This window comes from Cohaesibacter haloalkalitolerans (assembly GCF_003574655.1).
Taxonomy (GTDB): Bacteria; Pseudomonadota; Alphaproteobacteria; order Rhizobiales; family Cohaesibacteraceae; genus Cohaesibacter; species Cohaesibacter haloalkalitolerans.
Genome location: NZ_QNUM01000006.1, coordinates 173015 through 230685, shown reverse-complemented (window position 1 = coordinate 230685; position 57671 = coordinate 173015). Strand labels below are relative to the sequence as shown.

Below are 57671 nucleotides of genomic sequence, written 5' to 3'. Positions count from 1 at the left end.
CAACGGTCAAAGATAAAAACAAGCCCCATAACACTCTCTCAAAACTCAAGGCGGTGCCTCCTTTCAGGATGGCGCCGTTTTTTATGCGATCTACGGCAGCCCTCACTGCCGTCTTTTCCCTTAAAAGACAATTTGCCACAGGCACTTAAGGGCATGGATGCCTTCCTGCCTGCTTGACGGGCCGTGGGGAAATCGATATCTGCGACGTTATAACATTTCCCATGGGTGACAGATGTTCAAGCTACGCAAATCCGACCGGCGCCTGCCCGTCACCGTGCTCTCGGGCTTTCTTGGCGCGGGCAAGACGACCCTCCTCAATCACGTCCTCAACAATCGCAACGGCCTCAAGGTCGCGGTCATCGTCAATGACATGAGCGAAGTGAATATCGACGCCGATCTGGTGCGGGAAGAATCCTCTCTCAGCCAGTCGGATGAAAAGCTGGTGGAAATGAGCAATGGCTGCATCTGCTGCACCCTGCGCGACGATCTGCTCATCAAGGTGCGGCAGTTGGCCGAAGAGGGCCGTTTCGATTATCTGCTGGTGGAAAGCACCGGCGTTTCCGAGCCTTTGCCCGTGGCCACCACTTTCGAGTTTCGCGACGAGTCCGGTCGCAGCCTCAACGATGTCGCCCGGCTCGACACCATGGTCACGGTGATTGATACCATCCATCTGCTCAAGGATTTCGGCTCGAAGGACTTTCTTGCAGACCGAGAAAGTCTGCGACCGGATCTGTCCGACCACGATGAGCGTACGCTGGCCGATCTGCTCGTCGACCAGATCGAATTTGCCGACATCATCATTCTCAACAAGATCTCTGATGCCACTTCCGAGCAGCGGGAGGCGGCCCGGGGCATCGTGCACGGGCTCAACCCGGACGCCCGCCTGATCGAAACGGACTTTGGCGCCGTTGACACCAAAGCCATCTTCAATACCGGCCTCTTTGACTTCCAGCGCGCCCATGAGCATCCCAAATGGTTCAAGGAACTAAACGGCTTTGCCGACCATCTGCCGGAGGATGCGGAGTTCGGGATCACCAGCTTTGTCTGGACGGCCCGCCGCCCGTTGCTGCCGGAGAAATTCCATGAGTTCACCCAGACGCCGCTGCCCGGGGTCATCCGCGCCAAAGGCCATTTCTGGCTGGCGACCCGATCTCACATCGTCGGAGAATACAGCCTTGCCGGAACCATCGCCCGCACTTCACCGCTTGGCTACTGGTGGGCGTCTGTGCCTCAGGAGCGCTGGCCGAAGGACCGGGCCAGCCGCAAGCAGCTGGAAGCGGTGCAGGATCCGGTCTATGGCGACCGGCGGCAGCAGATCGTCTTCATCGGCATGCTCAAGGAGATGAACCGGGACCGCATCTGTTCCATGCTCGACCGCGCTCTGGCCGAGCCATGCACGGCGGGGCCGTTCGATCCGCGCGCCTACACCGCTCTGGATGACCCCTTCCCGGCCTGGGAACGGACAGACTGAGCCCACAAGGTGTGGGAAACCACAGGACGGCTGCCCCTCAGCTGCCTCACACCTGCTTTCCGATGGCTCACCCCAACGGCAACGCGCTGTTGATGCGGGTGTCGGCGGAAATGTAGGACTGGATCTGGCGTACAATCTGGTCGGCATGATCAGCCGCAAACCTGTCGCACAGGACAAGATCCCTGTCGATGATCGCCTGCACCATCTTCTCATGCTCGTCGACATAGAGATGCGGGATCTCGTCATTATAGGACTGGTAATAGAGACGCAGGATGCGCCGCCCCTCATCAAGCAGCCGGGTGAACAGCTCGACATAGTAGCGATTGCGTCCGGCCTTGGCTATAGCCAGATGGAACTCGCGGTTGGTGGCGATCATCTCGAAGACATCGCGGCTTTCCACCGCCTGTGCGTAGAGATCCTTCCAGTGGTTGATTTCCTTGAGGTCAGCCGGAACATGGTTGGCCGCTGCCAGACGCGTCGTCACCCTGTACATCAGTGTCAGGGCATCGAAGAACTGCGACAGATTGAGGAAATCGATGTTGGACACGATGGTCGCCCGGTTGGGCAGGGTGGTAATCAACCCTTCGGCAGCCAACCGTACCAGCGCTTCACGGATCGGTGTGCGCGACATGGAGAAACGGGCGGCCAGCTGCAATTCGTCAATCGGGCTGCCCGGCGCGATTTTCAACTCGATGATTTCGCGATGCAACGTCTGATAGACGTGGCCGACGCCAGCCCCGCGCTTGAAGGGCCCCTTGGTGGATTTCTTTTCTTTTGTCTCGGTCATGCCTTGTCACCTGACGATGTTGCGATGGATATTTTTAGCGAATATCTGAAAACTCCTGAAGCAAATGTTTGTATTTTAATTGTCGACAGATTATTGTGTCAACGAAATTGGAGACCAAGGGTAGCATATAGCGCTTTACCTGAGCAGGGCGAAACCATGAAAAATCATACATTTCAATGCATTGACGGTCATACTTGCGGAAATCCGGTGCGTCTGGTTGCCGGTGGAGCACCACGGCTCGAAGGCAAAAACATGATCGAAAAACGTGCGCATTTCCTTGCGGAATATGACTGGATTCGCACAGGCCTGATGTTTGAACCGCGCGGCCACGACATGATGTCCGGCTCGATTCTCTACCCGCCGACCCGTGAAGACTGCGATGTCGCCGTGCTGTTCATCGAGACCTCCGGCTGCCTGCCGATGTGCGGCCACGGCACCATCGGCACGGTGACCATGGCCATCGAGAACGGCCTCGTCACGCCGAAGGAACCAGGCAAGCTGCGCCTCGACACCCCGGCAGGTCTCGTCACCGTCGAGTACCGTCAGGAAGGGCGCTATGTGGAAGAGGTTCGCCTGACCAACGTGCCGGCCTTCCTCTATGCCGAAGGCATGACTGCGGAAGTGGAAGGGTTGGGCGAAGTCACGGTGGATGTGGCCTATGGCGGCAACTTCTACGCCATCGTCGAACCACAGGCCTGCTTCCGCGACATGGCCGATTTTTCGGCCGGGGAACTGGTCGGTTTCTCACCGAAGCTGCGCGCCGCGCTCAATGCGAAATATCAGTTCGTGCATCCGGAAAATCCGGCCATCAACGGGCTCAGCCATATCCTGTGGACCGGCGCTCCAAAGGACCCTGAAGCCACGGCCCGCAACGCCGTGTTCTATGGCGAGAAGGCCATCGACCGCTCCCCATGCGGCACCGGCACTTCGGCCCGCATGGCCCACTGGGTGGCCAAGGGACGGCTCAAGGTCGGCGATGACTTCATCCATGAGAGCATCATCGGCAGCCTGTTCAAGGGACGGGTGGAAGCAGCCGCCAAGGTCGGCGACAAGGACGCCATCATACCATCGATCGGCGGCTGGGCGCGCCAGACCGGCTTCAACACCATCTTCATCGATGATCGCGACCCCTATGCCCACGGCTTCACGGTGCTCTGAGATTCTCAGCAATCGATAGCAAAAAGGCGCGGATTTCCGCGCCTTTTTCTTTTCCATCTCAGGGCGGCCAGCGGGCCTATTGCTTGTTGTCGACCAGCCCCATCAGTCGTTCCAGAACACGCGAATCCTGACGCAGCCCGTCATGTTCATATTCATTGGTCACCCAGGCCTTGAGATTACCCACCCGGCCAGCGGTCTCCAATGACAGCCCGGCATCGACATACATGTCGTCGAAATAGACGGCAGCGGCCACTGGCACCTCGTTGGCGGCCAGACGGACCTTGTCGTAGAAGCGACCGTTCATCGGCCGTTCTGCCAGGGCCATGGTGGCGTCGCGGAATGGGCGAAGCGCCCGGATTTCATCGAACATCCATGGGAACATCATCTCGCCGGTGAACAGCAGCGGCCGGTAGGTTTCGGCAAAGACCGGATGTTTCTCCCGCTCCCGCTGCGCCGCCCAACTGGATGTCCGCCCGTCCTGACCATAGATCGCCTCCTGCAGAACACAGAACAGCGGATTGGCGGCAAAACCGGTTCCCACCATGATGCTGGCAAGGAAACCCTCCGACAGCTGGCCATCCGCACAGATCGCCTCATCCAGCAGCCAGTGCACTTCCTCATAGCCGGGCTTCATGCCGAACCCAAGGCCGAGGGTCTGCAAGCGGCGCACCGTCAGGCGATCACCATCGGGCAGGCGAATGTCTTCACTGGCCAGAATATCGGCGATGCGGGCAACCTGTGCCTTGTCGGCCTCATAGCGGGCATAATAATGACGGTTCTTTTCGGCCACGCGCGGGAAGGTGCGTTCATAGACATCCTCTGCCCGGGCATCAATGCCAGCAAGGCCACCAGTGACATAGCAGGCGTTGAGCGCCTCTGGTGCCATCGACAGATAGCAAAGGGTCAGAAAGCCGCCATAGCTTTGGCCAAGGGTTGACCATTTGCGCCCGCCATAGACGCTTTTGCGCAGATGCTCGCAGTCGCGAATGATGCTGTCGGCACGGAAGCAGGACAGGAAGTCGGCGCCCTTCTCGGCAGAGGCGAAGCGTTGCATGTGGCGCCCTTCCACCGGAGACGACCGACCCGTGCCACGCTGGTCGAGCAGCACCACCCGGAAGCTCTTGAGCGCCGTTTTCAGCCAGACCGGGCCACCCCCTTGTGGCCGAGGCCCCTTGCCACCGGGGCCACCCTGCAGAAAGACCAGAAGCGGCAGATCCTCGTCCTTGCGGGTCGGGTCGACCACCTCGCGGGCGAACAGCGTGAGGCTTTCACCGTCTGGCTGCGCCCAGTCAAGCGGCACCGGCAGTGTGATATCGCGACAGGCGATGCCGGGGAAGATGCAATAGGTCATGACACTCTCCTCAAAGGGGCATGGAGGGATTGGGAAGGGAGGAGCCGGGCTCCTCTCCCCCTGTAGTGATGGGATCAGACGGCTGCGATGAGATCGCGCGGTTTGTCCGACAGGATCTCGACGCCGTCCTTGCGCATGATGGCAATGTCTTCGAGGCGAACGCCAAAGCGACCAGCGAAATAGATGCCGGGCTCGATGGAGAAGACCATGCCTTCCTCAAGCACCGTATCGGAGCTTGCCGAGATATAGGGATGCTCATGGATGTCGATGCCGAGTCCATGGCCGGTACGGTGCAGGAAATTCTCGCCATATCCGGCCTTGGCGATTGCCGAGCGGGCGGCATCATCCACGGCACTGGCCCGAACGCCCGGTTTGGCGGTGGCAATGGCCGCCTTGACGGCGCTTTCAACGATTTCGGCAATGGCTTCATAGCCTTCCGGCTTGGCCCCGAAATAACCCGAACGGGTCATGTCGCTCGGGTATCCGCCCTTGCGACAGCCCAGATCGATCATCAACGGCATGTTCTCTTCCAGACGGGTTTCGCCGCTATCATGGTGGGGGAAGGCCCCGTTGACACCAAAGCAGACACTGGCAAACTCGGTGGTTGCCCCGTTGGCGGCAAAGAAGTCATCGATGAACTTGACGACCTCCAGCTCGGTCATACCGACCTTCAGACTGGCGAAGGCTGCCGTGACACAGGCATCGGTCAGCAGGGCATTCTCCTTGAGCTGATGATATTCCGTCTCGTCCTTGCGGCAGCGCAGATAACCAAGGGTCTCACCGAGAAACTGGCGTTTGGCAGCAGGCAGGGCATCAAGCAGCAACAGGGCGAAGTCGGCGCGCATGGCCTCATCGACCGCCACCGAGACGCCGTCCCGATTGAGGCCGAAGTCTGCCAGCATGGTCTCAAGGGCATCCTGCGGGCCGTCGGCATCCACCCAGCAATAGAAGGGCAGATCCGTGTGCTGGCGGACGCTGTTCTCGTTGAGGGCAGGCATTAGGAAAGCCGCATGATCCCGTGTGACCAGCACCATGACCGGGCGTTCATCACCATGTGCGGAAACACCAGCCAACCAGGCCATGTTCGACGTCGGGCCAACCGCAACGAGATCGGTTCCAACCTCGGCCATCCGTGCCCTGAGTCGCGCCAGACGCGTAGAATAGATGTTTTCAGGGGAATTACTCATCGCGAATCACTCCATTTCGTTATTCCTGTCAACAAGATAGAAAAAATCCGTGCTTTACGCCACATTTCTTGTCGACAATTAAAATACAATTGGTATTGTCTCTGCATAACAATAGAGCTTTCTTTCCACCCCGAAAAGACGGGACCGGTCGGGTTTCTGGATAAATCTTGGGAGAAATACATGGACTCCACTATTTTCACATGTTGCATGCCTGCGCTGATGACGCCATGCAAGGAAGATCGCACCCCCGACTATGACGCGCTTGTCAAACAGGGCAAGGAAATGATCGACGTCGGCATGGGGGCCGTGGTCTATTGCGGGTCGATGGGCGACTGGCCTCTCCTGACTGACGAGCAGCGCATGAAGGGTGTCGAGGTTCTGGTCGAAGCCGGGCTGCCGGTTGTTGCCGGTCTCGGTGCGATGAACACCAGGATGGCCGCAGCCCACGCCGCGCACGCCCAGAAGGTTGGTGCCAAGGGTCTGATGATCATCCCGCGCCAGCTGTCCCGCACATCGGTCGCCTCCGCCCAGAAGGCCCATTTCGAAGCCGTCCTGTCCGCAGCACCTGACCTGCCGGGTGTGATCTACAACAGCCCCTATTATGGTTTTGCCACCCGCGCCGATCTGTTCTTCGCGCTGCGCAAGACCCACCCGAACCTTGTCGGCTTCAAGGAATTCGGCGGTGCAGCAGCGCTTTCCTACGCTGCGGAAAACATGACCAGCAGCGATGGCGATGATGCCCTGTTGATGGTTGGCGTCGATACGGCAGTTTTCCATGGCTATGTCAATTGCGGTGCGCAGGGTGCCATCACCGGCATCGGCAACATCCTGCCCAAGGAAGTTCTGCTGATGATCGCCCTTTGCCAGAAGGCCGTGGAAGGCGATCTGGAAGCTCGTCGTCTGGCCCTCGAGCTAGAAGCGGCGCTGGCGGTGCTTTCCAAGTTCGACGAGATGCCGGATCTGGTTCTGAGCTTCAAATACATGATGGTGTTGCGCGGCAAGACTGAATACACGCTCAACTTCAATGAAAGCGATGTGCTCAGCGACAGCCAGATGGGCTTCATCGCCAAGCAGCTCAAACAGTTCGACGACTGGTATGCAAACTGGAGCACGCAGCCTTCACTCGCTCCATATCTCGGGTAAGACGCCATCTGACGCTTTATCCGGGCCGTTGCCCAGTCCCCCGCAGAGCCCTCCTGCCATTGGCAAGAGGGCTCTGTTTTTTCATTCCCGCTCAGAGGCTGACGCCATCGAGCCCTTCCTTTTCGAAGCGTTCGAGCAGGGCGCGCTCCTTCTCATCGAGCGCGATACCTTCGGCCATGGTCTCTTTGCGGGCAACGAACCGGCGCTGGGACGGCAGGCGGGCGCCCTGCCCCGTGATCGCCTCCAGCATCATTTCGGCGCGGGCAAACGGATCCCCTGCCCGACCTGCGGCAAATTTCACCGGATCAAGTGCCAGAATCAGTTCTCCGTGATGAGGAGCAAGGGTCGTTGTGCCCAAGGCTTCCAGAGCCTCCGGACTTGTCAAATCGCCGATCATGGTGCCGGCAAGCAGCTCGATCATGGTCGAAATGGCTGACCCTTTGTGGGTTCCGAACGGCAGCATGGAGCCTTCCAGAACTGCGGCAGGATCGGTGCTGGCATTGCCGTCCCTGTCGATCCCCCAGCCCTCAGGTAGCTGTTTGCCAGCGCGCTTGTAAAGCTCGATCTCGCCACGGGCAGCCATTGAGGTGGCAAAATCGAAGACATAGGGATCCTTGTCAGGACGCGGCCAGCCGAAAGCCAGCGGGTTGGTGCCCAACAGCGGAGCCTTACCGCCGAACGGCGCAACCGTTGCATAGCTCGGACACATAGCGAGCCCTGCCAGACCGTGCCCGGCGATGGCCTCGACCTCATGCCAGAGGGCGGAGAAATGGGTGCAGTCATTTATGACCATTGCGGCCAGACCAAACTCTCTGGCCTTCTCCACCAGCATCGGCAGACCGAAATAGAAGGCCGGGTTGGAAAAGCCCATGTTGGCGGCGATCTTGACGATTGCCCCATCGCTGGACATCAGCTCTGGTTTGACGTCCGGCTTGACCTGTCCGGCCTTGATGGTTCTGAGGCACCCCTCGATGCGATAAAGTCCATGTGCCGCACAGTGGTCACGTTCTCCTGCGACAATGACATGAGCAAGGCAGTCAGCCACTTCATCAAGCGCTCCGGCCTGTCGAAAAATTTGGGAGACACGGGCTTCCAGAGCCTCGGGCGTGACCATTTCTTTTTGTGACATCTTGTCCTCTTTATGGTTCAAAAAGCGTATCTGGTGATTACAATTGCGAGGTGAATTCGCGACAATGTGTGGTTCCCGAGAGTAACCGTTATTCCCCCGGTTGCCAAATGCATACAAATTGTATTATCTGTGTCGTCAGAACTTCAAGTCTTTCCTGCAGCAAAAGGATATTCCCATGAGCTATACACCACATGGCAGCCATCTGATCGCGGGCGAGAAGGTCAAAAGCAAAGAGATTTTCTCCTCGGCGCCGGTCTCCGGACCCGCACATGAATTTTCAAAAGGCACTCCCGAGCTTGTAGCAAAAGCCTGTGAAGCTGCAGAAGAGGCATTCTGGTCATACGGATATTCCTCGCGCGAAGAGCGTGCACGCTTTCTCGACTGCATCGCCGATGAAATCGAGGCCCGCGCGGCCGAGATCACCGAAACGGGCCATCTGGAAACCGGCCTGCCGACAGGGCGCCTTGAAGGCGAACGCGGCCGGACCACGGGTCAGCTGCGCATGTTTGCCAATCATATCCGGGCTGGTGAGTATCTCGACCGTCGCCTGACGGAAGCCCTGCCAGACCGCAAGCCGCTGGCCCGCCCGGACCTACGCCTGATGCAGCGCCCGATCGGCCCGGTTGCCGTGTTCGGCGCTTCCAACTTCCCGCTGGCCTTCTCGGTTGCCGGTGGCGACACCGCCGCTGCGTTGGCCGCAGGTTGCCCTGTCGTCGTCAAGGGCCACAGCGCCCACCCGGGTACTGGCGAGATTGTCGGCGACGCCATTGTTGCCGCCGTCAAGAAATGCGGCATTCATCCGGGCGTCTTCAGCCTTGTTCAGGGTGGAGGTCGCGAGGTGGGCACTACGCTGGTTCAGCATCCGCTCATCAAGGCTGTCGGCTTCACCGGCTCCTTCTGGGGCGGCAAGGCACTTTATGACCTCTGCGTTTCGCGGCCGGAGCCGATCCCGTTCTTTGGCGAACTGGGTTCGGTGAACCCGATGTTCGTTCTGCCGGAAGCGGCCAAGGCCCGCGGCGATGAACTGGGCAAGGGCTGGGCAGGATCGCTGTCGGTCGGCGCTGGCCAGTTCTGCACCAACCCCGGCCTTGCCATCATTCTGGAAGATCAGGCCCAGGCCTTTGGCGAAGCAACCGTCGAGGGGCTGAAGGCCGTTGGCGAGCAGGTCATGCTGACGTCGAGCATGGCCGATACCTATCGCAAGGGCGTTGCCGCCGTCGCTGCCGAGACCGGCGTGCGCGAGCTGCTCACCTCGATGTGCGACATGCGCAACGCAACGCCAAACCTGTTCATCGTCTCCGGGGCCGACTGGCTGTCCAACAAGGCGCTGAAGGAAGAAGTCTTCGGCCCGATGGGCATCATCGTCACGGCAAGGGACGAGGCGGAAATGCTGACCATCGCCAAGAGCTTTGAGGGGCAGCTGACAGCAACCATGCTGCTCGATGCAGGCGACAAGCCGTTGGCTGGCAGACTGCTGCCGATCCTTGAGCGCAAGGCAGGCCGCATTCTGGCCAATGCCTTCCCGACCGGCGTAGAGGTCTGCGACTCCATGGTCCATGGCGGGCCATTCCCGGCCTCGACCAATTTCGGGGCAACGTCGGTTGGCACCATGTCCATCCGCCGTTTCCTGCGTCCTGTCTGCTATCAGGACATTCCGCTCGACGTCCTGCCAGAGGACGCCAGAGACATGTAATCGGAAGGCGCCGGACAGCGACCTGTTGTCAGGCGCCTTTTTCATTGTCTTCCCGTTTGACGACGCCGCTTGATGGCGCCCAAGATGCATCCGCATTCCGGGAAATGCTTTAGGAGTATTGCTGTGTCATATGATGTTATTGTCCTGGGGGCCGGGATTGTCGGCGTAAGCACGGCGCTGCATCTGCAGGAGCGTGGCCTCAAGGTCGCGGTGCTGGACCGTCAGGAACCGGGCCTTGAAGCCTCTTACGGCAACGCCGGGATCATCGAGAAGGACGGCCATGTGCCGCTGGTCATTCCCAGCGAGATCGTGCCGCTCTTGAAATATGGCAGCAACCGTCAGGTTTCCATGCATTATCACCCGACGATGATGCCGCGCCTTGCCCCGTGGCTGTTCGCCATGTGGCGCCTGTCGACGCCATTCGGCATCGCCTCCTATGCCCGTCGCGTCACCCCTCTGCGTCAGGTCTCGGCCAAAGAGCATTACCATTTCGCTCAGGACGCCGGCATCATGGACAAGTTCCGCGAAACCGGCTGGATCAACCTCTATCACAGCCCGGAAAGCTTTGAATCCACTGCCCGCACGCTGGGATATGCCGATGAATTCGGCGTCGAATATGACGTCGTCGGCAAGCATGAGCTGGAGGCGCTGGAGCCCTCTTTCCACTTTACCGACAAGGACAAGGCCATTCACTGGAAGGGCTGCGTCTCGGTTTCCTCACCCGGTGGCGTAACACAGGCCTATGCATCCCTGTTCAAGGGGCGCGGCGGCTCCCTCCTTTTGGGGGATGCCCGCAGCCTCAAGCAGGAAAATGGCGCCTGGACTGTTTCTTCGCAGGACGGCCCGGTTTCCGCTCCAAAGGTGGTCATTGCCCTTGGGGCATGGAGCATGGATCTGCTCAAGCCGTTTGGCTACAAGTTCCCGCTGGAGGTCAAGCGCGGCTACCACCAGCATTTTGCCAGCAACAACGGCGCCAGCATGAACCGTCCGGTCGTCGATGAGGACATCGGCTTCCTGCTGACACCGATGGAAGATGGCATTCGGCTGACCAGCGGCATCGAATTTGCTGCCCGTGACGCCCGCAAGACCCCGGTACAGGTCAAAAAGGCCACGGAATGGGCAAAGAAGCTCTATCCGATCGGCAAGCCGGTCGAGGATGAACCGTGGATGGGCTTCCGCCCCTGCTTCCCGGACAACCTGCCCCTGATCGAAGCCTCCCGGCAGCATGAAGGCATGTATTTCAACTTTGGCCATGGCCACATGGGCTTTGCCGTTGGCCCCATCACCGGCAAGATGACCGCCGATCTCGTGACCGGTCAGGAGCCATGCCTCAGCGTTGGCGGTTTCTCTTCCCGCCGCTTCTTCTAGGCGCAGCGCCACAGGCGCCTGATGGCGCTGCCGCATACGACCCCGAGCCTCGCCAGAGACCAAAAGCGTTTCTGGCGAGGCTTTGTCGTCTTGGCTGTCTCTGCCGTCACCGTCACCCTACGGTTATTGATCTAGCCATTGCAGTTGTTCACGCAGGGCTTCGAGACTCAGCTTGTTGTGAGCAATCAGAAAGACGCCTTGATGATCGGTCGGGGCGTAGGGCCTGCCATCAAGACAGACAGCATCACCACCCGCCTCCTGGGTAATCAGCACACCTGCGGCGTGGTCCCACGGGTTCTTCTTGGGGCTGAGGATGAAGTCGGACCGGCCCTGCGCCAACATGCGATATTCATGGCAAGAACACTTGAGGCAATCAAGGCGCCCGAACTGGGCGGCCATCTGGGCGGCGAGCCGTTCACGCTGCCGTTCCGGAAAAATGAACAGCGGCAACATGCCTTCCAGTTCACCATAGGGCTTTGAGCCCGAAGTTTGCAGCCTTACCCGCGCGGCATCCGGGCGGCAGAACCATGCGCCGTTCCCCCGGCTGGCCATAATCCAGTCGTCCATCACCGGATCATAGAGGAGACCGAACACGGTCTGGCCCTTGTAGGTCACAGCCAGAATAACGCCAAACATCGTCAGGCCATTGGCGAAATTCCATGTGCCATCGACGGGATCGATGATCACGGCCCAGTCGGTTTCGGGCATCTGGCCAAGGATCGCGGGATCGGCCGCAACGGCTTCCTCGCCGATGATCAGGGCACCGGGCAGAATATCCCGAGCGCCCTTGCTGATCAACGCCTCGGAGGCAACATCGGCATCGGTGACCAGATCGTCATGACGGGTCTTGACGCGCACGGACCCTGCTCCGAGATTGCGGAAGCGGGGCATGATTTCGGTTTTGGCGGCGCGGCGGACAAGATCGATGAGTGCCTTTTGCTGGTGGGTATCAAGTGTCACAAGCGGGCTCCTTGCTGTTGCTGTTGGCTCTTTTCTGGAGAGCGATAGAGTATGCTTGCCTTGGCAAGACTCGCGCTCTTTTAGGCCACCGCCCATGACAGGGGAATGACCGGTGGGGTTCAAAAAGGAGCTATGGGAAATCATCCAGAGGCGCGGCAAGAGATTGCCGCAGCAGAGGTAAGCCCAGCATACGCCGTGCAGCGTCCTTTGCAACAGTCACTGGCGACCAGCGCCATTTAGAGCCAGCCATTACCCGTCAAAGCACTGAGCGCCGAGGATGCGTTCAGAGGTAATCGACAAGCTTGAGGTTGATGATCTTGCTAAGAGCGGAGAAGCTTGCTTCCAACTGCGTCTCATACGAGGTCGCCAGAATGGCGGCTTCGGCAACGTCAATGGAGGTTTCATCCTTGGCCATTTCCTTGGCTTCGGCGATGAAGTCCTCTTCATTCTGGATGTAGCTTTGAAGACGGCTCGATGTACTGCCTGCCTTGCTGGTGGCGGCGATGATACCATCCTGCGCACCGACCAGCAGGGCATCCACATCAGCAAGCTCGCTGGTGTCGGTAAGATTGCCATTCGCCACATAAGAAAGGGCACGGAAGGCCTGTTCTATGCCGTCAATCGTCGCCGTGGTGCCATAGTTCATCTGCTGGCCGTTATCGAGCCGGATCGACTGGATATAGCTGTCACCCTGATAATAGTCCGTGTTGACCGTCGTCAGATCTGTCGCGGAATAGGCAGACAGATCAACCGGTGCAGTATCCGTCATGCTGCCAGAGAACAGGTAGCGCCCCTGATACTGTGTGTTGACCATCAGCTTCAGATCTTCCAGATATTCCGCAGCATTCTGTTTGAGCGTATCCAACTGGTCGGAGGAACTGGTGCCAGACACGGCACTTCTGGCATTGGTCAGAATGTCGGTGATATCCTGCAGCACCGAGGCTGCCATGTCGCTGCGCGAAATGACTGTTTTGGCTGCAGAAATGTTGGCTTCGGCGCGAGAGACCGAAACATTGAGATCGACCACCTTGCCCGCGCTGGCCCCAAGCCCGCCATAATCGGTGCTTTTCAGGCCCGATGATTGCTGCGCCTGAACCTCGGCCAGCTTGGCCTGCGTGGTCATCGTCTTTTGCAGCAAAGACGACGTTGTTTGAAATGTTGCTACGCGCATTGCCATGTCGTCACCTATGAAACTGCCGCCTTGAGATCATCGAACATTTGCTGAAGTGTGCTCAGGATGGTGGATGCGAGCGAGTAGAGTTGTTCCAGCTCGGAGAGACGCGCGGTTTCCTCATCGACATTGACCCCGTAGGCAGACGAGATCGCATCCGATGCTGCCGTCAGATCTGTATTGGCAGTGGTCAGCGACGTCGTGGCGCTTTGCGCGTCAGTGACAGCGGCGGAGAGAAGCTCGGTCGCATATTCAGCAAATGTCCGATTCCCGGCGGGCAGATTGCCAGCAGCGGCAAAGGCCGTGTCGCCCTGCAGGGCATCAAGCAGGTTGTTGGCGGTAGTTGCCCTGTTGCCAGTGCCCAGAAGGGTGGTCGGATCAGCCAGCAGGGTGCTTTCAACGGCAATGTCGCTGGCGCTCGTGCCGGTCAGCAGATTGCCACTCAGGCCTGCAACGGAATTGAGGGTCGAAACCAGCGTCGTGGCCATTTCGTCGAGTGCAGACTGATACTCGGGCAAGGTCTCGTCGCGCAGTTCAAGCAGGGCACCAATCTTGCCGTCCCCGCCGCTGAGACGCGCCGTGATATCGGAGCCATTGACGTTGACCGTTATCTGCCCTTCGGCATCGGTTCCCGTTGAAAGAAGATGAGCCGTCGATCCGACCAGCATCTGGCCTGAGGTGGTGTATACCTTTGTCGAGCCGTCTTCCGTGCTGAAGGACTTGATGTCTATGAGACCCGACAGGCCAGCCAGAGCCGAATTGAGCTGATCCTGCAGATCGGCAGTGCTGTTGCCAGAAGCCTTTTCAGACCGGATCAGATCGTTCAGCTGATCGATGGTCTTCAGATAGTCATTTGCCTGGGAAACACTATCACCAATCTCCTGGTCGGCCGTGTCGACCATGTCCTGCAGTGTCTCGGCGGTGTCGCGTATCTGTACCGTCAGATCATCCAGTGCCATAACAGCATTGTTTGCCAGTGACGTGCTTTCCGGCGTCGTAGCCAGTTGGGTAAGTGCCTCCTCAAAATCGGCAAAGAAGGAGGCAAGAGAGGTCCCGGCCCCTGTCTGATCGGCAAGCGTTCCCAGGGAGGATTGCAGTTTGCCCAGATACTCGGCAGTGGTCGTCGCCGATGCCGCCTGCGATGTGGCATCCAGAAGGTCGGACATCAGATATTTGCTGACTGCGGAGGTAACACCATCAATGGAGACACCTCCCCCGATCCCGTCGAAGGTTCGAGAACTGGCGGAGGCTGACTTTGCGGTATAGCCTTTCGTGTCTGCGTTGGCGATATTGTTTGCCGTAACAGACACCTGGACCTGCGTCGCCCCGAGCGAGCTTGACGCGATATAGCGCGCCACATTCAGCGATGTCATTGGCCATTTCCTCCTGTGATCCCCGATCCTCCTGCAACCCCGGCCCCTCCTGCACGGGGAGGGTCCAAGGCGTCAGATTGGTTCTCCTGCCTTGCATCCGGACAGGATTGCCCGGAACGACAGGATTCGGGATTGGCCTCAGGCCTTGCGCCCTCCCTTGAGGGAAGCGGCATATGGTGTGCTCCGAGCGCCCTGTCCGGCAGCGCCATAGGATGGCAGGGCGCTGGCGTCCTGCTTGTCCCGAATGGCCCGCATGATGGCGTTGATGCGGCGCTCGTTGGCCGACATTGCCCGGCTGAGCTGACTGGCGTTTTCCATGAAGGACTGGGCGAGAATCTGGATGCGATCCTGCAGATTATTGAATTTCTCTTCCGAAGCGTACAGGAACACTTCCCGCTCCGCCTTGAACCGCTTGAAGAAGCTGTCGAACTCGCTTGCCAGTTTCTGCTTCCTGACAAGCAGATCATCCAGAGAGGTCGGTCTGCCGCTTTCAAGACGCAGGTTCTCTTCTCCGGCAATCCGGATCAGCTCATCAGCCACTTCGATTGCATTATCGATGGCGTTTTCGATCCGTTTGATATCACGCTCGGAATGGACCATCGTCGTATTCAGTTCTGTATTCATGGTTCACCCTTGGCTTCTGCTCGCTTTGCGATATTGGTTCAATTGGGAATAGGCGCCGGCAACCTGATTGGCCTGCGTCGTCCGGGCACGTTTTTTTCGAATGATTGCCTGCTCACCTTTCATGTGAAGCAGCAGATCCTTGAGCGCGTTTCTGGCAACCAATAGCAGGAGCTTGCCGGACTCACTGTCCGGCTCTCTCTCGTATTGGTAGATTTCTGCCGTAATGCGCCTCAGTTCAGCTTTGCAATGGGCCAGATCATCCGACATTCAAATCACCGAACAGCCTGCAGGAGACTGTCAAACATAGCTCCGGCGGTGGAGATGATCTGGGAGGCCGATGAATAGGCCTGCTGTGCAGACAGCATGCTGGCGAACTCCGTGCTGGTATCAACGGTACTTGATTCCAGAGAACTGCTTTTCAGACTGCCAGCCGATCCGGAGCCTGCCGTATGCAGGGTTGCGTTGCCGGAATAGGTGGAAATGGAATAGATGCCATCACTGTCCTCAACAAGCCCGTCCGGATTGATAACAGTTGCAATCGGGATCTTGTAGATGGTGCGCGTTTCACCGTTCGAGAAGGAGGCAACCACAGATCCATCACTGTCGATTTCGACATCTTTCAACGTGCCATAGGCGCGACCATCAACCGTGATCGACTTCACATCAATTTCTGCGTTATCCACATCGTTGGACGAGTATTGGGTCAGGCCATCACGGGCACCGACTGTCCCCAGATCAAGAGCGATAGAAGAGTTTGCAGCCCCTGTCGTCCAGGTGATATCGAGGCTGGTTGCCGAGACGCTGGCCAGAGTGCCATCATTGTTGAAGGTCACGCTGATCGGCGCACTGGTTACACTACCGGTCGTCGTCGACGTATCTGCGGAAACCGGATCGGAATAGGTGATGCTCCAGGTGTTCTGCGCGGTCTTTTCATAAGTCGCCGTAATCGTACTGGCAGTGCCCAGAGAATCATATACTTCGAAGCTGGATTCGAAGGTGGTGCCGATCACAGCGTCTGCCGGCATGGTAGCCTGAAACGCACCTTTGGTCGTCGGCTGGGCCGAGCTCTGAACGGAGTTGAGATTGATCTTGGTCAGGTTGACGCTGCTGGCACCACCGGAAACCTTGCCGTTTTCGTCTGTTTCCCAGCCGAGCAGGTAATAGTCGCCATTGACAAGGTTGCCTTCATCATCGACAGCAAATTCACCATTGCGCGTATAGTAGCGAGAAGAGCTGTCTCCGTCCGCTGACACGACCAGGTAGCCATCTCCCTCAATGGCCAGGTTGGTTGAGATGGCAGAGTCGACAACCAGACCTCGGGCAGTGTTGTTGGTGGTGTTGCTGGCGCTCACGCCACCACTCTTGCTTGCTCCTGACCCGGCAACGAGACTGGAAAAGCTCGTCTTGGATGCTTTGTATGCAGTTGTATCCGAGTTTGCCAAGTTGTTGGAAACGGTCGCCAATGCCTGCGACTGTGCCGCCAAACCCGAGATTGCAGCGTTTGTTGCACCCATCAAGCTCATGTTACTCTCCTACAAATGCGCCACGTCATGTGTTGTTGGTTGTGTGGCAGGATTGACTACAAATATTCATGCGACCCCATTCGTGGGTCGACCTTTCAGGATGAACTGATCGAGGTGATGTCATCGACCGTGAAGCCGACATCGCCGATCAGCAGGTAAGTTTCGTCTGTGGAAGAATCGATGCCTGTCACGGTTCCGGTTACCGAGGTGCTGACACTCACCTTGGCGTCCTTGTCATCGGTTGCCGTGACCTCCAGGGTATAGATACCGCCATCATCAAGCTGGACACCGGCGCTTGATACGCCATCCCAATCGACCGCATAGGTACCCTCTTTGGTCTCGCCATCGCCGGAATAGACCGTTTTGCCATCTTCATCGAGAATCTTGAAGGTGACCGTTTTGGCATCACCATCAAGTGTGTAGTTCCAGCGGGCGGAGCCATCCAGAAGCGTGGTGGTATCCCCCTCAACCGTCACATTTTTCCCGATATAGCCAAGCCCGTTCGAGGAAATCATGGTATCGAGGGCGCTCACAACGCTGCTAAGACTATTGGAGTTGGACACCTGCTGGTCATAAGTCGAAAGCTGAACGAGCTGACTGAGAAACTCTGTCGTGTCCGTCGGATCGGTGGGGTTCTGGTTCTGCAGCTGCTTGACCATGAGCTGCAGAAACTCAGTGGTATCCAGCCCCAGAGAACTGCTTGATGCAGTCGTCGACGTCGTACTTGCTGTTGATGATGCCAGTGCAGAGACAGTCATGGCTTTAGCTCGCGCGTTTCCAGAAAACACGAGATCAAGGCGCGCATTCCGCGCAAGGCCTTCATCCCTCATATTTCTGAAACGGAGCAGCCAGATAAATCAGGCGAAGTTTTTTCTATTTTTATTTAGGAAAAATTTGCCCAATACTTATTTCCTCTAGGAATAATTTGCCTATCAATGTAATTTCAAATTTTTACTTCAATATTATTAAATGTAATACTATGTATTTACACACAAACATCACCGTCAATACAATATAAATCTAGACAAAACCGGTTCTTCAGCAATTCGATAGCAAAGACAATTGATGGATATTTTGTTGAAGGCAATCCGTTCATTGCCCGGATCCAGTGATCCTTGACGTAACAGGATAATCAGCCACATGGCGGCCTTCAGTTGCCCTATGGCTTCTGATCTATTCCTTGATCTTGGACATGATGCGATTGACAAGCGAGGCTGGCGCTTTGGGGGCTGGGGCAGCCTTGGCCAGTTTTGACAAGCTCGCGGCGAAGCGCAAGCTCAGTTGCGCTTCTTCCGATTGGTCCAGAAGAGCAAGAGCCAGGCTCGATTGCTCTTCCGGCCATTGGGTTAAATCCGGGCCATATTGATCCAGCAGCTCCTCGAAGCGCTCGATCGACATATACCCTTCGGACTTGGCCATGATCGCCCTATCATTGACTGGACAACCATGCCTCAAGGCCTGACGATCCAGATGCTATCCCGCTTCAGCGGCAATCTGTTCAGTCCCCTGATCTAAAATCCCACCGATAACAGTGTCAATGCTTCGTTGCTGCATTCTTGCCATTTCTGCCCATGCATTGCGCAATTCCAGGATACCGCTAGCCAAAGTCGCATATCTTTGAATTGCATCATCCCGTCCATAAGCATTATGCAAGGCGAAGATATTGCTGGTATACATGTCGATGAACTGCTGTCCCATTTGCGGATCCGGCTCAAGGCGAACATTCTGTCGCAGCCCGCTCAGGATCTTTGAAGCGTGCACCACGCGACCAAAGGCGCTCTCGAATTCCTTGCGCTTGAGATAATAGGCGGTCAGCACGATGGCGTTGACAGCTTCATCAAGCAGCATAGCAACCGCCTTCACGGGGGAAACAGCCGTGTTTGCCGTTCTATATGCATTGATGGCGCGGCTTTGCGCATAACTCATATCAATTGTCTCCAGTGTTGAGAATTGCGTCCAGATAGTCCAGCGAGCTTTGGGCCTGTTCAATCGCGGCCTGATAGGACGCATAGAGCGCCGTCAGACGCGCTTCGTAGGCGTCCACGGTATCCATGTAATCGTTGTATTCGGCTTCGAAGTCTTCATTCTGCGTTTCAAGCGACGCTATCTTTTCCGTCAGAAGTCCGGTGTCTTCGTCGGTGTATTTGGTGAGGGTCTGAAAGAGCTGTTCGGCGATCCCGGCGGAGCTGGTAAACTTGATCGTGGCGTTCGTGTCACCCGTGTAGACGAAGGTGATGCCCTCATATGCGGTGCCTTCGACCCCGACTATACGGGAGCCGTCGACTTCAAACATGCCGCTGTTGCCGTCGGCTGTCACCCCGGTCAATTCGCCATTTTCGTCAACGGTCAGATCCAGAGTCAGCTCCGAGGGCATGTTGGCATTGCGCCGCAGCACGACCAGATCCGACGAGCTTGCTTCATACTGAAAATTGAGGATGTCCTCGATCTGACCGATATCGTTCAGAAGCGCATCATTGAGCTTGTCTTCATCTAGCTCCAGATAGTTGTTCTCGTCATAGGTCAGGCCAAGCAGCGCCATGCTTTCCTTGTTAATGACTGTCGACAGGCCACTGGCGACTGCTGAATTGACGTTACGAAGCATATTGTCACCAAACAGCACCGCATCCGTCGAAACGGATCCGCTGGCATCAATCGCCTGTTGAGAGATCGCCCATTCCCTGTAGGCGTTGTAGGCATTAACCAGCGAAACCACGGAATCCTTGATATCCGAGAGCGATTGTCCAATCTCCACAGAGATCGCTTCTCCCGAGTCTGTTGTCTGGTAAAGGGAAAAGGTCACACCACTGACGACATCGTCCACGGTATTGGACTTGCGGGTAACCTCTACCCCGTCGACGGTGAAAACTGCCATCTGTGAAGACTGTAGTTCATTCGCATAGGAACCATCTGAATTTTTGATCCCCAGCGCCTGCCCGATATCGTCGCCTTCGAGCGAGGTCATGACAATATCGGCACCTGTCGTCCCGGACAGGACAAGGCGATAGTCTGTGTCGGACACGGCAACAACAGTAGCGGTAACGCCGGTATAGTCGGTCCTTGCGTTCAGCTCGTCGGCAATCTCGACCAGACTCATGGTGTCGTCGATATCGATCTGAAGAAGTGTTGCGTCCTCCTCGCCATCACTGTTGGTTGGCAGAGCGGCGCCTTCCATCGACAGCGAGATTGTGCCTGAATACCCGAGCGCACCATAGTTGCTGGCCTGAGTTGCGCTGGCGACTTTCTGGGAGGTGGCAAGCTGGTCAATCGTCAGTTCATATGTCTGGAGCGCCACTCCAGCTTCTGCCGTGACAATCAGGGAATTCTCGGCATCAGCACCACCAAGGCCTGTCAGGTAAGCTTCGCGGGCGGAGAAAATGTCATCCTGACTGCTCAGGGATTGGGAAACACCGGTGATCTTTTCAGCGGCGCCAAGAACATCACCCAAGAGATCCTGCATCTTTGTGTAGGCTTCGATCTTGGTTTCGTTTTGCGTGATTTTGGCGTCGATGCGATCAGCAGGGAGTTTCTTTTGCAGTACGGCCGCTTCGATCAGGGCGTCCCAATCGATATCCGAACTGGAAGAATAGTTGGTTGTCTTGCGCGTCGATGACGTAGTGCTGGTTGTCGTCGCAGTACTTGTATCGGTGGAACTAACACTCGTCATTCGCCAAACTCCTGTCTACATGATACGGACGAGCGCACCCGATCAGGCGCGCTCGACCATATTAATTTTAGCGGATCAGGCTGAGCAGGTTCTGTGGCATCTGGTTGGCCTGAGAAGCGGCAGCAACAGCGGCCTGAACCTTCACAGTAGAAGACGACAGGCTGGCCTGTTCCTTGGCGATATCCACGTCAGCAATGGCAGACTTGGCAGCTTCGAGGTTTTCGACGCTGGTGTCGATCTGAGCCGAGCGGAACTCGAACCGGGACATGGTGGCACCCATTTCCGCACGTGCATTGGAAATGGTGTCAATGGCGGTATCGAGAACAGAGAGCGCCTTGTCAGCACCGTCTTTGGTGGAAACGTCCAGATCAGCGATCCCCAGATCCTTGGCGGTCAGGCCTTCGATGGACAGGTTGATGGTATCGGCCGAGGTGGAACCGACAACGATATCAGCGCCCGTGGTGGACACTTCCGTCGTGGTGCCATGGGTGGTGCCTGCGGTCAGACCGAGCGTTGCAAGGCTCAAGCCGCCTTCGGTATCGAAGTCAGCAAGGGTAACCGTTGCGTTTTCACCCTTGGTGATGCTGGTCAGTTCAAGCTGGTTGGTGGTGCTGTTGACACTTGCAGAAACCGTGTAATTGCCAGATTCCTTCAGAGCCGTGTTGATCTGTGTGGCCATGTCCTGAGCAGTGATGGTCGCGCCAGCTTCAGCCGTTATCTCCACCTTGGTACCATCAATCATGATGGTGCCGGACTGATCTTCCGTGCCGGAGTTGGTATAGCTGGCGGTGGCTGTAGCGGCGATATTCGTAGTAGCGGCTGTCAGACCAAATGTAGCTGCGGTAATGGCAGCATCACTGCCGGTACCGTTTGCTATTTCCAGATCATTTACTGTACTCGTAATTGTGAGAGCGCCACCCGCAGACGCTGAAGCAGTAACGCCTTCGATTTTTGCATCGTTGATCGCAGTAGCAACTTGAGCCGCCGTCAACGTGCCACCACTAGCACCAACACTACCAAAACTTACAGTCGTCCCATTAATGTCGAGCGTTGCAGTTTGTGCAGAACCAGTGCTGTTTGTGTAGGTGCCAGTCGTACCCATAACGCCACCAGTTACCGAGGCGTTAGATCCTGCATTCGCAACAGCAGCCGTTTTGGTGTCATCAACAGAGAAGTCGCTGGAGCCGTCCAGAAGGCTCTGGCCGTTGTAACGGGTGGATTCGGTGATGCCGTCAACTTCGTCCTTGAGCTGGGAAAATTCAGCCTGGATATAGGTACGTTCCTTATCGGTCACCGTACCGGAAGCCGACTGGGACGCCAGAGTCTTCATACGTTCGACGATGTCGGCGATGTTGGATGCGCCACCGTCTGCGGTCTGCAAAACAGAAATACCATGTGATGCGTTGGTGGATGCCTGTTCCAGCGCTGCAACGTCGGTGCCGATTTTGGTGGAAATGGCCAGACCGGCAGCATCATCAGATGCCTTGTTGATGTTGGACCCACTGGCCAGTTTGGCCAGGGAACTGGATTGTTCTGTAGAGTTTCTGTTCAAGAAACGAACAGCGGTGTTTGCAGCCGTATTGGTTGAAATTACTGGCATAGTCGAACTCCTAAACTAATCGATACCGCCCAGCGAGCTTGTGCAGATTTTTGTTTGTTCTCGCGTTTCGAATATGTAACGGGCCAGGCACAGAATTTCAGGCGCACTTAATTTCGTAAAATTATCGATGAATTTAACTATAGATAAACATCTTGCAGATCTTTTTCCCTCCCAATCATAACAATTGGCCGATTTCTGCCAATTTTTCGGTTTCAAAAATCAAAATGACTATCCATTTAACAGTATTTTTCTATCCAAGTGAGCTCAAATATGATTAATGAACTTAAAATACCCCCTTAATAGTCGATCAATCAATTTTAAAACCAAGTAAATGCTTCCAACACCCATTAGCATTTCATTTACCATACCCGTTCCATGAAACAGAAAAACCCGGCGTTTCGTCAAGGAAACGCCGGGTTCAAGCGGAAAGGAAATGTCTTCAAGCGGAAGCTCGACCTGCCTACTGCAGTAGGCTGAGCAGGTTCTGCGGCATCTGGTTGGCCTGGGAAGCAGCAGCAACAGCGGCCTGAACCTTCACACTGGAAGAAGACAAGCTGGCCTGCTCCTTGGCGATATCCACGTCAGCGATAGCAGACTTGGCAGCATCAAGGTTTTCGACGCTGGTGTCGATCTGGGCTGAGCGGAACTCGAACCGGGACATGGAGGCACCCATTTCAGCACGTGCATTCGAGATCGTCTCAATTGCAGTGTCCAGCACAGACAGTGCCCTGTCGGCCCCTTCTTTGGTGGATACGTTGAGGTCATCAATCCCAAGAGCTTTGGTGGTCAGGGACTCAATGGAAAGGTTGATGGTATCGGCCGAGGTGGAACCGACAACGATTTCCGCCCCTGTGGTGCCGACAGCCGTCGTCGTTCCTTTATACGTTGCTTCTGTCAAACCGAGCGTTGCAAGGCTCAGTCCGCCAGACGAGTCATAGTCTGAGAGCACAACCGTCGCATTGGCGCCCTTGTTAAGGCTGGTCAGCTCAATCTGGTTGGTGGTCGAGTTAAGGCTTGCAGATACCGTATAGTTGCCACCATTCGTCAGGGCCTGATTGATCTGGTCAACCATGTCCTGAGCCGTGATGGTCGCACCAGCATCAGCCGTTATCTCCACCTTGGTGCCATCAATCATGATGATACCGGACTGATCTTCCGTGCCGGAGTTGGTATAGCTGGCGGTGGCTGTAGCGGCGATATTCGTAGTAGCGGCTGTCAGACCAAATGTAGCTGCGGTAATGGCAGCATCACTGCCGGTACCGTTTGCTATTTCCAGATCATTTACTGTACTCGTAATTGTGAGAGCGCCACCCGCAGACGCTGAAGCAGTAACGCCTTCGATTTTTGCATCGTTGATCGCAGTAGCAACTTGAGCCGCCGTCAACGTGCCACCACTAGCACCAACACTACCAAAATTGACAGTTGTCCCATTAATGTCGAGCGTTGCAGTCTGTGCAGAACCAGTACTGTTTGTGTAGGTGCCAGCCGTACCCATAACGCCACCAGTTACCGAGGCGTTAGATCCTGCATTCGCAACGGCAGCCGTTTTGATGTCATCTACGGAGAAGTCGCTGGAGCCATCAAGCAATCCCTGCCCGTTGTAACGGGTGGATTCGGTGATGCCGTCGATTTCGTCCTGCAGCTGGGAAAATTCAGCCTGGATATAGGTACGTTCCTTGTCGGTCACCGTACCGGAAGCCGACTGGGACGCCAAGGTCTTCATACGTTCGACGATGTCGGCGATGTTGGATGCGCCACCGTCTGCCGTGTTCAACACCGAAACGGCGTGAGAGGCGTTGGTCGAAGCCTGTTCCAGCGCAGCAACGTCAGTCGAGATCTTGGTGGAGATAGCCAGGCCGGCAGCATCATCAGATGCCTTGTTGATGTTGGACCCACTGGCCAGTTTGGCAAGCGAGTTGGACTGGTCATCGGAGTTTCTATTCAGAAAGCGCACTGCAGTGTTTGCAGCTGTGTTGGTAGAGATTACTGGCATGGTACAATCCTGACTTTAAAAATTGGCTCCACATTACAGTGCCGAAAAGTGCGATATTTCACGCGTTGTTCTTGTAACGTGTCAGGACAGTCAAACCGGGCGAGAATTATTTTACTTTATTTTTTAACCTTTTAAACCTTTGTTAACCATAAGGTCTTATCGCACTGCGTCGCAGATTTTGGGTAATAAATGTCAGAATTCTGCCCTTTTCTTCTTCCAGCCACCCATCAGAGTAAGGTTAACAACCCATTAACAGCCAGCCAATACTTGATGAACAAATTCTTTCCCCGTTTCAGAAAGCAACGCAAAAGGCAAAGGCGACGGGCCGATCAACAAAAAACATGGGTGCACTCAACCACCACATATCACCCGAGCAAATATCAGGTCACAAGAAAAGCCAACCAGACCGCGTTGCCACATGGCTCTGCCTGTCTGCTCAAGGCAAACGGTCAGCCCCTGCCTACTGCAGCAGTTTGAGCAGATATTGCGGCACCAGATTGGCCTGCGCCACCGCAGCGGCGGCGGCCTTCACCCGCACGGTATCGGAGGACATTCTCGCCATTTCCCGGGCGATGTCGACGTCCATGATGGCGGACTCTGCCGCTTCGAGGCTTTCGATGCTGGTGTCAATCTGACGCGCCCGGAATTCGAACCGCGACATGGTGGCCCCAACCTCGGCCCGCATGTCGGCAACAGAACCAATGGCAACATCAAGCAGCGAAAAGGCCTTGCTGGCACCGCTCCTGGTGGAGAGATCAAGGCCCGAAAGCCCCAGAGCCTCGGCGGTCAGGGACTGGATGGACAGGTTGATGGTATCGCCCCCTTCGGAACCGACCACGACGTTTGCGCCAGTGGTCAGAGCGACAATGGAGCTGCCCTGTTCCCGGACGTCAGTTCCGGCAGTCAGCCCGACAGAAGCCAGCAAACCGGCATCTCCGGTAACATCGGTGATTTCGAGCTCGGCGTGCTCGCCGGTTTCCACTCCGGCCATCACAATGGCGCCACTGGCATCAACCGACGCAGAAACCGTATATTGCCCCTGCTCCTGCAAAGATACGTTAATGGCTGCTGCCAGATCATCAGCCGACATCGCTGATGTATTTGTGCCATCGCTAAGGCTGGCAAGCGTCACCGTTGTGCCATTGACCTTAAAGCTGGCCGTCACAGCCTCCGCCGAAGCTGTTGCACTGTAGCCACCGGCAACGCCGCTTTCATAGACAGCTGCCGTTTCCACCGTGTCGTCAGAATAGTCGCTGGAGCCATCAAGCAGGCTCACCCCGTTATAGCGCGTGCCGGTGCTGATGCTGTCGATTTCTTCCAGCAGGGCAGCAAACTCGGTCTGGATGTTGCTCCGTTCGTCATCGCCGATGGTGCCGGAAGCCGCCTGAGAGGCAAGGCTCTTCATCCGTTCCAGAATTTCCGAGATCGATGCGGCTCCACCATCAGCGGTCTGCAACAGGGCAAGGCTGTTGGATGCATTGACCGATGCCTGTTCGAGGCTGGCCAAGTCCGACGAGATACCCGTCGCGATGGCCAGACCAGCCGGATCATCCGACGCCTTGCTGATCCGCGAACCACTGGACAGTTTTGCAATGGAATCCGAGAGCCTGTCCGAGTTCTTGTTCAGATAGCGCACTGCGACAGACGCGGCGATATTTGTCGAAATAATGGGCATGCTCAAACTCCTTGTCGCTCAGCGCAACACCTGCATATTCGCATGCATGCATCGCCTGGCATTCCCCCCTCTAACGCATCAGGAAAGCAAAACCGGGCGAAATAAAATCAAAACAGGTGGAGTTTGATTAAGGCTGGGTAAACAGGGACAGGATGTCCGTACTGTGGCTTTTGAGGCTGTCGCGCAGTTTCTGGCGCCCGCGCTTGAGAAGCGATTCAACCGCCGAGACGCTGGTCTCCATGATTTCGGCGATCTCGCTGTTGCTCATGCTTTCATTGTAGGAGAAGACAATGGCAATGCGCTGCTGGTCGGGCAGCTTGGCAACGGCATCCTCCAACAGGTCGATGACTTCCTGCATTTCAAGCACAGCCGACTGGTTGGAGCTGTCATCCTTGACATCCGGCAGCTCTTCCATGGCGGACGTCCTGTTCTTGCGCAGCAGGTCAATACAGCGGTTGGTCACGACCTTGAAGAGCCAGGTGGAGAATTTGGCACGACCAGCCTTCCATGAACCCCGGCGGGTCCAGACCTGCAGGAACGCATCCTGCAAGACGTCCTCAGCCTCGGGCCCATCCTGAAGAATTCGGTAAGCAACAGCATAACCCCTGTCGATATGGCGTTCGACGAGTGCCTGAAAGGCTTCTTCCTGACCAAGGGCTATCAACCCGAGCAATTCATCATCACTCAGCGCAACCAGGTCGCGCGCCTGCAACAGCTGCGATTTTGTCACAGCAGGTTCAGACACGATCGAATGTGAAACAGATTGCACGGTTGCGTTCTTCATTGTTCAGTCCATCAACAGGTCAGGTTAGAAGACACCTCATAAAATTCTTCATACTTATAAAACGTTCTAGCGAACTCTTTCAGGCGTGTAACTATAAGTTTTTTTTCAGCTTATTTCTGATTTTTTCTAGGAAAAATGTGCAGTTTGCGAGGAATCTTTTGCCTAGTAAAAAGTGATTATTTATATTCTTAAATATTTTTTCGTAATAATATTTCGTTCGTGAAATATTATTTCAATGATTTCCAACAAATTTATTTAAAATAAATTTTTTCATTTATAATTATTTAAAATCGAAATTTTACATAATATTAAAAGAATATTATATCAATTTAATATTTTAAAGTTATTCTATTACTATTTTTTTTGATTGTTATTCAATATTTATCAATAATAAAATTAATTTTTTTTATTAAAATACATGTTTTTTCAAAATATTATAAGTATATATATTTTTAATAAGTATATTAATCAAATAATCTTAATTTTTGACAAAATTAACTTATTTCAATTCTTTATGGTCTTTGTCTCTCCTAACCAAGTTAGGATAATATTAATTATTCCTTATAAATCGTAAATTCCTTCAATTTTTACGAGAGAAAAATCTTGAATGAAGCCAGAAATCATCAGAAATATTTTTAAACATATACATACAAAAACTGCCGTTCTGGAAATGGTTTCCCTGTCACTTTCTGCACAGGGAATTCCGTCCGGAAGCGACTTTGACCGTCTCATGGCACCCGATCTCAAGGTCTTGACTCGCATTGCTTCCAAGACGAATCACTCGCGGCAAGCCGCCGCCCTTTCCAATCCACTCAGAGGAATGTATTCCCTTGCACAGAGCAGCTGCTCAAAAACAAATGGCTGAATTCTGCCGAACAAACGGGTGATGAAGGTATCAGAGACCGGCGTTATCTGCCCATTGCGTCTGGCAGGATGTCGGGCATGAAAAAGCCCCCGAAGTTTCCTCCGGAGGCTGATTGCTTCATCGAACCGGACAGGCTCAGTTGAGCTTGTGCTTTTCCATGCTGCGCACTTCCTGTGCCTTGAACTGGCCAAAGCGCGGCAGGAACTTGTCCCATTCAACGGAGTGGGCGTTGAACTCCGGTCCGTCGATACAGGCGTGCTGACGCAGGGTCTTGCCGTCCTTGAGCACAGGCACCATGCAGGCCCCACACATGCCCGTCGCGTCCACCATGATGGAGTTGAGGCTGACCACGGTCGGCACTTCGTAAGGCTTGGTCAGATCGCTGACAGCACGCATCATCATCGGAGGACCGACAGAGACGACTTCCGCAATCTTGCGACCCTTGGAAGACTTGCCATCCTTGAGCATGTCTTCGAGCGGGTTGGTAACAAAGCCCTTGATGCCGAAGGTGCCATCGTTGGAACAGTAGATGACGTCCAGCATATCGCCGTATTTGGCCTTCAGAAGCCCCATGCGTTCGTCTTCGCCCGTCCAGAACAGATGGTCTGCCGAACGGAAGCCGATGATCATGGTGACATGGTTGCCGGTTTCCAGATGGGTCTTGGCAATCGGATAGATTGCTGGCAGGCCCACGCCACCGGCCGTGAAGACAACCGTTTCCGTCTCCGGATCGAACTTCCTGACGTCGCTCGGTTCTCCGAGCGGGCCAGCGATACCGGCGAAGAAATCGCCTTCCTTCATCTTGTTCATCAGTTTGGTCGAGGTACCCATGCCCTGAATGACCAGATCGATGGTGCCGTTTTCACGGTTCCAGTCGGCAAGGGTCAGCGGGATGAGCTCGCCGTCCTGGGTTGCCAGAACGCGAACGAACTGACCGGCCCGGGCCGAATGGGCGATGACCGGTGCACGGATTGTCATCTCGACAATGCCTGCAGCCAGATCTGTGTGCTTGAGAACAGTGTGTTCGGCCAACCCGAGGCTGGTGAAGTGATCCGCTCTCTTGACCATGTCGGCGATGTTGTCAGAAGCCAGATCGATGGATCCGAGGATCTGTCGAGCGGCTGCCTGACCGTCACCGGCGGCAAGAATGGCCGTGGAGCCACCGCGGGCAGCGTCACCACCGGTGTAGATGCCATCGATGGAGGTTTCCTGGCTGTTCTTGCCAACGTTGATCGTGCCCCATTTGGAGACCTCGAGCTTCGGCTCGGAGGACGGGATGATCGGGTTGGACTTGTTGCCAAGGGCCATGATGACCAGATCGGCCGGCATATTGATGACTTCACCGGTCGGACGTGGACGACGGCGGCCGGACGCATCCGGTTCACCCAGCTCGTTCACATCCACGACAGCGTGGGTGACGAAGTGGGTGTGGTGATCGCCGACGAACTCTTTCGGTCCGCGCAGTTCTGCCAGTTGGATACCCTCTTCCAGTGCATGCTCGAGCTCTTCGACACGGGCAGGCATTTCGGACTGGGTGCGGCGATAGACGATGGTCACGTTGCCGCCGAGGCGTTTTGCCGTGCGGGCTGCGTCCATCGCGGTGTTACCACCCCCAATCACGAGGATATTCTTGTCCTTGACGTCCGGGAGCGGCGTTTCATAGGCCGGGTCGCGGCCACGCATCAGGTTGACGCGGGTCAGGAACTCGTTGGCCGACATGACGCCGAGCAATTCCTCGCCCGGAACATTCATGAAGGTTGGCAGGCCAGCACCGGAGCCGACGAAGATCTTCCAGAAGCCTGCAGCTTTGAGATCCTCAAGGGTTGCGGACTTGCCGACCACGAAGTTCTTGACGAACCGGCCGCCCAGAGCGTCGATCTTGGCAACCACGTCATCGATCAGCGTGTTTGGCAGACGGAATTCAGGAATACCGTAGCGCAGCACGCCGCCCAGTTCGTGGAATGCTTCGAACACCGTTACCGGGAAGCCCTCAACAGCCAGAAGATAGGCGTTGATGAGGCCGGAAGGACCGGAGCCGACCACCGCGATGGGTGGCTTTTCGGCCTTCTGCCACGGGCTGACAATGCCAGCAAAGCGGGAAAGCTGATCCGGGTTGGCTGCCTTTTCGTGTTCCGGCAGGAACCATTCCAGCTGACCGATTTCGATCGGACGGTTGGTGTGCTTGCACACGCCCTGGCACTGATGCTCCTGCGGACAGACGCGACCGGTAACGTTCGGCAGCGGGTTGCAGCTTTCGATCAGTTCCAGCGCCTTGCGGATCTTGCCCTTGGCGAGCAGGTCGATCATTTCCGGAATGTGGATCTTGACCGGGCAGCCACCAATCTTCTTGGCTTCCTCGTCCTTGGTGCGCTGGATGATATGACCCAGCTCGCAAGGCTTGTCTTCGCACTGCTTGTCGCGCAACACTTCGAGCCAGACGATCAGCTCGACCTCACGCAGGGAGAAGCCGAGTGTCTGATAGCCAAGATAGCCCTGGTTGACGAGTTCAAAGTCGGTAGACCGCTCTTCCGGCGTCCGGATGTATGGCGGAATGTAGCTGTCTTCCGGCCAGCCTTCGGACAGCCCCTTGAACATCGGGTAGCGGTCGGACATGTGGGCATCGAGCGCCTTGATGAATTTGCGTTTGAAGCGAAGCGGTAGGCTCCACAGGAAACGCTGGATCAAGGTGCTCATGTCGTCGTTTTTCAGCAGAAGGCCCCAGAGCGTCTTGATGAATTTCTCGCTCAGTTCGTCCTGCTGGAATTCCCAGGCCATGGCCTGGGCTCCATCCGCGATGAAGACATTCCGCAGGGACCTGGGGTCCGCTGCGAGATGTTTCTTCAGAACGTCCATTTGATGATCAAACAGCGCGCCCTGAGTGACTGCGGTGTCAACTGTCATCGTACGATCTCCGCATTGCATTTTGCCGCCACTTTCATGATGCGGGACTTCAGGTCCGGAGTGACTTCGACGGCTTCCAGGGCACCCGGAATGGTATGGGCCACTTCCATGACCGCTCCATTTTCGACAACCTTGGTCAACTCGAAGAGCTCAGGAACGTCCTGATAGCAAGCCTTGCAGTTGGTGCACAGGCTTACGTCTTCATCATGGATGTGCGGCAGGCTGGCGCCCCCGGCTGCCGGAGCTGCGGCTGCAGCGCCGTTGCCGGCAGATGCGGCTGCGGCCGTACCGCCCAAACCGAGAACGGCAGGAGACGCGGACATGGAGGCCATTTCAGCCATGCCGGCTGCAATGCTGTCCATGGAGAGCTCGCGGGATTCCAGAGCTTCCTTGTACTTCTGCTCCATGGCAGCCAGCTCTTTGCTGTGTGCAGCGTCGAGTTTGGCAGCAGTCTGACCGGCGAGATGCTGAAGCGTACGCCAGTTCTGACGACGTTCTTCAACCAGATGCACGATCATGGCACCGACTTCCAGCTTGACCAGTTCGCGCTTGGAATTGGTCTTGAGGATGTATGGAACCTTGCGGCCACGCTCTACCAGCGGCATGTCGATGAATTCATGCAGCGGCACAACGTCCACTTCACCCTTGATCGGACGGAACTGCTTCTTGAAGCGCACTTCGTCGTAGGCGTAGTCAGCCGGGGTGAGTGGCAGATCCATCAGCTTGAGCTGGCCATCTTCCATGTAGGAAATGGTCTGGCTTGCCCAGTCCTGATCGATTGCCGGGTTGCCTTCGATGTTGAAGCGTTCGGCAAGGGTCTTGCCAGCCTTCGGATCATGGACGAAGAGCGGGCTTACGCGGGCTTCGACGGCCAGTTTCGAACGGCGGTTGGCAGCATCGTCGGCAATCCCGTGCTCACCCTGACATGGCGTGTAGACGTCAAGCAGAGCAGGCGAAGAGGAATGCTTCAGATAGGCCATCACGTTCTTGAGGAAGTGCCCCGGGAAGGAGGTCGCACTCTGCACCACGAAGACTTTCGGGTGGAAGCTTGCGATCAGACCCAGCTCCTTGCGGTCCTCGAGCTTGCCAGGGTTGGCCTTGCCAAAGCGTGCAAGGTCACTGTCCTGACCAGACAGGGAGGCCGTGGATGCCTGACCACCGGTGTTTGAATAAACGCCGGAGTTGAGCACCATCACCTTGACTGGCGTGTTGCTTGCCAAGAGGCGGGACAGGGCACCAAAGCCGATGTCATAGGCAGCACCGTCACCGGAGATATTCATGAAGGTCGGCAGCAGGTCACGTTCCGCGTCAGAGAAATTGTGCCATTCGAAGTTGCTCAGGAAAGCCCCATCGGTTGCCGGATCATAGGCGTTGGCCAGTTCCAGCTTGGCAAGGCGCATGGCCTTGAAGTCAACCGCAGCATTTGCGGTCATGCCTTCGAAGATACCCTTGATGACAGCAGGTCCGTCGTGGAACAGGCTGTTGACCCATGGGTCGTTGTAAGGGTTGAACGGGAAGGTCGAAGCGTAAACCGAGCTACAGCCGGTCGCGTTGGCAACAACCAACGGAGACTGGCCATTGCCGGTCGGGCCGCCTTCGAGCATGAAGAGGCGTTTTTCGAGCGTCTTGAGGGCGCCGGAAATACGGGCTTCACGATCTGCATCGCCCTTGACTTCTTCGAGCTTGAGGGAAAGACCGTTGATCAGTTCTTCCAGCTCGCGGATGTGGGCCTTCTCGCGACGATTGTGGATCGCATGGGTTGCGGAAACAACCTGACGGATTGCCGTCACCTCGCCACAGCCGCGGCAAGCACCATGACCACCGGTGGTGGAATAGTAGTTGGCGCGATCAAGCATCATGCGCTTGATTTCGTTGTTGTCCTCATAGGCAGGCTCAACGAAACGGGCTGGCGTGTTCGGGGTTTTCGACAGGAAGTTGAACTTGGACTGCAGGTCATGCAGCAAGCCGGCATCCTGATCGGTAGCCACCAGAGCGCCCGGACCGCAGATGTCCACACATTCCAGACAGCCGGTGCATTTCCACGGGTCGACAGCGACTGCAAACAGACCGCCCTGACCGGTGTGTTCCTTCTCCACTGCATCAAAGAAAGGACGGGTCTTGGCGACCGGCAGAACGGCAACCGCTTCAGCGATGCGGTCCAGATTGCCCTTGACAACGGCGCTCTCGACATAGAGCTCGTTGACGGCTTCCTTGACAAGCGTTGCAAAGCTCGGAGCATCGTCCAGAGCGTTGAACTTGCGGCGGACAGCCTCACCGATGGTGCGGACATACTCGCGAATGACTTCGCGCTGTTTTTCCGGCATCTCGATGTCTTTGGCAGCAGCCATCAGCAGAGCGTCGATGTCGAAGACGGTCGGCGGAATGGCGGCATCCGGGCAGACCATCGAGCAATCAAGGCAGCCGGTGCATTTTTCCGGATCGAACACTGGCACTTCGCGACGGAAGAGGCCCTTGTCCTTGGCAGCAGCGGAGCCAGCAGGCATGAACATGCCGGAGCCCGGCAGAACCGGAGCTTCACCGATGGCGCCTTCGCGGAACGGAGCGGCGACGGTCTCTTCATAGTAGAGGCTGTCGAACAGACCTTCCGGAGAGGACTCGGCAGCGATGCGGCACATGCTGGAAGAGATGGCCGGGGTGAATTCGGGAACCGGATCGCCAGCGGCGTCCACTTCAACGAACTCAGGAGCGGCATAATCAACGACAATCGTCTCGTCGACGCCGTCGCGGATCACAGCCATGTTGCCTTCGACAACGGCTTCACCCTTGGTGCCGAACTTGTAGTTGATCTGGCTGCGGATCTTTTCGATGACGGCAGCGCGATCAGCCCCTTCGGTCACGCGTTCCACATGGCCACAGACGGCACCGATGAAGGCGATACCCATCATGCGGGTCTGCAGGGCAGCAACCGGAGCATGTTTTCTGGCGATTGCGAAGCCGTCAACGACGAGGAACTTGATCTTCCGGTCGCGGATGGTCTTGCGCATGGCAGACGGCAGTTCCTTCCAGACTTCAAGCGGAGACAGGTTGGACTGCAGGATGAAGGTGCCTCCTTCGACAAGGCCGCGCAGCGGGTTGCTGTGAGCGAATACCTTGTGGTCAGGCGAGACAACCACTTCGACGTCTTCAAGGTCGGCGTTGGTGATCAGCACCGGTTCCGGAGACAGGGTGATGTAGTAGTTGGTTGGAGCGCCCGATTTTTCCGAGCCGTATTTTGGTGCGGACTTGGAATAGAGATGCAGGGCGTTGGCCAGAATGTCCGTCAACAGCTTGCCGGTAGCAATGGTGCCGTAACCGCCAACCGAGTGGAAGCGGATGCGCAGGGCGCCTTCCGGCAGCAGGCTCGGGTTCGGTTTGGTTTCCAGAGCCATCAGCTCGGTTTCAGGATAAGCCGCTTTCAGCTTGGCCTGAAGCTCGGTCATCAGCGGGCTGGTGTCCTTGGAGAAGAACTGGCTGCCAAGATAAACGAATGGCTGGCAAGCACCTTCCATGTTTTCAAAGGCCGCTACCAGATGGCGAGGCTGCAGGTCATGGGCACCCAGGCCGAAGATGGCGGTGGTCAGTTTTGGCAGTTCGGAAAGGGTCGGCATGTCCGGATAACGATCACCGGCGCCATTTTCCATGGCCTTGAGGAGGGCTGCCTTGACAAAGGCGGTCAGAGCGGTGTTGTCGGAACGCTCGAGAATGGTGACGGCCTTCTTGCCCTTGACGGCTGCAACGAATTCGGCATCCGGGAACGGCTGAAGCATCTTGATGGAAACCACACCAACCTTCTTGCCCTGACGGCGCAGATAGGCGGCAACGGCCTGAGCATCATCAGTCACCGAGCCCATGCCGACGACAACGGTTTCGGCATCTTCGCATCCATAGCATTTGACAGGCGAATAGCTGCGGCCGGTCAGAGCCGAGAATTCATCCATGGCTTCGCGCACAAAGCGCGGTACGTCGCGAACAAAGTGGGTGCGATGGTCAACGGCACCGGCCTGGAAGTCAGGCTGGTTCTGAACGCCACCGGTCAGGCCCGGATTGTTGATGTCAACCTGGGCAGGAACGCGCTGGCGGGTGCCTTTCTGGAAGGCGTTCAACCACTGGCGATTCCACTGCTTGTGCAGCTCGGCAGGCATCAGATCAAGGGTCTTGGCGACCAGTTCGCCAGCGTTGTCGGCTTCGACTGCGTCGGCATTGTCGTCAAGGAAGGCAACAAGCTTGGCGTAGGCGTCCTGCTCCATGTCGGAGCTGTGGCGGCCGAGATAGCGCTTCAGCTGGAAGACACGGCCCTTGGCGCCATACAGCATTTCCTGAGCAACGGTCGGGCACATGATGCGGTCGGTCGGATCGCCGATGAATTCACGCAGAAGGTCATTTTCCGGCATCTGCACTTCGCTCATCATGTGCGAGGTGACAAAGCCGTCCATGCCGTTGGCAACCGGGATCATCGACATCGCGCTGACCTTGTAGGAGATCGCGGCAAGGTCGGCAGCTTCCTGCGGGTTGGACCCGAACAGGATGGTGTAGCCCGATGGCAGCAGGGCGTAGATGTCGTCGTGGCCAGCCATCACGTTCAGCGAGTGGCGGGATACCGAACGGGCAGCCACCTGCATGACAAAACCGCCGACTTTCTTGCCGACGGTTACATAATGAGATTCGAGGCCATAGAGAACGCCCTGGGACGAAGACGCGTTGGACACATACTGCCCACCGGTCAGCGCAGCACCAAGAGCACCCGACTGGGCGGAGTGTTCACCTTCAGGCTCGAAGAAGAAGGGATGGCGTCCCCAGACGTTGACACCGCCGCCAGCTCTGAAAGCTTCGTAGATTTCGGCGATCTCGGTAGAAGGCGTGATCGGGTATCCGATGACACCGCCGCATACCTGGCCCATCACCTGAGCCACGGCGCCGTTGCCGTTGATTACCGTTGTCTTTCCGGGATACGCCGGCGTTTTTGGAAGTTTATCGTTCATATGCTCCACCCAATTACAGCAGACCTGTCATTTGGGAATTCCAGTCTGCCGAAATGAAATAAAGTGCTCAAAGAAGTGCCTGCAACCAAAGCCTAGAGACAAAGACTCGTTACCCCAGGGTCCTCAACTATCCTTGGCTGGCAGAAGCAGTCGCGTGGTTGGTCATGGTCATGTGAGCCACACAAAAAGTCCCGAAAATGCATCACCATACGGTCATTTTTTTCGATACTTTAGTGTTATAATCGTTAGTCTATCGCAAGGCTTCAGGCGTTGATTTGCATCAACGCCCCACGGAGAGCCATTTTCGGCACGTCATGAGGGTACAATTTCCAACCATCATGGAGCTGTTATAAATTAACCTCTTAGCCCCTGATTTCTCAGCAGAAACGACTTTCAACCCAAAACAGGCAACGCCCCAGCGATACACCTTAGGATTAGGTGAAAGTCGATTTTCTCGACATATATGATAATAAGACCAAAGAACTAGGGAATGACATGCCGCAGCAGACGTAAGGCACTGTTTCCTCTACATTTCAGCCACCTTCCAGACCACCCGGCAGCACCCCGTCCCTTATACGCGCACGCCTTCTTCCTTCAAGCCAAAGACCCGCCAACAGACAATCATCGCTTTTCATGTCTGGCACCCTCTTGCGTCAGCTCCTGTTGCGCCCCACCGGCGATAGCAAACAACAACAGGTCGAGGGCTGGAGCCCCCAACGACCTCCCCACACCGACCCTATCACCAGTCTGAGCATTGGCCTGAACATTGGCCTGATCGGCGATACCAGATTCGGATTCGTTTTCTCCAGAAGCGACTATTATTATAATGTATTGCGCTTCTGACTGGCATTCTGGCAGTCCTCCTTCCCGCCCAGGGCCGCTCTGACGAGGCAGGCAGGTTGCACAGCAGTTAATATTCACAGGATGGACAATATTGCATATCGATTTTTTAAGTTATGCAAACTACCTCTATCCACTTTGGTCTAATGCGCGATTCGGCGCGGGAATGAGCAAATATCTGCCTCTACTAGCCTTTGGTCCAAACGTTTTCGGCCTTCGAACCCTTTATCTCATTAGAATAAATGAGTAATACTTCCGTCATTGAGGATTATGTCGTCGGGTATCCGATCCATAATTTCCGGCGGGTTTTTACCCGTTCACCCTCAACCTTAACGCAGCGCTCAATCCGGGCGCTGCCTAGCATAGCGGTAATAAAATGGCGATTTCCAAAACTCTTTCTGATGAGTTGGAGAAACGGCGCAAAATCGCACTGGACGGTGGCGGCGCAAAGAAAGCTGAAGACAGACATGCCAAAGGTCGCATGACCGCCCGTGAACGCCTTGGATCTCTCTTTTCCAAAGGTACGTTCCAGGAGTTCGGCTTGCATGCACAGCACAACACGCGTTATTTCGGTATGGCCGACAAATCCATTCCGACTGACGGTGTAATTTGCGGCACAGGCTTTGTCGACGGTCGTCCAGTGGCAGCCTTTTCCCAGGATTTCGGTGTGGTCGGTGGTTCCTTGGGTGAAATTCACGCCAAGAAAATTTGTGCAGCCCTCGATCATGCTGTGAAAGCAGGCGTTCCTGTTGTCGGTTTCAACGATTCCGGCGGGGCACGTATTCAAGAAGGTGTTGGCGCCCTTTCCGGCTACGGTCAGGTGTTCTATCGCAACGTTCAGCTTTCTGGTGTTGTTCCTCAGATTTCTGTCATCGCAGGTCCTTGCGCCGGTGGCGCAGCCTACAGCCCTGCCCTGACTGACTTCATCATCATGACCCGCAAGAACGCACAGATGTTCATCTGTGGTCCTGAGGTCATTCGCTCCGTTACCGGTCAGGTAACCACGATGGATGAAATCGGTTCTGCCCAGGCTCATGCCTCGGTTTCCGGTAACATTCACTTCATCGCGGAAGACGACGCTCATGCTGTGCAGATCGTGCACAAGCTGCTGTCCTTCCTGCCATCCAACAACATGATGGATCCGCCGCATCACATTGAGCCGGACCTGAAGATTGTTGACGATCCGGCACTCGATGAACTGGTTCCAGCCGATTCCAAGACCCCGTTCGATTGCCGCAAGGTTATCAAGAGTCTTGCTGACGGTGGCGACTTCCTCGAAGTCATGGAACATTTTGCAGCCAACATCGTGATCGGCTTCGGCCGCATCGGTGGTGTTGTTGTCGGTTTCGTATCCAACCAGCCAACCGTCAAGGCAGGCACGCTGGACATCGACGCCAGCGACAAGGCCGCACGCTTTGTTCGTTTCTGCAACGTCTACAATATCCCGATCGTCACCCTCGTCGACGTTCCTGGCTTCCTGCCGGGTGTCAACGAAGAACGTCGCGGTATTATCCGTCACGGCGCAAAAATGCTCTTTGCATATGCCTCCGCCACGGTTCCGAAGATCACGGTCATCATGCGCAAGGCCTATGGCGGCGCGTATCTGGCCATGTGCTCTGAAGACATGGGCGCAGACCGCGTCATCGCATGGCCGACGGCCGAAATCGCGGTGATGGGTGCAGAGGGTGCTGTCAGCATTCTTTATCGCAAGGAACTGGCAGAAGCTGAAGACAAGGTTGCGAAGGCAAAAGAACTGGCCGACGAATATCGTACAGAATTTGCCACCCCATACCTGTCTGCAGGCCGACTGGCTATCCACGACATCATCCAGCCACGCGAAACCAAGAGCTCCATTGCCCTTACCCTTCGTGGCCTGATGTCCAAACGGGAAACCCGTCCGCCGAAGAAACACGGCAACATTCCACTCTGAGCAAAGGATTGTCTTGATGCTCGAAAACCTGGAAATCATTTTGACAGGCTTTTCTGTGGTGATGATCGCACTCGCACTCCTCTGGGGTGCCTGTGCAATCGTCGGGTATTTCTTCACCCGCACCCCGCAGGGAACGTCTGGCACAGGTTCATCGCATGCACCGAAGGTACCGCCGAGCGCGGCGGTAGCCTCTCGTGCGGGCGTACCTCCACATCATCTGGCTGCCATCGCCGCAGCCGTAGCCTACACACTCGGGCCGGGGTATATCGTGACGCGCGTCGCAGCACCCCCGCACAAAGTCAGCGAATGGCCGCTGGAAGGTCGCATCGCCGCCTTCTCGGCTCATAACACCCGCAACGGATGGGGCCCAATCGTTCCCACGAACAGCGGCCAAACCAATACTCTGAGAGGATAATAACAATGAAACGCTTGCGGATCACCGTACAGGGCATCACCTACGATGTGACGGTGGAAGACGAAGATTTGGATGCTGCCGCTGTTCCGGCTCCTGCTGCCAAACCAGCAGCTCCTGCTCCTGTTGCAGCTCCTGTAGCAGCTCCGGCCCCTGTCGCAGCTCCTGCTGCAGCTCCGGCTGCCCCTGCAGGTGACGGCGCCGTTCCCAGCCCGCTGGCAGGTACTGTCATGAGCGTGGAAGTGTCTGTCGGTCAGAAAGTTTCCGGCGGCGACACTCTTGTTGTTCTTGAAGCCATGAAGATGAACACCAACATCAGCGCTCCATCTGATGGTACTGTTACTGCTGTGAACGTGGCTCCCGGTGCTACCGTGACCGAGGGTCAGATTCTTGTAACCCTTTCATAAGGAGGGAGATCCTTCTCATGGAAGGCACTGCGACTACAGTAACACAGGTCTCAAAGATCGAGCAGATCTGGCATCTGACCGCCTTTGGCGACGTGACCTGGCAAATGCTGGTCATGTGGGCGATCATTGCGCTGCTCTTCTATCTTGCGATCTACAAGAAGTTCGAACCACTCCTGCTGATCCCGATCGCCTTCGGTGCCCTGATGGCCAACCTGCCGACGCAGGGTCTGGTCAACTTGCCCCATGGCGAAGAGGCTGGTGGTCTCTACTACTACATCTCCAAGGGCGTCGAGCTGGAAATCTTCCCGCCGCTCATCTTCATGGGCGTTGGTGCCCTGACCGACTTTGGTCCATTGATCGCCAACCCGCGCACGCTGCTCCTCGGGGCTGCTGCTCAGTTTGGTGTGTTCGCCACCTTCCTTGGTGCAACCCTGCTCGGCTTTGAAGCCCATCAGGCTGCCGCCATTGGCATCATCGGTGGTGCAGACGGCCCGACCTCGATCTTCCTTGCCAACAAGCTGGCCCCGGACCTTCTGGCTCCAATCGCCGTCGCTGCCTACAGCTACATGGCGCTTGTGCCGATGATCCAGCCACCAATCATGCGTGCCCTGACCTCGGAATCAGAACGCAAGATCAAGATGAAATCCCTGCGTAAAGTGAGCCGCCTTGAAAAGCTCATCTTTGCTGGCATGGTAACCATCCTTGTGATCCTGCTGGTTCCGGCAGCGTCCGCCCTGATTGGCATGCTGATGCTTGGCAACTTCCTGCGTGAAAGCCTTGAGACCGAACGTCTGACCAAGGCTGCACAGAACGAAGTGATCAACGTCGTAACGATCTTCCTTGGAACCTCGGTCGGCATCACTATGACGGCAGAACGCTTCCTGAACTTCGAAACCATCAAGATTCTGGCACTGGGCATCGTTGCATTCAGCATTGCTACCGGCTGCGGCATTCTGATGGCCAAGCTCATGAACCTGTTCTCGAAGAACAAGATCAACCCGCTTATCGGTTCTGCCGGCGTGTCCGCAGTGCCAATGGCCGCCCGCGTAAGTCAGGTGGAAGGTCAGAGAGCGGATCCGAGCAACTTCCTTCTCATGCATGCCATGGGTCCGAACGTTGCCGGTGTGATCGGTACGGCCGTTGTGGCCGGCTTCTTCCTGGCGTGGTTCTCCTGATCGCCAATCACCTGATCTTAAAACGACAAAAGGCGCGGACCTCCGGTTTGCGCCTTTTCCTTTGGGCGCCTTTTCACCAGTCCCTTAATTCCTTAGTCGTAGCTGGCGACTGATGCCAATCCTTTTGATTGGTGTCAATGTTTCCCCCCTTCATGAGCGTAGCGTCGAAGCTGTTGTCTTTGTTCAGCATATTGCCCTTGGTGCAATCAGCTTGACAAATTCTGCAACAAGGGGAGGGTTACAATGTCCGATCGCGGGCTCGCCAGCGGTCGCGGGGAGGATTTGTCTGTCGATATACGACAGAGCGGGTCCGGAAAGGGTGTCACGTCATCTTTTCCCATCCTGACGCGCACCGATTTTTCAAAATCAACATTCCTTGTCGAAATAGAGCACCCGGTCATGGCGAATGCCGCCAGACCCGGCCAGTTCGTCATCGTCATGCTGCATGAGCAGGGCGAGCGCATACCACTGACCATTGCCGATTTCGACCGGGACAAAGGCACCATCACGCTTGTCGTTCAGGCGGTGGGCAAGTCCACGCGGGAAATGCAGCTGCTCTGCAAGCCCGGACGGGACATCTTCGCCATGCTCGGGCCGCTGGGCATTCCAAGCGAGATCTCCAGCAAAACCAGGAAAGTGATCTGCGTGGGTGGCGGGCTCGGTATCGCACCGATCTATCCGCAGGCGCGGGCCTTCAAGGAGGCGGGTGCCCATGTGATCGGCATTCTGGGCTTCCGGTCGAGCAACCTGATGTTCTGGGAAGAGAAGTTCCGGGCGATCTGCGATGATTTCATTATCTGCACCGACGATGGCTCAGCGGGCATTCACGGCCTTGTCACCCAAGGCATTGAAGCGGCAATCAAAGCGAATCCGGACGTAGACGAAGTGGTCGCCATCGGGCCTCCGGTGATGATGCGGGCCTGTGCCGAGACAACCCGCCCCTACGGCATCAAGACCATGGTCAGCCTCAACCCGATCATGGTGGATGGTACCGGCATGTGCGGCGGCTGCCGGGTCAAGGTTGGCGATGAGATCAAGTTTGCCTGTGTCGACGGGCCGGACTTTGACGGCCACAAGGTCGACTTTGCCGATCTCTTTACCCGCCTGCAACGCTACCGCCCCGAAGAGGCAGAAGCCATGGAACGCTATTCGGAAAGCTGCCGCAGGCTGGCACTTGCACCGGATGCAGCACCCAGCGAGGGAGGCAAGTAATGGCTCGCAAGACAATTCGATCGATCCCGCAGCAACGGGCGATCATGCCGGTGCAGGATCCGGAGATCCGCGCCCGCAATTTTGATGAAGTGGCGTTGGGCTTTGATCTGGAGAATGCCCTTCTGGAATGCGACCGCTGCCTGATGTGCCCGCAACCGGCCTGCATCGAGGGATGCCCGGTGAAGATCGACATTCCCGGCTTCATTTCCAAGATGCTCGAGAAGGACTATCGCGGCGCCTATGAGCATCTGACCGACTCGACCCAGCTTCCGGCCGTTTGCGGCAGGGTCTGCCCACAGGAGGACCAATGCGAGGGGGTCTGCGCGGTTGGTGCGGGAACCGGCCTCGAACCGGTTGCCATCGGGCGCCTTGAACGCTTCCTCGGGGATATGGCCATCAGGGAGGGTTGGCAGAAGAAGGCACAGATCGCGCCAAACCGCTTCCGTGTCGCCATTGTGGGGTCTGGCCCGGCGGGGATGGCTTGTGCGGCGGATCTGGCGAAAGCCGGGTGCGCCGTTACCATTTATGAGGCCTTTCATGTGCCCGGTGGCGTGCTGCGTTATGGCATTCCGGAATTCCGTCTGCCCAAGAGCGTGGTGGATGCCGAGATTGCCAATCTCAAGGCGCTCGGCGTCGATATCCAGTGCAACACGCTGGTCGGTCGTCTATTCACCATCGAGCAGATGCTGGGCGAGATGGGCTATGACGCGATTTTCATTGGTGTTGGCGCCGGTACACCGCATTTCATGGACATCCCCGGAGAGAATCTCAACGGCGTTCTCTCGGCCAATGAGCTGCTCACGCGCTGCAACCTGATGCATGCAGGCGACTTCCCCAAATTCGACACACCACTCGGCCTTGGCAAGCGGGTTGCCGTGATCGGTTCGGGCAACACCGCCATGGACGCCATGCGCGTTTCCCTTCGCCTTGGTGCCGAACAGGTGCATTGCATCTACCGGCGCAGCGAAGTCGAGTGCCCGGCCCGCAAGGAAGAGCTGCATCACGCCCAGGAAGAAGGCATCGCGTTCCACTGGCTGACCAATCCGGTCGAGATCCTTGGTGATGCGGACCATAATGTCCGCGCCATCCGCTGCGTGCAGATGGAGCTGGGCGAACCGGACAGCTCGGGGCGGCGGCGCCCCGTGGTGGTGGAAGGCAGCGAGTTCGATTTCGAGGCCGACACGGTGGTCTATGCCATCGGCACCTCGCCGAACCCGATCCTTGGCCAGACCTCATCGATCGGCCTCAACAAGTGGGGCTATATCGACACTGATGAGGATCTGGCGACGTCCCTTGCCGGGGTCTATGCGGGCGGAGACATCGTGACCGGTGCGGCAACCGTGATCAAGGCAATGGGAGCGGGCCGCAAGGCTGCGGACAGCATCCGCCGCTATCTGGGCCTGAGGGACACCAATGTCATCTACGAGCCGGAGCAACCCGGTTTCGATAACAGCCTGTTCGGCATCGACCTCGCCGAGCATTGCTTTACCAGAATAAGACAAATCTAGCTGCCGGAGCCAAGACCATGACGGAATATGGCATGCAGACTTCCTCTCATGATGCCCCACCAAGCGAAAGCGGTGTGGCATCAAGGAAGCTTCCCGCACGTGGACCTGCGGAAGTCATTCAGGAACACATAGTAGAAATCGTCAGCGACTCGGGCGAAGGCGCACAAAGGTGCGGCCAAGCGCTCGCGTCCATCGCAGCCCGGTCCGGGCACGGGATCTGGACCGTGGAAATCATTCCCGCCGAAATCCAGCCCCCTCACCGCTCCGTGGCCGGAGCCAGCGGCAACCGGGTGCGCATGGCCGCGCACAAGGTTACCAACGTCGGCGACCAGGCCGACCTGGTCATCGCCTTCAACGAGCAGGTTCTCCTCAGCCGCCTTCAGGCCAAAGAAATCAAGCCCGGTGCCGTGATCCTGATCGAAGACATGTGGAAGCATGACAAGGATCCCGCGATCGCCGAAAACTATGCCCGGGTGACAGCAGATGTCAGGGCGCAGGGCTACCGGCTGTTTGAAATTCCGATGGAGACGGAATGCCACAAATATGTGCCTGACGCCCGCAAGGGCAAGAACATGTTCGTGCTCGGCATCCTGTGCACGATCTACAGTCTCGACAAGGCGCTGGCCGAAGCACAGGTCCGGCTGACCTTTGCCAAGAAGGACCAGAAGATCGTCGATGCCAACCTCGAGCTGCTGGCCGCCGGTCGGGCATGGGCAGAGGACAATCTCGCCGTCCGCTACATGATCCCGGCAGCCCCTGTGGTCAAGCCGCAGATCGTGACCAACGGCAACGCCGCGCTGGCGCTGGGCGTTGTGGCCTCCGGCATGGAGGTCTGCGCGATGTATCCGATCACGCCGGCCACCTCGGCGTCGCACTATCTGTCGACCATCTTCGAGAAGGTCGGCTGCGTCGTGCATCAGGCAGAGGACGAGATCTCGGCGGCAACCTTTGCCATCGGAGCCTCCTATGCAGGCAAATGCGCCGTGACCATCACCTCCGGTCCCGGCCTGTCGCTCAAGCAGGAAGCCATCGGCCTTGCCGTGATGACAGAGATCCCGCTGGTGGTGATCGATGTGCAACGTGGCGGCCCGTCCACCGGTCTGCCGACCAAGGTCGAGCAGGGCGACATGATGTCGGCGATGTTCGGCAGCCATGGCGACGCCCCCAAGATCGTCATGGCGGTGGATTCCATCGAGGACTGCTTCTATTCGGTGATCACCGCACGCAAGATAGCCGAAACCTTCAACATGGTGGTTGTCATCCTGTCCGACGCTGCCCTGTCGACGGCTCAGCAGCCATTTGACCGGCCGCAGTTCAATGCCGACTGGCTGGCACCTCCGGTCAACCAGAGTGCCGTGCCCGCGGACGCCCACCCCTATGACTGGGACGAGCGCACCGGCATCGCCACCCGGTTCATTCCGGGTCAGCCAAACGGCATGCACTGTCTCACCGGCCTTGCCCATGACCGGGACAGCCACGTCGCCTATGATCCGCAGATCAACGAGGAAGGGCTTTTGAACCGCAGCCGCAAACTGGCCGCCTTCCAGAAGACCTTGCGGCTGGCGCCTGTCTATGGCGATGAGGAGGGCGATCTTCTGCTCATCGGCTGGGGCAGCACCCGCGGCGCCATCGAGGAAGCCGTCAAGACCATGCGCGCGCAGGGTCACAAGGTGTCTTCGCTGCACCTCAAATATCTCCAGCCCATGGCCTCCGGCATCGACGCAGTGATGAAGCGCTTCGGCAAGGTGATGACCATCGAGAACAACTGGAACGACCCCAAGAGTGATCCCCTGATCAACGATGCCAACCGGCGCTATTCCCATCTGGCGATGCTGCTGCGGTCACGCTGGCTGGTCGATATCGACTGCTGGGGCAACGCCCGTGGCCAGCCGCTGAAGCCGGGAGAGATCATCCGGGCGGCCCTGGCCAAACTGAACGAAGACAAACAGCAAGCGGCGGGAGGGCTATGAGATGACTGCTTCCATGAGCCAATGTCTGATGCAGATGGTGCACACGGACTATCAGATTTCAGACTATCAGAGCGCCATCACCCCACGCTGGTGCACGGGCTGCGGCGACAACGCCATTCTGACCGCCATGCAGCGGCTCTGCCGCGACGAACAGCTGCCACCGGAAAAGACCGTTTGTGTCTCGGGCATCGGCTGCGCCTCGCGTCTGCCCCACTATATGAACGCCTATGGCTTCCATGGCATTCACGGGCGCGCCCTGCCGATTGCCGAAGGCATCAAGATCCGGCGGCCCGACCTGCATGTTTTCGTGACAACCGGCGACGGCGACTGCTGCTCCATCGGGGCGGCCCACTGGTTGCATGCCGTGCGTTACAACATGAACATGACGATGCTGCTGCATGACAACAATGTCTATGGCCTCACCAAGAAACAGGCCTCGCCGACATCCCCCAAGGGGCTGAAGAGCAACACCACCCCCTTCGGGGCAACCCTCAATCCGCTCAACCCGCTGAGCGTCACGCTGGGTATTGCCAACGTGTCCTTTGTGGCACAAGTGCCCGACTGGATCCCGGAACTGCTCTATGATGTGCTGTCCAAGGCCTATCATCACAAGGGCTTTTCCTTCATCCGCATCCTGCAACGTTGCCCGAACTTCATGAACCATCATTTCGATGCAGCCGTGCAGGATCCGCTGAGGATCCGGATGCTCACCCATTCGAACGGATTGCGGCTGAAGCCGGAACTGTCCCGCATCTACAAGAATCAGGAGACCCACGACCCGCTTGATCTGCACCGGGCGCAGGCTCTTGCCGTGCTGGATGAGGAGATCCCGGTCGGTGTGCTCTATTCCAACCCGGATGTGCCCTGTTATGACGAATTGCGCAAAGGCAAGCGTCCCAACACGCCGCAACTGGTGGAAACCGTCCTGAATGAAGAATTCGACAAGGTTGGCATCTGGCCCGAAGGCCAGCAGGCCGCCTCAAACGGGGAGTGACCGATCATGCAGGTGGCTCAAATCATAACGGACCCTCAGGTCCCGGGCTCTGATGCTTCCGCCGGAGCGGCAGCATTGACAGCCCTCCGTCCGGCACTCTTTGCCCGCTACATGGCGCTCGACACTTTGCGCTATGACTATCCGCTGGTTCTGGTCGAGGGTGAGGAGGTTCAAAAGCCGCTCATCCCTCTCAGCCAGATCGTCGATGAAGCCTTGCGCCTCGTCGCACCGCTCGGCCCCGACGGAGAGGAGCTGCGCCAGCAGGTTCTGCGCCTTGAACAGCGCATGCGTGACAAGGTCGCCAAAGGGACAGAGGAAAAGCTCTCCGAACTCTGGCGGATCAGCTCGGCCGAACTGGTGGCTGAAAGCGGCCAGTCGACCTTTGGCCCTCTCGATGAAACACTCGAACGGGCATGGGGTGCCATCACCGTCGATGGCCGGGTCATCGGCTGCTCAGAGGCAACACCTCGCAAGGTGCTGGCCCATGTCTGGCAGGCGATGCATCACATGCGGGCCCGCAAGTTCCGCTACAAGGTCGACCGGCTGGTGCTCAAGCTCAACGACATCCTGAAATCGGACCACATCAAGTCCGACGAGGCGCACAGCCCGGGGGCTCTGGCCCAGTCGATGGGCCTTGATGGCGACAAATCCATCGATTTCAGCGCCTTGTCGAACATCCTGCATCGGGTGCGTCCGGAAGACCGGCTGCCAGCCGATCGGGTGGCACGCATCCGGCATGTGCTGCAGGTGCTGCAGACCCAGGCTTTCTTCGGGCCGGGCCGGGCAACCTTCAGCTATCCGGACAAGGCGGTCTGCTACAGCTATGTGTTCCAGAGCTGCACGGAGGCGCTCGATGCCTATCGGGATCGCCTGCCAAGCGTCATCGAATTCACCAAGGCGCTGGCAATTGCCGAAATGGAGGTTGAGAACAAATATGTTCCCGAGCTGCATGATGCTATCTTCGAGAGCTTCGATGAAAGCGACCTCACCGAGGAACAGATGGCCTTCCTGCCACCGGCTGTCGTTTTCTTGCGGGACGGCGTGACCGAATCCGTCGAGCTGGCCCGTGCCTATGAGGCGCTTGCCTGCGGGTTGCCGATCAAGGTGATGATCCAGGTTGACGACATTCTCGGCCCGACCTCGCCCGAGCCTCCCCGCAATTCCTTCGGGGCGGGCAATGCGCGCCTTGCCAGCATGGCCATGGGCATCAACAATGCCTTTGTCGTGCAATGCTCCAGTGCCCACATGGTCCGGATGCAGGGAGACCTCGTTGCTGCCATGCAATATGGCGGACCGGCGATGTTCAGCATCTATTCGGGCGCCACGAAAACCGTGGCCGGGGTGCCTGCCTATATTCTGGCGGCTGCCGCGACCGAATGCCGGATGTTCCCCAATTTCAGCTATGACCCTTCAGCGGGCAACGATCTGGCGAGCCGGTTCGACCTGTCCGCCAACCCGCAGCTTGAGCGGGACTGGCCGGAACACACATTGCTGTTCGAGGATACCTCGGGGCGGCGCCAGCAGGAAACCGTGCGTTTCACCCTTGGCGACTTTGCCCTGGCCGATGCCCGCTATCACCGCTTCTGCCAGACGGTCGAGGCCGGGAGCTGGAGCGGTGACATGGTACCGTTCGATGAACAGCTGAAAGCGTCGAGTTCGGCAACGGACATCAAACGCGCCTTCGTGCTTGGCATCGACCGTCAGAACCAGATGATGCGGGTCGTGGTTGATGACAAGATCACGGTCGCGGCACGGCGTTGCAATGATGCCTGGACCCAGCTGCAGGAGCTGGCAGGCATCAACAACTCCCATGTTCTGGCCAAACTGGCCGAGGAACGGCGCAAGCGGGAAGCCCTGGTTGTCGAACTCTCGACAGAGAGCAGCCTGACACAATCCCCAGACGAGGCGAAGACGGAACCGGCTCCGGGTGCCCCTGTGCCAAAGACCGAGGCGAAGGCCGTGGAGGAAGAGAGCGATAGCGCCGTTGCGGAAGTGCTCGATGACATGCCGTGGATCGAGACATCGCGCTGCACAACCTGCAACGAGTGTCGCCAGATCAACGACCGTCTGTTCGGCTACAATGAAAACATGCAGGCCTTTATCGCCGATCCGGATGCGGGCACCTATCGCCAACTGGTGGATGCGGCCGAGGGCTGTCAGGTCAGCATCATTCATCCGGGCAAGCCACGCAACCCGAATGAACCGGACCTTGAAGACCTGATGGAACGGGCAAAACCGTTTCTCTAGAAAGCGAACCGTGATCCGCCGGATACTAAGGGGTCCGGCGGGGCCCCCTCACCCGGCGATTGCGACCACTATTCGAGCAACCCGTTGGCTACCCAGCGGGCTTCCGGCTGTTTGAGGCGGGCATCGGACAACACCCGCACAAAGCGCTCGATGTCGCCGTTGCTATCGTTAGTGCCGTCTTCATAGCTGATGTCTTCCAGCACGATCTCCGTCTCTTCGCCCCAGAACAGAAGCCTGAAGCGGGCATTGAGATCGAGATGGCGGAACTGCATCCCCAACAGGACCTTCGGCGGGCCGGACCATTCCAGTTCGGCCTCGGCCGTGCCCCGGTAGAACAGGGTGTTTTCCTTCAGGAACAACTCGCAGGACGACGCGACCAGATCCTGAATGTTGGCATGGGAATCTGTGAAAATGTAGGAAACGAGATGCCCTGCATCGACAAGCCTCAGCTCATTGATGATATCCCTGATTGCCCATAGCATGGCGTGTTTATAAACATCTCTACGACCTGCGGTCGCAAGAGGGTCTCGACTGATCATGGTCGATTTCCGGGAAGCGTTGTTCATTCCTAGCCCGAAGCTGTTTTGTAATTCGAGCCATCGGCAGAATACACATAGTATAGAATTTCTGCAACAACCCGGAAAAACTGTGGTGGTATAGGCAGATCAACTTCACTCTCGGCAAACAGAGCCCGCGCCAGAGGCACGTTCTCGATGACCGGAATGCCGTTTTCTTCTGCAATTTGACGTATTTTCAGCGCGATGAGATCCTGCCCCTTGGCAACGACCACGGGCGCCTTGTCTACGCTGTGTTCATAGCGCAAGGCAACGGAAAAGTGTGTCGGGTTGGCGATCACGACCGTTGCCTGGGGAACAGATGCAATCATGCGGTTGCGGGCTCGGTCGCGCGCCAGAGAGCGCATCCGGCCCTTGACCATGGGATCGCCCTCGGACTGCTTGATTTCATCCTTAACTTCCTTCGGGCTCATGCGAATGTCGCGGCGCCATTTGCCCCTGACCCAGAGCACGTCGAGCAGAACCAGCGAAACCGTTGCAACACAGATGCCGGACACCAGCCGGATCGTGAGGCTGAGGAGCTCCTCAGGCAGCAGGGTTGGATCTGTAAACATGCTATTCACCAGAACCTGTCGTTGACTTGAAATGATGATGCCGAGCACAACGCCAAGCATGATGAGTTTTGCGAGAGCCTTGAGAAACTCGACCCAGCCCTGAACCCCGAACATGCGCGAGAGCCCCTTGCCGGGCGAGAGTTTCGATAAATCGGGACGCAGCCGGTCAAAGGCAATCTGTGGCGGATGCTGAACCCATGTCGCAGCGAGCCCGAAGACAAGCAGGATGCAAACCGGAGCGACCAGAAACTTGGCCACCACGATGCCGACGGCTGATCCGAGCTGGGCAAATTGCGCTTCGTTTTCAAGTCGGATGTCTCCTGTTCCATCAAGTATCCATGACAAGGCCGCCGAAAGTGAGGCCACCTGGGTTTTCACTGCAAACGCCAGAATGATCAGCAGACCCAGAAAGGTCGCGAAGGCGTTCACCTCCTTGGACAGGGGAAGGTTGCCCTTCTCTATCGTGTCCCTGATCTTTTTTTCTGTCGGCTCTTCTGTCTTGCTGTCTTTGTCTTCGTCTGACATCGTGACCTACATCGTCCGGCGCCGGAAGTCCGACGGGCGCTCAGGCAAGAAGCCTATTGCAGGAAGGCTCCACCTTCCTGTTTCGGGTTGAGATCGATCTCTCCGCGTCCGGCCATCTCGAGCGCCAGATCGGTGATCTCGCGCCGTGCGGCGAAGACATCCCGTTCGGCAGCCGGCTGGCCGCTGGACAGCTCGTGCTCGATGATCCTGCGGGTTCGGCTGGCAAGGGTCGAAAGAATGGACTGGCGCAGCCCCTGATCGGTTCCCTTGAGGGCCATGACAATCTGTTCGGTGTTGATCTGGTCGAAAATGGCCATGCGCGCCCGTGGCGTGAGATTGATGATGTCGTCGAAGGTGAACAACAGACCCTTGAGGGCTTCGGCCGCCTTCGGCTGACGCTCTTCGAGAGAATTGAGAGCGGCCTCCATCTGGTCACGTTCCATCTTGTTGAGGATGTCGGCCATGCGCGAGAAGGTATCCGCCTGCATGTTGCCCGAGAAGTTGAGCAGGAAGTCCTCATGCAGCACTTTCTCGATGTCTCTGGCCGCCTCGGGCACGATCGGCTTGATGGTCAGCATGCGCCGCATCAGCTGGTTGCGCATTTCCGGCGGCAGCTGGTTCATGACCTTGGCGGCAGCCGTTGGCTTGCTGCGCGACAGAATGAAGGCCGCCGTCTGGGGGTGTTCCTTCTTGAGATAGTTGGCAATGGCCGTCTCGGAGATGTTGGCGATCCTGTCCCAGATGGACCAGTTCGATGACCCGGCCACATCGGCGATGATGTCGGACACCTCGTCTTCCGGCAGCACGCCGGTCAGCAGCTTCTGCACCTCGTTGACAGATCCGTAAAGGCTTGCCCCTTCGCCGAACTGCTTGACGAATTCATCGATGATGGATTCCATCTCCCGGGCATTGATGCTGCCCAGCTGGGCCGCGATGCGGGTGATCAGCCGGATCTCGTCACTGTCGAAGTGGGAGAGCACGCGGGCAGCGTTGGTCTGCCCCATTCCCAGAATCAAGGCAGCAACCTTTTCAACGCCTCTGAACTTTCTCAGTTGGGGCTCGGGAGGCTGAATTTCGTTTGCTACAGCAGGCAGGGCCGCCATGACACACCTCTACTTGATTGACTTTACTTGCTTAATTGAAGGCTTCGGGCTTGGAGACATTGCCGGTTCCGACAATCTCCGTCAGGGAAACGCCGAAGCGGGAGTTGTCATCCTCGACGACGACCACCTCGCCGCGGGCTACCACCCGCCCGTTTACAACGACCTCGACCGGCTCGCCGACCCGGTGGTCGAGCGGGATCACCGCACCACGGCCAAGCTTGAGCAAGTTGGAGACCAGCATCGAGGCCGAGCCGAGAACCACCTGGATCTCCACCGGAATGCCGAGGATATTGTCGAGGTTGCGGTCGGTATCGATGGTGGCACCAATGGTCGGGCCATCGCTGTTGGTCATCGAGAAGTCGGCCAGCGCAGGCCCTTCCTTCTTGGCAGCAGCCGACGGAGGGGCTGCCGGTTCGTCAAATTCGATTTTCTGGAACTCGATATCATCGGGATTCATGGGTCTGTTCCTCTAGTGTGTCTGACTGGTCCGGTTGACGGGGGTCACCGGCTTCATGATTTCAGGTTGACGCGGCGCAGCATGGAAGGCAGCTGGTCCTCGATGCGATAGAAGGGCGGGCGTTCAGCCGAGGCCCCGGCCGCACTGGCACCCTGGCCGGTTGAGGCTTCCTTCCTCACCGCCTCGTTGGCCGCTTCGCTGATCTTTTTCAGAATGCCGATCTGGTTGTTGCATTCCTTGCCGATCGCTTCCTGAAAGGCGACCATTTCCAGACGCAATTCCTTCTGCTGGCCACGCACTTCGCGGGTCATCTTGTCAATGTCGGTGACAATGTCGCGCGCTTCGTCGATTCGCCGGCCCAGAGCATTGAGAACCTGCTGTCCGCGCACGTTGATCTCGTCAATCGACACCTCGATCCCCTCAAGGGCCTGATTGGTCTGTTCCATGACGCGGCGGAACTCAAAGTGATTGTCGCGCAGCTTCTGCAGGCGATTGTTCATTTTCATCACCCAGACCGAGGTAACGATCAGGGCAATCATCAAAATGCCGTCAGCGAGATAAGATATCATCTAGGATGTCCTCTTTCTGGTGGATCTGCTCTTCGACCTGAAGACAATAGGAGCCCTCGGACTGGCCCATTGAACAACTGAAGAGAGGTTGCCTGTTACATTGCAGCGAAACTTTGGAACGCGGGGTGGCCTGCAGCTGGATGACATCACCGATTTTGAGATCCGCAAGCCTGTCAAGCGTGATGGTCTGCTCCTCAAGCACGGCATCAAGCTTGATCTGGGTGCGCTGGATTTCCGCCTGGAACTGCTGGGTCCATGCCTTGTCGCGGTTGTTGCCTTCGCCGCTGACGACCTGAGCCAGATTCTGGCGCAACGGGGTCAGGGCGGAGTGGGGCACGACGACAAACATTTCGCCGCCCCGGCCGATGGCCTGCAACAGCAGACGACCGACGACAGCCGAATTGTTGCGGCGACCGATCACGGCGAAGTCCATGCGGGTTTCGATGCGCTCGAATTTCAACGTGATGTTGGAAATCGACTTCAGGGCATCTTCCAGCGCCTTGATGGCATCCATGAACAGGGATCGGGCGACGCGCGTCTCGATATTCGAGAAAGGCCGCTCGTCATCAATCGGCGGCTCGGTGCCATCCGCCCCGAACAGAACCTCCATCATCGAGAAGATGAAGTCCCGGTCAAAGCCGATCAGCAGGCGAGTGTCCCATTCCGGCGTATAGACGACCGCAGCCAGTGCATTGGCCTCATTTTCGTCCAGGATGTCGCCGATGCGATCGTTGCCGATATAGCTTACGGAAACAAAAACCGGAGACGCCGCCCGCTGACGCATTGTGTCTGCAAATACCCGTGCCATTCGATCGAAGATGATCGGGAGCATTGGCAGACGTTCAATCGAGTTTCCTGCTGCATCCAGCAGCCGATCGGTGATCGGTGAAAGGTGATGTGCCTGTGCCATGGATTATGCCGCTCCCTTTTGCGGAAGCTCATGGATGGTGCCTTCGCCAGCGCTGATCGAGCCAACATTCATCGTCTGGCTTTCCACTTCGTCGATGCTCGGACGATCGATTTCGGAAATCGTCTTGCGCCCGTGTTCGAGAGCAATCTGCGGGGCGGCACCGTTCATGAAGGCCAGAAGGGTCTGCTTGACGATGACATAGAGGCGGCCCTTCTTCTCGCGGACCGACTTGACCTTGTTGGCCAGCGGACCGACTACGGCATAGGAGCAGAAGATACCGGCAAAGGTTCCCACCAGTGCGGCCCCGATCAGCCCGCCGAGAATGGCCGGGCTCTGGTCAATGGCGCCCATGGCCTTGACCACCCCAAGCACGGCGGCAACGATGCCGATGGCCGGCAGGCTTTCAGCCTGAAGGGACAGTGCCAGATAGGGCTTCATCTGCTCGCGCATCCGCGTCATCAGCTCTTCGTCCATCAGGCTTTCGATTTCGTGCGGCCGGGCGTTGGAAACGATCAGGATGCGGAAATAGTCGCAGATGAAGTCACGCAGGGCCGGATTGTCCGAGACCGACTTGTATTGCTGGAAGATCGTCGAGTCCTGCGGGTTCTCGATATGCGGCTCGATTTCGTTGCGACCCTTGGAGCGGAACTCCCGCATAATGGTGTAGAGCAGCCCCAGAACGTCGAGATATTCCTTTCGTCTCGGCGTCGCATTGGTGATTGCCTCCAGAATGGCGCGTCCGGTATCGAAAACCACCTTCAGCGGGTTGGCAATGACGAATGTCCCGAAGGCGATCCCGAATACGATTACAAATTCCCAGGGCTGCAGCAGAACAGCAACATGCCCTCCCATTGCGGCAAAGCCACCAAGCAAAGATGCCAGCGCTATGGCAAGTCCTAAAAATACACTCAAGATCGGCTCTCCAGATTTAGTCTTCTCGTTGAAACCAATCTAGATTTTCTGTCTTGCGCGAACCTGACCTTGTGCAAGCCCCGGCGGAAAAGAAGGCTGCTGGCAGGATTTCCCGCCCCCGGATCCCTTGCAAAAGCCCGGGTTCTGCCCCGCTACGCCCTGACAGGATTCTATAATTCTAAAGACAAAGCATTCCGTGACGCAAAGAAACCGCTTGCCAGCTCGGGACGTCAGCCTCGGGCAAGGCGCGGGCGGCATGATCGGCGTATCTGAAACGGAGTTGCAGCCATGACCGATACATATCTGCGCGTCAGCATGCTGAATAGAGACTACAGCAAAACCATCGAGACGCTCAGTCAGGACGCCCAGGTAAGCCGGGCGACCGACAATTATCTTGAGAAGATACGGGATATCAAATCCATCGACGATTTTCTCGATGACTATGAAATCTACAGTTACGCCATGAAAGCCATGGGCCTTGAAGACATGATCTATGCCAAGGCCTACATGCGCAAGGTGCTCGAAGAGGGCATATCCAACAGCGACTCCTTTGCCAACAAGCTAACGGACACCCGCTTCAAGGAATTCGCCACGGTCTTCAATTTTGCCTCTCACGGCGAGGCCACCACCTCGTTCGAGAAGGCACAGCAGGGCGTCGTCGACAAATATCTGGAGCAGACGCTGGAGATCCGCGAAGGGGAAGAGAATACCGGCGTTCAACTGGCGCTCTATTTCCAGAAGAAGGCCTCCACCATCACCTCATCCATGGAACTGCTCGGCGACAAGGCTCTGGCGGAAGTGGCCCGCACCATCAGCGGCATCCCGTCGGAAGCCGCCGGGGCCGACATCGACTGGCTGTCGGAGGCCATTTCCAGCAAGATCGATATCGACCAGTTGTCCGATCCGGACTATGTCCAGGAACTCGTCCAGCGCTTCTCGGTTCTTTATGATCTGGAGAATGGCACCACGATGGCCAGTGTTCCCAATGTTCTCATTTCCAGCAGCTCGGTCATCGGAATGGATGAGGATCTGCTTCTTTCGCTGCAGGGTCTGCAGCTCGGGGGTATCTGATGCCGACATCGAACTATGTCTCCCTGTCCTCGCAGATTGCCCTTGATAACCGGATGCAGTCGGTCGCCCGCAACGTTGCCAACATCAACACGGCGGGATATCGCGGCGAAGCGGTGAGCTTCTCCGAAATCCTTGCCAATGCGGGCAGCGATTCCGTCAGTTTTGTCTCCATGGGACAAACCCATATCTCGCGCGAGAAGGGGGCGATCAGCCAATCGGGCAATCCGCTTGATCTGGCGATCGAGGGTGATGCCTGGTTTTCCTTCCAGCGTGGTGGCGAGGTAGCCTATACCCGCGATGGCCGCATGCAGATGGACAGCACGGGCCGCCTGACCACAGTCAATGGCGAACCGATCCTGTCGGCCAGCGGCTCGACAATTCAGGTTGATCCGCAAGGGGGCTCTCTGGTCATTCAGGCTGATGGCGAGATCGCCCAGAATGGCCACACGGTCGACCGCATCGGCCTGTTCGAAATCAGCCCGGACGACAAGCTCAAACGCTATGGCGGCTCGGCCGTCGTCCCGGAAGGGGTGGCGTTTCCATTACAGGATCCATCCAAGGCACGTGTTCTGCAAGGCTTCGTGGAAGGCTCCAACGTCAACCCGATGACAGAAATGACCCGTCTCATCATGATCAGTCGCGCCTTTGAAAGTGCCCAGAAAGTGATGGAAACCTCCGAGGACGCCCAGCGCGGCGCCATTCGAGACCTTGGAGAAACCTCATGACGGTTCCGGATCTATCAAGCGCGGCTCTGGATGCCATCCAGCCACGGGATCTGTCGACCCGGTCGCTGCATCAGAACGGTGCCTCCGAGGTTGCCTTTCCCCGTCCGGCGCAAGGCTTCGGCATGCGCCAGTCGGAGACGGTCGGGCTCCTCAACGGTTCGTTTTCGCTCGAAACCATTCCAGTGATCGGGGATTTCTTCTCGGTCATCTCCTCACTGTTTTCGTCCTTCGACAGCTCGGCAACAGACGCTGTGTCCGGCCATGGCAATCAGGCGATGTCGCAAGCATCCCTTGCCAAAACCGATAGGGCAGCTCTTCCGCCTGTGTCAGGCCGCAGCGATGCGCCGCTCGATCTGTCGGCCTATATCCGCGCCCTTGATGAAATGGCAACCGGCGTGGTCGATCTGACCGGCAAGGACAGCGACCAGATGGCCGCGATTGAAAGCAGCGACAAGACGGTTCTGCCGCAGATTACAGGACTGGCGCAGCATCCGGCCAACAAGATTCCGCTGGACGCTCTGGCCCAGATGCAAGCGCGTTATATCGCGATGACGTCCAAAGAGGACTGACAAGGTGTCAACAACGACTTCGCCCGAGGGCAGACCAACAAGCCGCCGTCGCGAAACCGCGAATAAACTGGATCGCCTGCAGGGCGTTGTGCGCCTGCTGCAGGAAGAGCACCAGACTGTCAGGATCTGTGGTGCCGTCACCCAGATCACCCCGGCCTATTTCGGCATCAGCGGACTCGACAAGCACGTGCATATCGGCGACTGCGTCGAACTCGACGTCATGCGCCCGGCAGGCAGAGGGCCGGCACGGGCCGAGATCATCCGCATTGATCAGGGCAAGGTGTTTGCCAAGCCCTACAGCCGCCACCTCGATGTCGGCATTGGCACCCGCGTTTTCCGCATGGGTCCGATCCAGTTCTGCCCCGACAACAGCTGGAAGGGTCGGGTGATCGACGCGCTTGGCCGCCCGATTGACGGCAAGGGCATGCTGGTGCCGGGCAACAGGAGCGTGCATCTGGAAAATGACCCGCCGTCGGCGATGGAGCGCGGTCTTGTCAACACTCCGGTGCGCACAGGCGTGCGGGCCATCGACCTGTTCACGCCGCTCTGTGTCGGCCAGAGGATCGGCGTCTTCGCCGGCTCCGGCGTCGGCAAGTCCACTCTGTTGGCGATGCTGGCCAAGGCGCTGGCCTTTGACATCGTCATTGTTGCGCTTGTCGGCGAACGTGGCCGAGAGGTGCGCGAATTCATTTCCGACACCCTCGGCGATGCGCTGGAGCGTTCGATTGTCGTGGTCGCAACCGGCGACGAAAGCGCCATGATGCGGCGACAGGCGCCCAAGACGGCAATGGCACTGGCCGAATATTTTCGCGACCAAGGCCGCTCGGTGCTGATGATCATGGATTCGGCAACCCGCTTTGCTCTGGCGTCCCGGGATGTGGCCATGGCCTCTGGTGAACCGGCCGTAGCGCGCGGCTTTGCCCCGAGTGTCTTTTCCGATCTCCCGCATCTGCTGGAACGGGCTGGCCCTGGCCCTGCCATCGAAGAGTCCGACAAGCCCTGTGGTGCCATCACCGGCGTTTTCGCCGTGCTGGTCGATGGGGACGATCACAATGATCCGGTCTCGGATTCCATTCGCGGCATTCTGGACGGCCACATTGTTCTGGACCGCTCGATTGCCGATCAGGGCCGCTATCCGGCAATCAACCTGCTGTCCTCGGTTTCGCGTATGGCCAACAAGGCCTGGGCTCCCAACGAGACCAAGCTGATCATGAAACTCAAGGGCATGATCGCCCGCTATGAGGAGACCCGCGATCTTCGGCTGCTGGGAGGCTACGCCAAGGGAAGCGACGCCGAGCTTGATCATGCCATGGAGCTGGTGCCGCGCATCTATGATGCATTGTGCCAGCAGCCGGGCGAGAAGATTGATGTCAAGACCGATCCATTCCGCGCCTTGTCAGAGGCTCTGATGGCGCAGGACACGAGGAAAGGTTGAAACAGCCCTCCGCCGAACAGATGGCAAGCTTCGAGCAAGCCATGAGAACTACTGTTTCAGATGTCTTTTTAGATCGAGACTGATCCGAGGATACCGAAATGGCTATTTCAATCCCTTCCGATCTGGTGATGGACGTTGTCAATGCGGCCGATCCGGTCGAACGTCAGATGGC

Annotated in this window: 46 protein-coding genes and 2 pseudogenes (1 of these 48 cut by a window edge); 20 read left to right on the top strand and 28 right to left on the bottom strand. The window is 57.1% G+C overall.

All coding sequences use genetic code 11. From position 1 onward, the window contains the following. Positions 1–232 precede the first annotated feature (232 nt). Positions 233–1471 (top strand): GTP-binding protein, encoded by a 1239-nt coding sequence (locus tag DSL70_RS16255; RefSeq protein ID WP_119309011.1) that lies wholly within the window; start codon positions 233–235, stop codon positions 1469–1471. Positions 1472–1538: 67 nt separating this feature from the next. Here DSL70_RS16255 and DSL70_RS16250 read toward each other — a convergent pair whose 3' ends face one another. Then, positions 1539–2258: a GntR family transcriptional regulator gene (locus tag DSL70_RS16250; RefSeq protein ID WP_119309010.1), complete on the bottom strand. Its 720-nt coding sequence runs from the start codon at positions 2256–2258 to the stop codon at positions 1539–1541. A 156-nt stretch (positions 2259–2414) separates the two neighbouring features. Between DSL70_RS16250 and DSL70_RS16245 the strand changes: the two genes are divergently transcribed. Continuing rightward, a complete protein-coding gene (locus tag DSL70_RS16245) occupies positions 2415–3416 on the top strand; it encodes a 4-hydroxyproline epimerase (protein WP_119309009.1) in 1002 nt (333 codons plus the stop codon). Positions 3417–3492: 76 nt separating this feature from the next. Here DSL70_RS16245 and DSL70_RS16240 read toward each other — a convergent pair whose 3' ends face one another. Together DSL70_RS16240 and DSL70_RS16235 are read right to left on the bottom strand one after the other, a co-directional pair. Continuing rightward, on the bottom strand, positions 3493–4767 hold the full coding sequence (locus tag DSL70_RS16240; RefSeq protein WP_119309008.1) for an alpha/beta fold hydrolase: 1275 nt from the start codon (positions 4765–4767) through the stop codon (positions 3493–3495). Positions 4768–4841: 74 nt separating this feature from the next. Then, a complete protein-coding gene (locus tag DSL70_RS16235; RefSeq protein ID WP_119309007.1) occupies positions 4842–5954 on the bottom strand; it encodes a M24 family metallopeptidase in 1113 nt (370 codons plus the stop codon). 180 nt (positions 5955–6134) lie between these two features. Here DSL70_RS16235 and DSL70_RS16230 point away from each other — a divergent pair, with 180 nt between their 5' ends. Continuing rightward, a complete protein-coding gene (locus DSL70_RS16230) occupies positions 6135–7097 on the top strand; it encodes a dihydrodipicolinate synthase family protein (protein ID WP_119309006.1) in 963 nt (320 codons plus the stop codon). A 91-nt stretch (positions 7098–7188) separates the two neighbouring features. Here DSL70_RS16230 and DSL70_RS16225 read toward each other — a convergent pair whose 3' ends face one another. Beyond that, positions 7189–8226 (bottom strand): Ldh family oxidoreductase, encoded by a 1038-nt coding sequence (locus tag DSL70_RS16225; protein ID WP_119309005.1) that lies wholly within the window; start codon positions 8224–8226, stop codon positions 7189–7191. Positions 8227–8401: 175 nt separating this feature from the next. Between DSL70_RS16225 and DSL70_RS16220 the strand changes: the two genes are divergently transcribed. After that, entirely contained in the window at positions 8402–9919 is a 1518-nt protein-coding gene (locus DSL70_RS16220; RefSeq protein WP_119309004.1) for an aldehyde dehydrogenase (NADP(+)), read from the top strand. Between the two features lie 123 nt (positions 9920–10042). Further along, complete coding sequence (locus DSL70_RS16215) at positions 10043–11287, top strand: NAD(P)/FAD-dependent oxidoreductase (RefSeq protein ID WP_162916798.1); 1245 nt, start codon at positions 10043–10045, stop codon at positions 11285–11287. 123 nt (positions 11288–11410) lie between these two features. Here the strand turns inward: DSL70_RS16215 and DSL70_RS16210 are convergent, their stop codons facing one another. The 15 genes and pseudogenes from DSL70_RS16210 to DSL70_RS16145 all read right to left on the bottom strand — a co-directional run bounded on the left by DSL70_RS16210 (position 11411) and on the right by DSL70_RS16145 (position 26654). Continuing rightward, positions 11411–12247 carry an inositol monophosphatase family protein gene (locus tag DSL70_RS16210; protein ID WP_205563296.1) on the bottom strand — a complete coding sequence of 279 codons (837 nt, stop codon included), beginning with the start codon at positions 12245–12247 and terminating at the stop codon, positions 11411–11413. Between the two features lie 283 nt (positions 12248–12530). After that, on the bottom strand, positions 12531–13418 hold the full coding sequence (locus DSL70_RS16205; RefSeq protein WP_162916796.1) for a flagellin: 888 nt from the start codon (positions 13416–13418) through the stop codon (positions 12531–12533). Positions 13419–13432: 14 nt separating this feature from the next. Beyond that, complete coding sequence (gene flgK, locus DSL70_RS16200) at positions 13433–14791, bottom strand: flagellar hook-associated protein FlgK (RefSeq protein WP_119309000.1); 1359 nt, start codon at positions 14789–14791, stop codon at positions 13433–13435. A gap of 138 nt (positions 14792–14929) precedes the next feature. Beyond that, positions 14930–15415, bottom strand: a complete 486-nt coding sequence (locus DSL70_RS16195) for a hypothetical protein (protein WP_119308999.1) — start codon at positions 15413–15415, stop codon at positions 14930–14932. Positions 15416–15418: 3 nt separating this feature from the next. Beyond that, on the bottom strand, positions 15419–15682 hold the full coding sequence (locus tag DSL70_RS16190; RefSeq protein WP_119308998.1) for a hypothetical protein: 264 nt from the start codon (positions 15680–15682) through the stop codon (positions 15419–15421). Positions 15683–15687: 5 nt separating this feature from the next. Further along, positions 15688–16938 carry a flagellar hook protein FlgE gene (gene flgE, locus DSL70_RS16185; protein ID WP_119308997.1) on the bottom strand — a complete coding sequence of 417 codons (1251 nt, stop codon included), beginning with the start codon at positions 16936–16938 and terminating at the stop codon, positions 15688–15690. Between the two features lie 95 nt (positions 16939–17033). Continuing rightward, positions 17034–17696, bottom strand: a complete 663-nt coding sequence (locus tag DSL70_RS16180) for a flagellar hook assembly protein FlgD (RefSeq protein WP_162916794.1) — start codon at positions 17694–17696, stop codon at positions 17034–17036. A gap of 415 nt (positions 17697–18111) precedes the next feature. Next, positions 18112–18357, bottom strand: a complete 246-nt coding sequence (locus DSL70_RS16175; protein ID WP_119308995.1) for a hypothetical protein — start codon at positions 18355–18357, stop codon at positions 18112–18114. A 54-nt stretch (positions 18358–18411) separates the two neighbouring features. After that, positions 18412–18864, bottom strand: coding sequence for a flagellar export chaperone FliS (locus DSL70_RS16170; protein WP_162916792.1), 453 nt, complete (start codon positions 18862–18864; stop codon positions 18412–18414). Between the two features lies 1 nt (position 18865). Then, positions 18866–20602 (bottom strand): flagellar filament capping protein FliD, encoded by a 1737-nt coding sequence (gene fliD, locus DSL70_RS16165; RefSeq protein WP_119308993.1) that lies wholly within the window; start codon positions 20600–20602, stop codon positions 18866–18868. A gap of 67 nt (positions 20603–20669) precedes the next feature. After that, positions 20670–22202: a flagellin N-terminal helical domain-containing protein gene (locus tag DSL70_RS16160; protein WP_119308992.1), complete on the bottom strand. Its 1533-nt coding sequence runs from the start codon at positions 22200–22202 to the stop codon at positions 20670–20672. Between the two features lie 460 nt (positions 22203–22662). Continuing rightward, positions 22663–23274, bottom strand: a complete 612-nt coding sequence (locus DSL70_RS22900) for a flagellin (protein ID WP_425359366.1) — start codon at positions 23272–23274, stop codon at positions 22663–22665. Between the two features lie 489 nt (positions 23275–23763). Next, positions 23764–24195: pseudogene (locus DSL70_RS22895) on the bottom strand (flagellin); the annotation flags it as partial. 460 nt (positions 24196–24655) lie between these two features. Continuing rightward, complete coding sequence (locus DSL70_RS16150) at positions 24656–25870, bottom strand: flagellin N-terminal helical domain-containing protein (RefSeq protein ID WP_119308990.1); 1215 nt, start codon at positions 25868–25870, stop codon at positions 24656–24658. A 127-nt stretch (positions 25871–25997) separates the two neighbouring features. Further along, the gene (locus DSL70_RS16145) at positions 25998–26654 is read right to left on the bottom strand and encodes an RNA polymerase sigma factor (RefSeq protein ID WP_205563295.1); all 657 of its coding nucleotides are present in this window, start codon (positions 26652–26654) and stop codon (positions 25998–26000) included. A gap of 607 nt (positions 26655–27261) precedes the next feature. On the opposite strand from DSL70_RS16145, the gene DSL70_RS22300 reads away from it, so the two are divergent. Beyond that, on the top strand, positions 27262–27519 hold the full coding sequence (locus DSL70_RS22300) for a hypothetical protein (RefSeq protein WP_162916790.1): 258 nt from the start codon (positions 27262–27264) through the stop codon (positions 27517–27519). Between the two features lie 135 nt (positions 27520–27654). Here the strand turns inward: DSL70_RS22300 and DSL70_RS16140 are convergent, their stop codons facing one another. Next, positions 27655–30420 (bottom strand): sulfide/dihydroorotate dehydrogenase-like FAD/NAD-binding protein, encoded by a 2766-nt coding sequence (locus DSL70_RS16140; RefSeq protein ID WP_245418240.1) that lies wholly within the window; start codon positions 30418–30420, stop codon positions 27655–27657. Next, the gene (locus DSL70_RS16135; RefSeq protein WP_119308988.1) at positions 30417–35399 is read right to left on the bottom strand and encodes a 2-oxoacid:acceptor oxidoreductase family protein; all 4983 of its coding nucleotides are present in this window, start codon (positions 35397–35399) and stop codon (positions 30417–30419) included. The genes DSL70_RS16140 and DSL70_RS16135 overlap by 4 nt, the downstream gene beginning before the upstream one ends. 1216 nt (positions 35400–36615) lie before the next feature. On the opposite strand from DSL70_RS16135, the gene DSL70_RS16125 reads away from it, so the two are divergent. The 9 genes from DSL70_RS16125 to DSL70_RS16085 all read left to right on the top strand — a co-directional run bounded on the left by DSL70_RS16125 (position 36616) and on the right by DSL70_RS16085 (position 48094). Next, the gene (locus DSL70_RS16125; protein WP_119308986.1) at positions 36616–38169 is read left to right on the top strand and encodes an acyl-CoA carboxylase subunit beta; all 1554 of its coding nucleotides are present in this window, start codon (positions 36616–36618) and stop codon (positions 38167–38169) included. Between the two features lie 40 nt (positions 38170–38209). Next, positions 38210–38584, top strand: a complete 375-nt coding sequence (locus DSL70_RS16120) for an OadG family transporter subunit (protein ID WP_162916788.1) — start codon at positions 38210–38212, stop codon at positions 38582–38584. A 5-nt stretch (positions 38585–38589) separates the two neighbouring features. Further along, positions 38590–38988 carry an acyl-CoA carboxylase biotin carboxyl carrier protein subunit gene (locus DSL70_RS16115; RefSeq protein ID WP_119308984.1) on the top strand — a complete coding sequence of 133 codons (399 nt, stop codon included), beginning with the start codon at positions 38590–38592 and terminating at the stop codon, positions 38986–38988. A 17-nt stretch (positions 38989–39005) separates the two neighbouring features. Continuing rightward, positions 39006–40163 (top strand): sodium ion-translocating decarboxylase subunit beta, encoded by a 1158-nt coding sequence (locus DSL70_RS16110; protein WP_119308983.1) that lies wholly within the window; start codon positions 39006–39008, stop codon positions 40161–40163. A gap of 243 nt (positions 40164–40406) precedes the next feature. Beyond that, positions 40407–41375: a sulfide/dihydroorotate dehydrogenase-like FAD/NAD-binding protein gene (locus tag DSL70_RS16105; RefSeq protein ID WP_119308982.1), complete on the top strand. Its 969-nt coding sequence runs from the start codon at positions 40407–40409 to the stop codon at positions 41373–41375. Next, the gene (gene gltA, locus DSL70_RS16100; RefSeq protein WP_119308981.1) at positions 41375–42883 is read left to right on the top strand and encodes an NADPH-dependent glutamate synthase; all 1509 of its coding nucleotides are present in this window, start codon (positions 41375–41377) and stop codon (positions 42881–42883) included. The genes DSL70_RS16105 and gltA overlap by 1 nt, the downstream gene beginning before the upstream one ends. A 32-nt stretch (positions 42884–42915) precedes the next feature. Next, complete coding sequence (locus DSL70_RS16095) at positions 42916–44853, top strand: 2-oxoacid:acceptor oxidoreductase subunit alpha (RefSeq protein ID WP_119309182.1); 1938 nt, start codon at positions 42916–42918, stop codon at positions 44851–44853. A 1-nt stretch (position 44854) separates the two neighbouring features. Further along, positions 44855–45847: a thiamine pyrophosphate-dependent enzyme gene (locus tag DSL70_RS16090; protein WP_119308980.1), complete on the top strand. Its 993-nt coding sequence runs from the start codon at positions 44855–44857 to the stop codon at positions 45845–45847. Positions 45848–45853: 6 nt separating this feature from the next. Continuing rightward, complete coding sequence (locus DSL70_RS16085) at positions 45854–48094, top strand: ferredoxin (protein ID WP_119308979.1); 2241 nt, start codon at positions 45854–45856, stop codon at positions 48092–48094. A 68-nt stretch (positions 48095–48162) separates the two neighbouring features. Here DSL70_RS16085 and DSL70_RS16080 read toward each other — a convergent pair whose 3' ends face one another. From DSL70_RS16080 to motA, 7 genes are all read right to left on the bottom strand, one after another. Further along, a complete protein-coding gene (locus tag DSL70_RS16080) occupies positions 48163–48633 on the bottom strand; it encodes a hypothetical protein (protein WP_162916786.1) in 471 nt (156 codons plus the stop codon). A gap of 29 nt (positions 48634–48662) precedes the next feature. Continuing rightward, positions 48663–49748: a flagellar biosynthesis protein FlhB gene (flhB, locus tag DSL70_RS16075; RefSeq protein ID WP_119308977.1), complete on the bottom strand. Its 1086-nt coding sequence runs from the start codon at positions 49746–49748 to the stop codon at positions 48663–48665. 53 nt (positions 49749–49801) lie between these two features. Then, positions 49802–50851: a flagellar motor switch protein FliG gene (locus tag DSL70_RS16070; RefSeq protein ID WP_119308976.1), complete on the bottom strand. Its 1050-nt coding sequence runs from the start codon at positions 50849–50851 to the stop codon at positions 49802–49804. A gap of 31 nt (positions 50852–50882) precedes the next feature. Beyond that, positions 50883–51203, bottom strand: a complete 321-nt coding sequence (gene fliN / locus DSL70_RS16065) for a flagellar motor switch protein FliN (RefSeq protein ID WP_205563310.1) — start codon at positions 51201–51203, stop codon at positions 50883–50885. Between the two features lie 158 nt (positions 51204–51361). Then, entirely contained in the window at positions 51362–51877 is a 516-nt protein-coding gene (locus DSL70_RS16060) for a hypothetical protein (RefSeq protein WP_119308974.1), read from the bottom strand. Beyond that, positions 51858–52787: a FliM/FliN family flagellar motor switch protein gene (locus DSL70_RS16055; RefSeq protein WP_119308973.1), complete on the bottom strand. Its 930-nt coding sequence runs from the start codon at positions 52785–52787 to the stop codon at positions 51858–51860. Before DSL70_RS16055 ends, DSL70_RS16060 begins: the two co-directional genes overlap by 20 nt. 3 nt (positions 52788–52790) lie before the next feature. Next, positions 52791–53699 carry a flagellar motor stator protein MotA gene (gene motA, locus DSL70_RS16050; protein WP_119308972.1) on the bottom strand — a complete coding sequence of 303 codons (909 nt, stop codon included), beginning with the start codon at positions 53697–53699 and terminating at the stop codon, positions 52791–52793. 288 nt (positions 53700–53987) lie between these two features. Here motA and DSL70_RS16045 point away from each other — a divergent pair, with 288 nt between their 5' ends. The 5 genes and pseudogenes from DSL70_RS16045 to DSL70_RS22935 all read left to right on the top strand — a co-directional run. Next, positions 53988–54770, top strand: coding sequence for a DUF1217 domain-containing protein (locus tag DSL70_RS16045; RefSeq protein WP_119308971.1), 783 nt, complete (start codon positions 53988–53990; stop codon positions 54768–54770). Next, on the top strand, positions 54770–55495 hold the full coding sequence (gene flgF / locus DSL70_RS16040; RefSeq protein WP_119308970.1) for a flagellar basal-body rod protein FlgF: 726 nt from the start codon (positions 54770–54772) through the stop codon (positions 55493–55495). The genes DSL70_RS16045 and flgF overlap by 1 nt, the downstream gene beginning before the upstream one ends. Further along, entirely contained in the window at positions 55492–56064 is a 573-nt protein-coding gene (locus tag DSL70_RS16035) for a hypothetical protein (RefSeq protein ID WP_119308969.1), read from the top strand. The genes flgF and DSL70_RS16035 overlap by 4 nt, the downstream gene beginning before the upstream one ends. Positions 56065–56068: 4 nt before the next feature. After that, complete coding sequence (locus tag DSL70_RS16030; RefSeq protein ID WP_119308968.1) at positions 56069–57499, top strand: FliI/YscN family ATPase; 1431 nt, start codon at positions 56069–56071, stop codon at positions 57497–57499. Positions 57500–57597: 98 nt separating this feature from the next. Continuing rightward, positions 57598–57671 (top strand): annotated as a pseudogene (locus tag DSL70_RS22935) (hypothetical protein) (its annotated part continues 352 nt past the right edge of the window); the annotation flags it as partial.

Bases quoted from the DNA above. Each gene is read 5' to 3' on its own strand.
- DSL70_RS16255 (WP_119309011.1), top strand. From the start codon at position 233: ATGTTCAAGCTACGCAAATCCGACCGGCGCCTGCCCGTCACCGTGCTC.
- DSL70_RS16250 (WP_119309010.1), bottom strand. From the start codon at position 2,258: ATGACCGAGACAAAAGAAAAGAAATCCACCAAGGGGCCCTTCAAGCGC.
- DSL70_RS16245 (WP_119309009.1), top strand. From the start codon at position 2,415: ATGAAAAATCATACATTTCAATGCATTGACGGTCATACTTGCGGAAAT.
- DSL70_RS16240 (WP_119309008.1), bottom strand. From the start codon at position 4,767: ATGACCTATTGCATCTTCCCCGGCATCGCCTGTCGCGATATCACACTG.
- DSL70_RS16235 (WP_119309007.1), bottom strand. From the start codon at position 5,954: ATGAGTAATTCCCCTGAAAACATCTATTCTACGCGTCTGGCGCGACTC.
- DSL70_RS16230 (WP_119309006.1), top strand. From the start codon at position 6,135: ATGGACTCCACTATTTTCACATGTTGCATGCCTGCGCTGATGACGCCA.
- DSL70_RS16225 (WP_119309005.1), bottom strand. From the start codon at position 8,226: ATGTCACAAAAAGAAATGGTCACGCCCGAGGCTCTGGAAGCCCGTGTC.
- DSL70_RS16220 (WP_119309004.1), top strand. From the start codon at position 8,402: ATGAGCTATACACCACATGGCAGCCATCTGATCGCGGGCGAGAAGGTC.
- DSL70_RS16205 (WP_162916796.1), bottom strand. From the start codon at position 13,418: ATGCGCGTAGCAACATTTCAAACAACGTCGTCTTTGCTGCAAAAGACG.
- flgK (WP_119309000.1), bottom strand. From the start codon at position 14,791: ATGACATCGCTGAATGTGGCGCGCTATATCGCGTCAAGCTCGCTCGGG.
- DSL70_RS16195 (WP_119308999.1), bottom strand. From the start codon at position 15,415: ATGAATACAGAACTGAATACGACGATGGTCCATTCCGAGCGTGATATC.
- DSL70_RS16190 (WP_119308998.1), bottom strand. From the start codon at position 15,682: ATGTCGGATGATCTGGCCCATTGCAAAGCTGAACTGAGGCGCATTACG.
- flgE (WP_119308997.1), bottom strand. From the start codon at position 16,938: ATGAGCTTGATGGGTGCAACAAACGCTGCAATCTCGGGTTTGGCGGCA.
- DSL70_RS16180 (WP_162916794.1), bottom strand. From the start codon at position 17,696: ATGACTGTCTCTGCACTGGCATCATCAACAGCAAGTACGACGTCGACG.
- DSL70_RS16175 (WP_119308995.1), bottom strand. From the start codon at position 18,357: ATGGCCAAGTCCGAAGGGTATATGTCGATCGAGCGCTTCGAGGAGCTG.
- DSL70_RS16170 (WP_162916792.1), bottom strand. From the start codon at position 18,864: ATGAGTTATGCGCAAAGCCGCGCCATCAATGCATATAGAACGGCAAAC.
- fliD (WP_119308993.1), bottom strand. From the start codon at position 20,602: ATGACGAGTGTTAGTTCCACCGATACAAGTACTGCGACGACAACCAGC.
- DSL70_RS16160 (WP_119308992.1), bottom strand. From the start codon at position 22,202: ATGCCAGTAATTTCAACCAATACGGCTGCAAACACCGCTGTTCGTTTC.
- DSL70_RS22900 (WP_425359366.1), bottom strand. From the start codon at position 23,274: ATGGTTGACCAGATCAATCAGGCCCTGACGAATGGTGGCAACTATACG.
- DSL70_RS16150 (WP_119308990.1), bottom strand. From the start codon at position 25,870: ATGCCCATTATTTCGACAAATATCGCCGCGTCTGTCGCAGTGCGCTAT.
- DSL70_RS16145 (WP_205563295.1), bottom strand. From the start codon at position 26,654: ATGAAGAACGCAACCGTGCAATCTGTTTCACATTCGATCGTGTCTGAA.
- DSL70_RS22300 (WP_162916790.1), top strand. From the start codon at position 27,262: ATGAAGCCAGAAATCATCAGAAATATTTTTAAACATATACATACAAAA.
- DSL70_RS16140 (WP_245418240.1), bottom strand. From the start codon at position 30,420: ATGACAGTTGACACCGCAGTCACTCAGGGCGCGCTGTTTGATCATCAA.
- DSL70_RS16135 (WP_119308988.1), bottom strand. From the start codon at position 35,399: ATGAACGATAAACTTCCAAAAACGCCGGCGTATCCCGGAAAGACAACG.
- DSL70_RS16125 (WP_119308986.1), top strand. From the start codon at position 36,616: ATGGCGATTTCCAAAACTCTTTCTGATGAGTTGGAGAAACGGCGCAAA.
- DSL70_RS16115 (WP_119308984.1), top strand. From the start codon at position 38,590: ATGAAACGCTTGCGGATCACCGTACAGGGCATCACCTACGATGTGACG.
- DSL70_RS16110 (WP_119308983.1), top strand. From the start codon at position 39,006: ATGGAAGGCACTGCGACTACAGTAACACAGGTCTCAAAGATCGAGCAG.
- DSL70_RS16105 (WP_119308982.1), top strand. From the start codon at position 40,407: ATGTCCGATCGCGGGCTCGCCAGCGGTCGCGGGGAGGATTTGTCTGTC.
- gltA (WP_119308981.1), top strand. From the start codon at position 41,375: ATGGCTCGCAAGACAATTCGATCGATCCCGCAGCAACGGGCGATCATG.
- DSL70_RS16095 (WP_119309182.1), top strand. From the start codon at position 42,916: ATGCAGACTTCCTCTCATGATGCCCCACCAAGCGAAAGCGGTGTGGCA.
- DSL70_RS16090 (WP_119308980.1), top strand. From the start codon at position 44,855: ATGACTGCTTCCATGAGCCAATGTCTGATGCAGATGGTGCACACGGAC.
- DSL70_RS16085 (WP_119308979.1), top strand. From the start codon at position 45,854: ATGCAGGTGGCTCAAATCATAACGGACCCTCAGGTCCCGGGCTCTGAT.
- DSL70_RS16080 (WP_162916786.1), bottom strand. From the start codon at position 48,633: ATGATCAGTCGAGACCCTCTTGCGACCGCAGGTCGTAGAGATGTTTAT.
- flhB (WP_119308977.1), bottom strand. From the start codon at position 49,748: ATGTCAGACGAAGACAAAGACAGCAAGACAGAAGAGCCGACAGAAAAA.
- DSL70_RS16070 (WP_119308976.1), bottom strand. From the start codon at position 50,851: ATGGCGGCCCTGCCTGCTGTAGCAAACGAAATTCAGCCTCCCGAGCCC.
- fliN (WP_205563310.1), bottom strand. From the start codon at position 51,203: ATGACCAACAGCGATGGCCCGACCATTGGTGCCACCATCGATACCGAC.
- DSL70_RS16060 (WP_119308974.1), bottom strand. From the start codon at position 51,877: ATGATATCTTATCTCGCTGACGGCATTTTGATGATTGCCCTGATCGTT.
- DSL70_RS16055 (WP_119308973.1), bottom strand. From the start codon at position 52,787: ATGGCACAGGCACATCACCTTTCACCGATCACCGATCGGCTGCTGGAT.
- DSL70_RS16045 (WP_119308971.1), top strand. From the start codon at position 53,988: ATGACCGATACATATCTGCGCGTCAGCATGCTGAATAGAGACTACAGC.
- flgF (WP_119308970.1), top strand. From the start codon at position 54,770: ATGCCGACATCGAACTATGTCTCCCTGTCCTCGCAGATTGCCCTTGAT.
- DSL70_RS16035 (WP_119308969.1), top strand. From the start codon at position 55,492: ATGACGGTTCCGGATCTATCAAGCGCGGCTCTGGATGCCATCCAGCCA.